Origin of the sequence: Ensifer sp. 4252, from assembly GCF_050434565.1 — a bacterium.
Lineage (GTDB): Bacteria > Pseudomonadota > Alphaproteobacteria > Rhizobiales > Rhizobiaceae > Ensifer.
In genome coordinates this window covers 1-57,671 of sequence record NZ_JBNDIU010000008.1, presented here as the reverse complement: position 1 = coordinate 57,671, position 57,671 = coordinate 1, and the positions used below count along the sequence as shown (strand labels likewise).

The window sequence follows — 57,671 nt, the reverse complement described above, 5'->3', positions numbered from 1 at the left end:
CTTCAGATAGCTCAGCGTGTGCTCCAAATTCTCTGCTGGAGAGCCCGGTCCGTAGAAGCCGCCGCGCGCCAAAGCTATGATGACGCGCTTGTTGCCCACCAAACCTTCGGGGCCCTTTTCGGTGTACCGAAACGTCTTGCCCGGGACGGCGATTCGATCAATCCACGCCTTCAGTTGGCTGGGCACGCTGAAATTATACTGGGCTACGCCGAGAACGACGGTGTCGGCTGCCAGGAACTCTTCCAGAACAGCTTCGCCAAGCGCAAGGTCGGCCTGAAGCGCGGCATCATGGCTCGCTTCCAAGCCTCCCCTGACCACGGCTACGTAGCTGCCCGTAAGGTGGGGGATCGGCTGAGCTGCAAGGTCGCGATAGACCACGTCAACGCCAGGATTGAGATTCTTGAGGCGCGCGACTACAGCCGCCGAAAGCGCTCGGCTGACGGAGTTTCCGCCGAGAATGCTGGAATCGAGATGCAGAAGGGATGGCATCGATGAACCTCATACATGGAATTAGCAGGGATTGAACTGAACGAGACAGAAATCTCGATCAACAGAAATGATCTATAAAGTCATTGCGACGATTTAGTCAATATGAAAGTTCGCTGGTCGTCTGAGAGCTAGAGTTGGGTCGCGCCCAGCTTTCGAGCGCCTCTAAGGGGAGATTGGAACATTTCTGCTGCGATATCGCCGGTGTTCCGCAGCATGCACCGCCGCGATTTCGCGGTTCTCTTTCAGAACGGCTTGGCCTGCCGGCATCCCTTGATCGGGTTGTGACCGCTTCGCCGGTGGGCGAGCCCAGATAAAGTTCAATTGAACGTAATAGTCAAAACGACTATATGATCATAACGAGCCACGGGATTTGCGGAGCAGGTTGACGAATGGCAAAGATAAATTTGGAGCGCCGGGCGAAGATCGGGCGCGAAAGGCGGGCGAGGACGCACGCGCAAATCGTCGAAGCGGGGACGATGTTGCTCGCGCAAGGGCCTGCCCAAGCCCTCACGGTGGATGCTGTTGCGGAGGCAGCAGGGCTCGCGAAAGGCACTTTCTACTATCACTTCCAGAACATCGAGGAGTTGGTTTCTGCGATAAGTGTGCAACTCGGCCGGAGTTTCGACGACGTGCTGGCGCCCGCCCGGCTCGAGATGAGAGACCCTATCGCCCGCCTGTCTTTCGCCTTCACGCAATCCCTGGAAAAAGCGATTTCAGACACTGGCTGGGCGCGGTTGGTCGTTCAGAGCTCACAAACCCCGGGCGAGTTCGGCCGCAGTATTCGCGACAATCTCAAAACCGAGATTGCTGAGGCGATTGCTCAAGGGCATATGACAGTGAAGGACCCGGAACTGGCTGTCGACATCCTCGTTGGAATTTGGCTGCAGGTGACCCGTGGCATTCTCGAACGAGTCGCCCCACCTGAATTGTCCAGCCAGGCTCTGGAAGCGGCACTTCGGGCCATCGGCAGTGCCCGACCCAAGAACTGGAGTTCTTGAAGGGGTCCGGAGAAGCTTCCGTGTCGGCATGATAGAGCATTTCCTATGCCACCCGCCTAGTGGATCTGCCTCCTCGCAAAGCAGGCCGAAAACGCGACTTCTGGTCCGCACCGCATATTCGTTTAGTTCGTCGCGCTTCGCGAGGTGGTGTCCTGCGTGGGAGTGGCTGGTAAGCGCAAAAGTACAGACTTGGCTTCCTCAGCATTGAGGCCGATCGCGCGCAGAATCGCGCTGATGGCAGCGTCACGGTCGATCGAAGACAGCCTTCCTTCGCCGAGCGCGCGCAAGATCTGGAGCATGATTCCAACGACAATCTCCAGTTTCAGCTCTGCGGACACTCCGTCGTCGGGCAATGCCTTTGAGAACTGCTGCAGGTCTTCGAAGAGGCGGCGGCGGGCAATCTCGCCACCCTTCGGAGCTGCCGCCGCCAGTCTGGCGACAACGCTGGCCCATAGAGGGTCTTTGAGAGCCTTGTCGATGAATGAGTAGCACCCGAAGGCAATCTTTAGAGCAGGGTCGGTGAGGGAGCCCCGGCCCGGCTGCAGCAGTTCGTCGAAGGACTTCACCAGTTCCTCCGCGACCGCTGCGGTCACTGCCTCCAGGCTGTCGAAATGAACGTAGAAGGTTCCCTTGGCGACGCCGGCCTCCTTGACCACGTCATCCACTGTGACAGATTCCACCGCCTGTCTAGCAAACAGCGAATTGGCAGCAGCAACAAGCTGCGCTCGCGTTCTCGCGCGCTTTTCGCGTCCGATTTCGGCGCGTCGGATCGGATCGATATTGGCCATGGTGCAGACATCCTGAAAACTATTTAGCCAAGTAGGTCATATTGACCAGAATGTCCAGTTACCACTCCTAACCCGATGCGACGACTCCGCGTAGTCGCGCAAGATCGTCCACCCGCAGCCGTCGTAAAGCTACCCGCAAACCCAGCGCGCGAGACGTACCAACATCGAAGCACCCGTATGCCCGGCGCTAAGCGACGCGGCGAGAGAGCTTCTGCATTTTACAAGTTTCTCATATTGACGTTAATGTCGAATTGACGTATTGTTCAACTCGAGGGCTTGGTTCGGTTATGCGTAGGCCTTCTCATCATCAAACCCTTACAACCTCGAACCTTTCGAGCGGAGGCTTTCATGCGCCCGTCGTCCGGTCAGTTTCTTTGTGTCTGTGTTGCCAGCCTTTGTCTTGCTGGCATTTGCGAAGTCCCAGGGCTCACTGTCGCGACCATGCTGACGTTGGTCGCCTGTGCCGTCGTCAACCACTTTCGGGCGGCGGGCGAGCCGGTGACAGATCCGCGTCCACGCGCGGCGCCTGCTCTCGTACGGCTGCACTGAGGGAGATCCAGTCATGCCGGAGACCCCAACCTCTCTCCTTGAGCGCTCTCTTCGATCGGATGCCCCAATGTACGCCGCACCGAGTGAGTACAAGCGCGACTATGTAGACAGGATGCTGCTTGCCGCATTGCAGGAGGCGCAAGTGACGGCGCGCTCCTATGACACTAAGGCGCAGATCGTTGGCGCCGGCTACATCCTGGCACTCAATCTGGTGCTGCATTTCGGTGATCTCCTGCCGACGCGCGCACCGCTTGGGCCGCTGTTCTTCGCCGTGGTCTGGGGTGTTGTCATCCTGCCCATCCTGCAGTTCGGGCAAGTGCTCTATCCGAGCCGAACTCGCGCAGAGAAGGACCTGATCGCAAACACCTCCGGTGCTTCCGAGGAGCGGGTCTATTATGTCGAACCCGACAGATTTGCCGATCTCAAAGACTTCGTGCGAGACGCCCGGAAGTCCGACTGGACCACGGTGCTCGGCGCCGAGTTGCTCAAGACATCTCGCGTCAGGATCATCAAGCAACTGCGCTTCCGGCGAGGTCTGATGATGGCCGTTGCGTCTTTCGTCGTCGTCGGAGGCGAGCAATTTATTCGGAGTCTCTCCATCGCCTGACAAGCGCTGATGGCGACGAGGCAGTGACCGAAGGCAGGACGATTGCCAGCGACCGGGAGTTTCCTCGGTTTCGAAACGCCAGGGGCTAGCCCCGCTTCTGCATAAGGATTGACGCGATGACGGCGAAGAAACCCCATCATTGCTTTTCTGCAACGCACGGCTCTCCGGAGGAGAAACATCATGTGACTTAAGTGGTTAGAGATCGGCGACCCAGCCTATGAACGCTGCAAGAGTCCATTTAGGGCCAGGTCGAGATGCGCCTCGATGAAGGCAGGTCCATCGATCGGCTTTCGATCCGCAAACATCAGGCGCCACAGGGCAACATGAAGGATCGAACTTGCGACGACGTCGGGAAACCTTGCAGCGGCCCCCTCGCGGAATTCTCCCGATGCTACGCCTTCCTCGACGAGGCTACGGACGGCAGCGATCAACGGGGCGATGAACTCGTCGTGGTGTCGGTCCACAATGTCGGGGAAGCGCGTCCCCTCGGACAATGACAAGCGCAGGAGTTCTCTTGTTTTCCGGTCGTCGGCGATCTTTTCGTATGCCAGGAGCAGGAGGGTCCGCAACCGGTCCGCAGCCGAGCCTTCGAGTGTGCTGACAGAAGCCAGCAAGTGCGCGAACGGCGTCGACATGTGGCGGAACATTTCCTCGAAGAGAACATCCTTCGTCGGGAAATAGAGATAGACGGTTCCCTTCGTCACCCCGAGGCGGGCGGCAACGTCTTCCACCCGGGTAGCGGCATATCCGTTGACGGTGAATTCCTCGAACGCGGCCTCGAGGATCTCCTGAGGACGCTTGGCTTTTTGTTCCGCCCGCGAGGCCTTCTTTTCGGTCTTGGTCATCACACTTCCATTTCCGGCTGGATTGGACGGGTCGTTCGAATCGCTTGGTTGCAAACAAGCCTAGCAGGTTAGCCCGGGTACACGGACCCGCCGCTTGGTCAACGACCAGCCCGGCACGCCTTGCTTAACTTTATTGACTAACCCGTTAGTCATTGATATTAGCGCATCCCTCTTTTGGTTGCAAACCGCTGTGGAGAAAAACATGCAGCCCTTTCGTTTGATTGGAATTGGTCTCGCCTGCGCCTATCTCGCCGCCTGCGAAGACAAAGCCGAAAAAGCGGCGCCGCCGCAGCAGGTTCGGGCCGTTCGTGCGTCGGCGAGCGAGTATCAGCCGAGCGCCCAGATCACCGGGGAGGTGAAGGCGCGGATCCAGTCCGACCTATCCTTCCGCGTCAGTGGTCGCGTGATCGAGCGCCTGGTCGATGTCGGATCGCATGTGCGTGCCGGCGAAGTCCTCGCCCGCGTTGGAGACGCCGAACAACGCGCCGACGTGGAGGTCGCCCGAGCCGGGCTCGAGTCGGCACAAGCGGTCTTCAAGCAGAGGAACCTGACGTTTGAACGGTACAAGGCGCTATTGCACTCACGCTCGATCTCGCAGGCAACCTTCGATCAGGCAGAGAAGGATCTGCGGACGGCGCAAGCCTCCCTGGAGACTGCGGAAGCGGCGCTCGCGACGGCTAAGGACGCCCTGTCCCACACTGAGCTGAAGGCTGATGCGGACGGGATCATCACCGCACGCGAAATCGAGGTCGGTCGGGTGGTTTCGGCAGCGCAGGCTGCCTTCACCCTCGCCCATGACGGGCCAAGAGATGCGGTCTTCAGCATCTTCGAGGCGTTCTTTATGGAAGGGCGGCCGCTGAGCGAAGTCGTTGTAGCGCCGGTCGCGGATCGGGCACTCGAAACGCAAGCGACCGTCAGGGAGATCGCTCCATTCATCGACACGAGAACCGGAACGATCCGCATCAAGGTGGCGCTGCGCGAAGATGCGCAATGGCCGCTTGGCACACCCGTCGTCGGTGAATTCCGTTCTGTTTCGCGCAAGGGGATCGTCCTGCCTGCGAGCGCTATCGCCTCGGCCATGGGCGAACCGGCCGTGTGGCTCATCGACCCCGCAACCCGCTCCGTGTCCCTGCGGAAGATCGCGGTCGCCAAGTACCGTCAAAGCGATCTGATCGTGGCCGGCGGGATCGCCCCGCAAGACCTTGTTGTCACCGAGGGCGGCAAGTTCCTCAGGGAAAGTCAACCGGTAGCTTGGGAGGGCAAGTAAGATGACCACCTACCGTCCCCACCTCTCATATTCACTCCTTGCAGCACTCGCGATTCTCGCCGGCTGTGACCAGGATGCCGGCGCTGGTGAGACCACTAGGCCGCGGCCAGTCAAGTCCGTCGCAGCGAGCGCAGAGCAGGCGGAGCTCGTGCATCTCCCTGGTATCGTCCAAGCAAGGGTTGAGACCGATCTTGCATTCCGGACGTTGGGGCGCGTCGTATCGCGCAAGGTGAGCGTCGGTGAACTCGTGCGCGCGGGCGATATCGTGGCGGAAATCGATCCAATCGCACTTCAGCTGTCTGTTCGCAGCGCGCAAGCCGATCTGCGCAACGCCGAAGCGCAGTTTGAGAACGCCCTGTTGACGCAGGATCGCAAGCGAAGGCTTGCCTCGACGAGCACCGGCAGCATTGCCGATTTGGACCTTGCCGATCAGATGCTGAAATCCGCGTGGGCCGGTGTCGGAAAGGCAAATGCCAGCCTGAACAAGGCGCGCGAGCAGCTTGGCTATGCCGCGTTGAAGGCCGAGTTCGACGGTGTCGTCACGGCCACCTGGGCCGAAGTCGGACAGACGGTGACTGCCGGTCAGCCGGTCCTGAAACTCGCACGCCTCGATCAGCGAGATGTGGTCGTCGACGTTCCAGACGCGTACTTCCGATCCTTGCGTCTGGGGGACCGGTTCGAGGTTGCCCTTCAGCTTGACAATACGCTGCGAACCTCGGGCGTTTTGCACGAGATCGGTCCACAGGCCGATGCCGGTACCCGCACCCACAGGCTGAAAATCGCTATCGATCAGGCGCCGGAGGTCTTCCGGCTTGGATCGGTGGTGACCGCGGCGCCGCCGGACGTACTGCAAGGGCGTCCGATCGGCGTACCTGCAACGGCCGTCGTCAAGAAGGACGGCGCCGACCATGTCTGGGTGGTCGACCCGGCGACACACGCCGTCTCGCTCAGAATCGTCCGGCTCGACACCCCCTCCACCGACATCCGCTCCGTCCGGGTCCTCTCCGGGCTCAAGGACGGAGAAGAGGTCGTCGTCGCCGGCGTGAATGAACTTGCCGAGGGGCAGAGTGTGAGAACTGAACAGGATAATCGCCCGTGAACAAATTCAATCTTTCAGACTGGGCGCTCGAGCACCGCTCGCTCGTCTGGTATTTCATGATCATCTTCGCAGTGGCGGGAGCCTTTGCCTATCTGGGCCTCGGCCGCGAAGAAGACCCATCCTTCACAATCAAGACGATGGTGATCCAGGCACAATGGCCCGGCGCCTCTGCCCAGGAAGTGACGCAGCAAGTTACAGACCGTATCGAAAAGAAGCTGCAGGAACTCAATAATCTCGAACACACCCGCAGTACCACAACCGCCGGCCAGACGATCGTCTTCGTCGATCTGCTGCCGGATACGAATGCGCAAGATGTAAAGCCCACCTGGTCGCGGGTGCGCAACCTGATCGACGACATCAAGCACGAGTTCCCCCAGGGCGTGGTCGGTCCGTTCTTCGATGACCAGTTTGGGGATGTCTACGGCAATATTTTTGCGTTCACCAGCGACGGGCTCAGTCACAGGGAGCTGCGCGACTTCGTCGAAGACGCCCGAACCCAGATCCTCAAGATTGCCGACGTAGGCAAGGTCGACATCGTCGGCGCGCAGGACGAGGTCATCTATCTCGAATTCTCCACCCGCAAGATCGCGGCCCTCGGCCTTAACCGCGCCGACATCATTTCCACCCTGCAGGCGCAGAACGCCGTCACCCAGTCGGGTTTCGTCCAGACAGGACCGGAACGGGTCGCATTGCGGGTCGGAGGGCGCTTCATCTCCGAAGACACCTTGCGTGGGATCAACCTACGGGTAAACGACCGATTCTTCCCGCTGACAGACGTTGCCAAAATTACCCGCGGCTATGTCGACCCGCCGACTTCGCTCTTCCGCTTCAAGGGAAAGCCGGCAATCGGACTGGCGATTGGCATGAAGACGGGGGGCAACCTGCTTGCCTTCGGCGAAGCGCTGGAAAATACAATGACCAGGATCGTTCAGGATCTTCCGGTCGGCGTCTCCGTCGAACAGGTATCCGACCAGCCGAAAGTAGTTCACGAGGCGGTGGGTGGCTTTACAAAAGCCCTGTTCGAGGCGGTCGCCATCGTGCTCGCGATCAGTTTCATCAGTCTCGGTTTCAGGGCCGGCCTGGTCGTGGCAATCGCGATCCCGCTGGTCCTCGCCATCACTTTTATGGTGATGCTCTATTCAGGCATTTCCCTGCAGCGAATCTCGCTCGGAGCGCTCATCATCGCACTCGGTCTTCTCGTCGATGACGCCATGATCGCAGTCGAGATGATGGTGGCACGGCTTGAAATGGGCGACAGTCTCAGGAAGGCCGCCACCTACGTCTATACGTCCACGGCCTTCCCGATGCTGACCGGCACGCTCGTGACGGTCGCGGGCTTCATCCCGGTCGCCTTCAACAAGAGCAGCGCCGGGGAGTTCACCTTCACCCTTTTCGTTGTCATATCCGTATCGCTCGTCGTCTCCTGGATCGTTGCTGTCCTGTTCACACCGCTCATTGGCGTGACCATCCTACCGAAGACGATGAAGAAGCATGGCGAACACAAGGGCTGGTTCGCGAGGGCGTTTTCGCGCCTGCTGCAATTTTGCCTGCGCTGGCGCTGGATGACGATCATCGCCACTGTCCTTCTCTTTTCTGGTTCGATCGCCGGCCTGTCGATGGTGCAACAGCAGTTCTTTCCAAGCTCCGACCGGCCCGAACTGATCGTGGACTGGAACCTGCCGCACAACAGCTCGATTGTCGAAACGAGCCGTCAGATGGCGCAGTTCGAACGCGAGATGCTGGCCGGCAACCCTGCGGTCGATCACTGGTCGACATATGTCGGAAGGGGCGCACCGCGCTTCATCCTTTCCTTCGACGTGCAGCCGGCAGACGTCTCTTTCGGACAGACAGTTATCCTCGCCAAGGGGCTCGACGATCGCGACAAGCTGAAACAGGAAGTGGAAGCTTACGTTCAGAAGACTTTTCCCGGGACTGACGCTTATGTGAAGCTGCTGGAAATCGGACCGCCGGTCGGCAAGCCGATTCAATACCGCGTGTCCGGCGAGGACCTCCAGACGGTGCGTGACCTGGCACAGAAACTGGGGTCCGTCATCGGTAGCTATCCTTCCCTCAAGAATCTCGCCTTTAACTGGAATGAACCGGCACGCGTCGTGAAGATCGACGTGCTGCAGGACAAGGCGCGGCAGCTCGGTGTCTCTTCTCAGGACATCGCCATGGCGCTCAACTCAGTCGTCCAAGGTGATGCCGCAACGCAGGTCCGCGACGACATCTATCTGGTCGATGTGGTCGGCCGTGCCTCGGAAAAGGAGCGCGGCTCGATCGACACGCTGCTCGACCTGCAACTGCAGAGCAGCAGCGGTCAGTCGGTTCCCCTGTCATCGGTCGCAACGTTCCGCTACGAGCTCGAACAGCCGACGATCTGGCGCCGCGACAGGGTCCCGACCATCACGATCAAGGCCGGGATCGGTGATACGACGCAGCCCGCAACCATCGTCAAGGCGCTCGCCGACAAGGTCTCGGCGTTTGAAAAGACCCTGCCGGATGGGTATTCCGTTGCAGTCGGCGGCGCGGTCGAGGAAAGCGCCAAGTCCATGGGTCCCATTGCAAAGGTGGCCCCCGCCATGTTCCTCATCATGGCGACCCTCCTGATGATCCAGCTTCAGAGCTTTCACAGGCTCTTCCTGGTCTTCTCGGTTGCCCCGTTGGCGCTCATCGGCGTCGTAATAGCGCTGCTCATGAGCAATGCGCCGCTCGGCTTCGTCGCCCTCCTGGGTGTGCTCGCGTTGGTCGGCATCCTCATCCGCAACTCCGTCATCCTGATCGTGGAGATCGAGGAATTGCGGGCCGCGGGAAAGTCGCCCTGGACGGCGGTGGTGGAGGCGACCGAACACCGCATGCGGCCGATCATGCTCACCGCCGCAGCCGCGACCCTGGCGCTGATCCCGATCTCGCACGAGATATTCTGGGGACCCATGGCCTATGCGATGATGGGGGGTATCGTCGTGGGCACGGCACTGACCCTCCTCTTCCTGCCGGCGCTCTATGTCGCCTGGTTCCGGATACCGCGTGAGATCGAGGGGAACTGAGATGATCGGTTCAATGCCTCTCGTCCGCCCGCGCAGCATTTGCGTTTTGCAATGGATCGGCCGCTTGCGGCCGATCCCCGCGTCACATCGCACAAAGCCTCGACGAGTGCTCACGGCGCTGGTGATGCTGTCCGTCGCCATAACCGGCTGCGCGACCCGGGTGGAGAACGTCCTTCAGCCTCCTCAGGTGGCCGCGCGCGACGCCAGCCGGGTGAACATGCTGGTGGCGACCACGCGCAAGCCGTCGGACGATCCCGGCCGGCTCTATTCAGGCGAGCGGGGAACGGCGATCTCGCTCAACAACGTCAACGTCTCCATTCCTCCGGATCGAAACCGCAAGATCGGCGAGGTGCAATGGCCCTCACGCGTTCCGCCGAATCCGGAAAAGGAGTTTGCAGTCCTTAGCGTTGGCAAGGTCGCAACGGAGGGGCAGGCTCTCGCATGGTTTCGCGAGAATCGGAACTCCAGGCGGCAGGTGCTTATCTTTGTCCATGGTTTCAACAATACCTACGCAGACGCCGTCTTTCGCTTCGGCCAGATCGTTCACGACTCAGGCACCGATGCGGCGCCGATTCTCTTCGCCTGGCCATCGCGGGCTCGCGTTTTTGACTACCTTTATGACAAGGAAAGCGCCAACTACTCGCGGCGGGCCTTGGAGGACCTGATCCTTCAGGCTACCCGAAGCCCCGATGTCGACGACGTGACGATTCTCGCACATTCGATGGGGACCTGGCTCGCGGCGGAGGCGCTGCGCGGTGTTGCCATGCGCGAAAAATCGATCCCGGCCAAAATCAAGAATGTTATCCTTGCATCACCGGACATCGATATCGATGTGTTTCGCCGACAGTTCATCGAAATGGGGCCAAAGCGGCCGCATTTTGCGATTTTGACTTCGACACGAGACAAGGCGCTCGAGGTTTCGGGCTTTCTGTCGGGCGGAGTTGAACGGGTCGGAGGATCCGATCTTAGGCCCTATGCCGCCGCGCTGGAGGAACTGGGCGTTTCGGTCATCGACACGAGTGCTATCGCGTCAAACGATCCGCTGGGTCACAATGCCTTCGCCGACAGCCCCGAGATCGTGCGTCTGCTCGGACGGCGTCTGGCCGGCCAATCGCTTTCGGGGGGCGGGGTCACAGTCGCGGATCGTGCGGGAGTGGCGGCTGCCAACTTCGCTGGGTCGGCTGCACGCGTAGCGATTGCGGCTCCGGCATCGGTCATTAGCGGCGAGGCACGCGAAGTGTTGAAACGCGAGCTTTCGCCTTCAAGCGGGCAGATCGTGGACGGGCGGATTTCGTATTGAGGCAGGAACTGCTGTGCAGACCATCTCTGGAAGACCCCGAAAGCGCATGGAAATGTCTAGTGAACCCTGAGGACGGAAGCGATTAACGGCGACAAGAGCATCGCGCGCCAAACATGGGTGGACGGATGGTCAGAATGGAGTGTGAAACCTGGGTGGAAAGCGTTAGCCAGGCATGCGGCTTGAACCGCTCCGTCTTGCCTTCATTGACATCCGTGAACACGAGGAGGGCCGCCTGCGCCGGCGTTAGCCTTGTAATCCGAGCCTCCTATGTTTGGCGCGCCGTCAAGGCGCAGGTTTCTGCTTGGTCGGGCGATGTGCGGCATGGAAGCCTGCAGAAACTCGCTCTCCCAAACAGAAGCCGAGGTAGGTACGCGATGGCGTTTCCGGCAGCGAGGTCAAAACGAATACCCCACTTTGACGGCGGCGCTGATTAGATCGTTATCTGTAAAGTTTCCGAACGAACCCGAAGCATCACCGAACTGGTGGTAGCTGATGGCGGTGGTAATTTTCACCTGGTCCTTCGTGTAGATCGCCCCAAGCGTGGCGCCCCACAAACCGTCGGTTGCGTCGAGCGGCCCTTCAGCCGATACGTCAGTCGAGGGCTCATATGTCAGAGTTGTGAAACCCGACCATTGTTCACTGAACATCTGTGCCACGCCGAGCGTGTAGGTCGTCGTGTCGTTGAAGTGGACGAGTGATCCCAAAGGGTAGCCCGGTGGATTGATCGTGTGTTCGCTCCAATCGGCCCAGCGAACCGTCGCGAAGAGCAACGTGGAAAGGCTGATCGGCGCCTGGAGATGGACGTTGACCGATTGCGGGGTCTCGACATCCGTGGTCCCTTGATAGGCACCGGACGTGTCGAAATCGTAGTCGATCGCGGAATTATATGTGACTGCGATCCGGACATGGCTCTCCGGGATTTCAAAGGCCGCCCCGACCACGTAGCCCGCCGCCCAGGTGTCGTCAAAGGTGACGTTGCCAATACCGGCGGGCACGCCGCCAACGAAAACCGAGATATCGGTGTCGCCACCCATACGTTGCAGCCTGGGTCCGCCGAAGACGCTGAAACGCTCCGTGAGCTTGTAACGCAGCAAACCTGTGACTGCGATCGACTCGACTTTTCCCGACAGGCCGGACAGCGGCCCGCTGTCATACTCGACTCTGCGCCCATAAGGACTGTCTACGATGACCGCTCCTGAGAACTGTTCGTTGATATCGGCCTTGAAGGCGCCATTGTAGAATGGAACCGTGGGCGCCGTATCGCCTGAAGCAAACGGGGGCCCGGCGGCAATGATCTGTCCCCCCACGTTCGGACTGCCAAAGCCGAGCCCGAATTCGACGTAGCGTCCCGTCTCGAAAAGGGCTTCATTCGGCTGCCCCAGGAGATCGAAGCCTCCTCCCATCGCCGGTGTGACCAAAAGACAGCTGAACAATCCGGTCGACAAATTAATAGCTTTCATGCGGGTCTCCCTCCTCAGAGACGTGTCGCTTTTCCACAAAGCCCAAGGAAATGCGCATTGCTCACTTTGCCTGCAGCCCTGCGCGCTGCCCGCACCTCCAGGTCAAGGGGCTAGACCAGCAGGCGACCCTCAGCCAATCGGGTTGTGGTGTGGGCGCCGACGGCGTGCGCGTTCTGGTCCCGCCGAGATCACGCGTCCACGACTTCGAGCAACTGCCTGCCAAAATCGACGGCGCTGTCATCGGTGCGCATTTCGGCGCGCATAATGTCGCCGGGTGCGAGGTAACGTGCGTGCGCGGTCGCTTCCTGGACGATCGCTTCCTTTCGGTCGGAATCCTTGAAAAGCTTGGTCGTCAGGATCTGGGCGAGGGGGGCGCTCGCTTGCAGGATCACGCCGCCCGGCGTCCCTGTTAGGACCAGATCGCCCGCAGACAGGTCCATCAGAGACGCGATGTCGTTGAGGCAGGTTTCCGGGCGAAAGACGAAGTCCCGGGAATGGGCCGATTGCCGCAGTTCGTCGTTCAGCCAGAGACGGATCTCAATCCTGTCGAGCAGATCCGCCACCTCGTCCGCTTCCGGAATGACCAGCCAGGGACCACAAGGGCAGAAGGTACGGGCGCTTTTGCCACGGAACCATTGCAAGAAGGCCTCGCCGAACATGACGTCGCGGGCTGACACGTCGTTGCACAAGACGAGTCCGCCGATGAAATCGCCGAGGGTCTCTCGGGTTACGTGATCGCCTGCACTTAGTGGTCGCTTCAGCACAAGCCCGAGTTCCACTTCATAGTCGAGCATCTGGCATCCGGCCGGCCGGATCACGGGATCGAACGCTCCGGACAGCGAGGAGGCGGCCTTCATGAAGAGCAGGTTTTTCTGGCGTGGCGCATGGCCCGATTGATCTGCGTGATCTGCATAGTTCAGACCCTGGCAAACGATCTGCGCCGGCGCTGTGACGGGGCTCAGAATGTTTGCAGAGCTGATCGGGAAACGTTCAGCGCCTGTCCGCGTCTTGAGCTCAGCGGGAGGAAGGCGCAGGATGTCGGCGGTCGAGGCGAAGATGCCCTGGAGCGGCGCGATCTCTTCTCCGTCCAAAATTCCCCACAAGGGTTCTCCACCGATCGTAAATCGGGTCACTTTAACTACCATTTCGTTTCCTTTCTTGAGGGGCCGCTTCGAAAGCGGCTCGAATCTCCCCTCACACCACTTTGAAGGTCGGAGCGGCGTTAGGCGCGGTCCTTGCCCTTGAGTTCCCCGTATCGCTCGCGATAGTTCTCGATCGTGTCCATAGCCCCGCAGAACTCGACATTGTGCCAGTCGGGATCGTAGAGATAGCAGGCGACGTTGCCGCCCGTTTCGCCGTCGCCCAATGGCGGTTCGCTGTTGTGGCGGACTGGACCGTAGTTCAATTGGAATCCGTCGGCCTGCTGTTGCTTGGCAAAGGCCAGGACATCCTCCAGTTGGTTTCCTTTCACCTCGAGCGCGAAATGGAAGAAGCTCATGCCCGAAGGTACGGTAATCCTGCCGGAGGGATCGTATTCCTCGACGAGCACGAGGCATTCCTCGTGGTCAGTTGCACTCATGTAGCAGCAGCGAATGCGCCACCCTTCCTTGAACGGATGCGGTTCCGGCTCGCAGGTGCGGCTGTGGATCATGCCGGCAACTTGCTCGTACCAGCCCCGGCTTCGCGCGATGTCGCGCACGAAGATGGAGAGCTGCCCGATGTGAGAAGCGAGCGAAGGTTTGAAGACGCCGTAGTCCTCAGTCTTGTTGGAGAACCGCCGCTTCGTCAGCGTCGGCCACAACAGCACCATTTCGCGAAACCATTTCCGCTTCAGGAGGCCCGCGAAGCGTAGCTTGAATGGGGGCAGGACGTTCGGGGGAACGAAAGCAGTATTGCTCATCTTGTGGGCTCCTCAATGATCTCGATCCAGTGCTTGTCAGGGTCCTGGAGGCAAAACGCCCGCGATGCAGGGCGCGCGGAGGCGAGCATGCGCCCCTCACGGATCGATAAGTCCATGTCTCGTGCGCGGCGTCTGACTTCGTCGAATGCCCCTGCGTCCTTCACTGCCAGCGTGAAGTGCAGCATCGAATTGTTGTCCATCTTCAGCTTGTGATGCTTCACCAGGCAGATGTCGTGATGGTGGAAGCCGAACGAGAAGAAGTGCATTTCCTGCTGCGACAAACGCATTGCGGCGCTGCTGTCCGGATGGTTGAGAGCGGAGAACTGCAGGTCGAAGACCTTGGTATAGAAAGACTTTGAGCGCTCCAGGTCGGTAACGTAGAAGACGTGGTGCTGAAGGTTGGTGACGGGGATCCGAGTTGGAGCGTTCATGACTGGTTTCCTGGCTGCTGGTGTGCCCACGAGAGTGCTGGCGCCCCGGTCTCGTAACGGGCAAGATTGATCGCCATGACTGGCTTCCTTTTCTTCTCGTGAGTGTTCAGAGGAATTGCGCCTTAAAGGCAAAACGACCCAGTTTTTCGCGGAGCGGGCCTGGATCGCCATCGGCTGCAATTCTTGCAAGCAGGCCGAGCCGGGGGTCTTGAACGACCGAAAGCGACACGAGCTTCACGCCGGACGCCGACGCCTCCTGACGTACGACATCCTCGATCTCCAGCATCGACAATGCTGGCTTGAAGATCTTGCCGACGGGTGTGACGGGCAGCGCGGCCAGAATCCGGACCGCTTTGGGATGCGCAGCGCGCTCTGGAATACGGCCGACGGCATGGGCAAGCAGATCCGCCTCCGTCGCGGTCGCCGCCGGCTTCAATTGAACGTAGAGCACCGGCAGTTCTCCCGCGCGCTCATCGGGTCTTCCCACCGCTGCGGCGAGTTGCACCGCCGGGTGATCTTGCACTGCATTTTCGATCAGCTTGGGATCGATGTTATGGCCGCCCCGGATAATAAGCTCCTTCTTGCGACCCGTCAGCCAGAAGTAACCGTCCGTGTCCTGGCGGGCGAGATCGCCGGTGTTCAGCCAGCGCTTGCCGTCAATCTCAAGCCAGAGGCCCTTGTTGTGTTCGGCATTGATATAGCCGGCGAAGACATTCGGCCCGTGGATCGCGAGCACGCCGACCTCTTCCGTCCCGGCGAATCCGATGAAGCCGTCCGAATCGTCAAGTCTGACCACTGCCATTTGCTGGTAGGGGAGACGCAGGCCGATCGAGCCGACACGTCGCTCGCCTTCCGGCGGATTGACACTGGAAACACAGGCGCCTTCCGTCAGGCCATAGGCCTCCAGAATGCGGATTCCGATCGTCTTTTCGAAATTGCGGAACAGTTCCACGGGCATCGGAGCCGCGCCGCAAAAACCGTAGCCGACGCTCGAAATGTCACGGCCGCCGACCGGCACCTGCAGCAGTGCCGAATACACAGTCGGAACGCCCGAGAAAGCCACGACCCGATAGTGTTCGACGATCTCCCAAAAGGACGGAATAACTCCCTCTCCGCGATAGCCCTGCGGCGTGCCCATGACGACATGTCCGCCTTGCGACCACGGGATGAGGCCCGTCACCAACTGCCCATTGACGTGGAAGAGCGGCAGGCCGCAGAAGATCGTCTTGCCCGGTGCGAACACACTCCCGATGAAGGCTTGGGTGGACCAGGCGTCGAACACCTCCGACAAATGGGTGCGCGCGGCGATCTTGGGCAGCCCGGTCGTGCCGCCTGTGCAGAAGTAAGAAGAGGTATCCTCGGGCCTGGGCATCTCGAAGGTCAACCCGTCGCCGCGTTCCGCGGCAATTTCCTGACGCAGGCTGAGAACGGGGATGGAAAGACCATCGACATCAGGGGCTTGCGAGCAAACCTCCGTCGCTTCCTCGGCGGTTCCGCGGAGATACGGTGCGAAACTGACGGTTAGAATTCCTTGCAAGTCCGGCACATTCGCCGCCGCGTTGATCGCCTTCTGCCAGATGTCGGTTCCCGGAAATGGGGCCAGGGTGACGAGCCACTTTGCCTGCCCGGTAATGAGGAGCTCGGAGATCTGTCCCGCTTCAAGCAGCGGATTGATCGCGAAGGCGACGCCCGCCGCTTCGCCGCCCCAGATCACGAAATGAGCCTCGGGCAGATTGGGTAGCACGAATGCCACGACGTCGTTGCGGCCGATTCCCAGCCGCCGCAGGGCATTGGCTGTCCTCGTGATGTCAGCGAGGAGCTCGGCATGCGTCCAGACGAAGGGATCACGGAAGTTGTCGGAGCGCAGAAAGAAGGACAGGGCAGGCTGATCCGGCGCGACAGCCGCGCCGCGCGCAAGCATCTCGTAGGTGCTTGCCGGAAGGTTACGGTCCAGCAGCGGGATTTGCTCGAATGCCTCAACATCGGACAAAGCGACAATGGGGCGACCGACGCCACCACGTGTATTTGCGAGCATAGTGATCTTCCTCCCTATAGATCCGCGCCGGCTCAATTGAACGGCGGCGGCAACTCCAAATTTGCGATGCGACGAGCTTCCTCCGGCTCGATCTCAAGTGCCTGGAGCACGAACTCCGCCGCGTCGGAGGCGCCATCCCCCAGGTCTTATGGGCCTGCAGCAGCAGAAGCACTGCAGCGAGACTGGTGCCGGCAATCATCGCCAGCTGGACCGTCACGGAGAGCCTCAACACTGAAGGAAACCAGGTCTTCGGGCGTAATGAGCGGGTGCCTGAGCTGGAGATTCTTGATCGCTTTGGGTCCCCAGAGGGACGCAGTTGACGCGCAAAGGCATTCAGCGGCCCATCGACTGTCCTGTTGTCGAAATTCCTGTGCACGGACGCCCTCTTCGACAAGTCCAGCGACGGCGTCTCTCACACGTGTTGCGTGTGCCTCGAAAGCAGGCCAGCGCTCATCATCGGCGACCGTGAGCAGCTCGAATATCTTTTCCTCATCCCGCATGAGAGCAAGAACACGTCTATGCAGCCCCAGCATGAACTCTCGGAGCGTTTCTGCACTCGTAAATCTTCCGGAGCCGGGTTGCATTACGGGAAAATTGTTTTCGAGAACCCGCGCAACAAGCTCGTCGTATATCGCCAGTTTGGAAGGGAAGAACCTGTAGACATTTGCTGGCGACATCTTGAGGTAGCTGGCGATGTCGCACACGTTCGTTTTGCCGGATCCATAGATCGCGCACAAAGTCTCTGCTGCACTGAGAATGCGGGCAACGTTCGTTCCCCGGCTCTCCTGCCGGCCGGTTCGCCGCTGGTCCATGTCCGAGCGGCAATTATCACTATCAAGCATCGGCGGCCCCCCGCGCGTCTGCAGCGCCGGGGCGGGTCAACCTCAGTTCACCCAGATAGACGCTCTCGGATAGGACGCAGTCGCGCCAAAGGCTGCCTTGGGCGTGGGACACTTCGACACGATACGTGCCTCCATCCCCGACCAGACCGTCGAAGCGAAAGTCGCCGAAGCCGTCGGTGACTGTCTTCGTGAGAACTTTGCCTCCCTGGGACAGGGTGACCTCCGCCCCTTCGAGACATTCCAACACCCCGGCGATGTCGGCGCTGACGCTGCCGCCGATGAAGCTTGTCTCCCACCGTTCCAGACCCCGGTACCAGACGCGGGGTTTGGTCCCGAGCTCGGGCTTTTGCACCTTGAGCCCCTCGGTGGCCGCCATCCGCCCCATGGCGACGTCATCGAGTTTCACCGCTTCGAAGACCTCCGTCGGACAACTCTGCTGGCAGCGAGGCCGCTGCCAGCCCTGATCCAGCAGGTGGGCGTCGAAGATCCAGGTCTGCGGCACCTGCTGCTCCTCGTTCCAGACGATTGCCCGGTACGGACACGAGCCGAGAATGTCCTTGCGGCCACGAGCCTTCTCAGGATCTATAATAACGATGCCGTCGTCTCGTTTGCGAATGGCGTCGCCCGCATAGCGTATGCAGGGCGCGTCATCGCAGTGGTTGCACATCACTGGTAAATAGGTGGTCTCCACCATAGGCACGCTGCCCTGCGCTCGGCGCAGGATGCGGATCGTGCTCTCACCCACGGCAGCGGCCGGCGCCGAATAGCCCGGAAAGTCGTTGCCGACATGTTCGTCCCGGTCCGCGATCACGCAATTATAGCAGTTCTCGCAGCGGCCGACGCTGATGATCAGGTTCCACTTGCTCAAGACTTCCTCCTACGCCGCGCAGCCATTTTGAAGGCGTCCGCGTTCTGCCACTTCTCGATTTGCACAAGGCAGGAGTTGGGAGCCATGCTGCTGGTTCCCCGGGTCTGCGATCGGTCCGGGGTAAGGATGTTCAGGCAGCCGCCGATCTCGATGGTCTCTCCCGCAAGTTCGATAAGCTGGAACTCGGCGCTGGCCTCATAGGACTTGACGACGCCCGGAGTGACCAGGGGCGAAATGTCGGCGGCGCAGATAACGGCGCCGCGGTCATTGAAGACTTTCACCAGGTCACGATGGCCAATGCCCCGGGCGGCGGCATCGGTCGGGTTGAGACGCAGCAACCAGAAGCGATGGCCTGCAACCAAGGCGCGATGGTCGTCCACCTGATTGACCGCGCTGTTCTTGCCGTCCATGCTGGTGTGGAAGCTATAGCGGCTGTGCGTGGCAATCATCTGCAGCGGATAGCGCTCCGTCAGCTTGGTGGTGCGCAGCCCTTCCCAAGAGGGAATGTAGCGATTGACCGGTGGCCGGTCCGGATTGTTTGCGGTGTTGCGCTTGAGGACCTCCGGCACGAATTCCAGTTTGCCGCTCGGCGTCTGCAGGCCCATGCCGAACTGTTCGGCATACTGGGATGGCATCGGAAGCGGTTCCGGCAGATCCTTGCGCCTTGCCTCGGCGAACCAGCGCATGTCGACCGGCTGGCGCAGTTCCGGCTTTTCGGGCGGCACGACGTAGTAGCCCTTGCGACAGAATTGCTTCCAGGAAACTTCGCTGGGCAGATCTGACGAATCGAACACCCGCTTTACCCAGTCGAGCTCGCTGCAGCCCTCGGTGAAGACGGCACCCAGGCCCAGCCGGGTCAGGATGGCGGTGAAAATCGCGTAGTCGGACTTCGACTCGCCCAAGGGCTCGATGCACTTATGCTGGAGGGTGATGACACGATGGTTGACGACGTTGACGCCGTGATGGGCGTAGCCTCCGGAATTCGCCCATTCTCCTATATCCCAGCGCTCCAATGAGGTGCAGGCCGGCAGGATGATATCGGCAAACTGGGCCTCGCCCTCCATCCAGATGGACTGGTTCACCACAAACTCGATGCTCTCGTGCCGATAGGCGTCGACCCAGCGTCCCGATCGTGTCACGGTGCTCAGGGACGATCCACCGTAGCGGTAGATCATGTGGATCGGCGAGTAGCCCGCCATGGGATAGCTGAAGGGCGCGAACTGGGCCTCCTGGGCCATGCCGTCCCAGAGGTAGCCGGTGGCCTCGCCGTTGATGATCGCATCGGGCAGTTGCTGGCGCGGCACCATCTGCTTGACGGGATTCATCGTCAGGATGTGCGGCATGCGCTGATAATTGTTCACGGCATTGCCGGTCCACGCCAGGTCGCCGGAAATCCCGCCATCTGCATAGCCCGGGAAATAGAAATGCAGGTCGTGCGGGACCCCGATCTGGAGACCGCCGAAATTGATGCCCGGCTTGCCCCAGCCCTGCATCGCCATCATCATGATCATGCAGCGCGCCCATTGCGCACCGGTCGCGCCTCGGCCTGCGCCGCCGAAGCCGGTGCCGGTCATGCCGACGGCTAGATAGACCTTCTTGCCGCCCCACTTGCGGGCCAGCGCGCGCACGTCTCTGGCAGGGATGCCGGTCTCGGCCTCCTGCCATTCGGGGGTCTTCGGAACGCCATCGGTTTCACCCAGCAGGTAAGCCTTCCATTCGTCGAAGCCGGTGGTGCGGGTCGCGACGTACTCCTCGTCATAGAGGCCTTCCGTGACCCAGACATACATGATCGCCTGGGCCAAGGCCGCATCGGTCTGCGGACGGACTGGAAACCAGCGTCCGCCCAGCAACTGGGCCGTCGGATTGCAATGCGGGTCGATATGCACGAACTCAATGCCGAGTTCCTTGGCCCATAGACGACGCGTTGTGCCCTCGAACCCCGCATAGGCTCCATTTGTGCTTTCGGGATCGCAAGACCAAAAGACGATCATCTCGGCTTCCTTGAGGCAGTCCTCCACCCCGCCATAGCCCGCAGGCACGCCGACCCGCATTGAATTGCCGAAATGGTGCATTGCGCCCCAGTACCAGCCCTCCCAGCTGTCCGGGTTGGCGGCAACCCGGGTAAAGCCGATCAAATTGGCGAACCGCATCAGCGAGCTCAGGTAATAACCCACATTGCCCCATTGGTGGTGGGACGACATCGGGAAGGTGATGGAACCTGGCCCGTGGACGCGCTTTTGCCGATTGATCTCCGTGGCGACGATGTCCAACGCCTCGTCCCAACTGATCCGCACGTAACCGGATTTGCCGCGGTTCTGCGGATTGCGTTCGCCATTGGGGTCGAAATCCACCCGCTTCATCGGGTGGAGGATACGCTTGTCCGAGTAGACGAGGGATTTCATTGTCAGAGCGTGGGGGGCTACCAGTGCACGCCGGGGCGGGCTGAACTTGCGGCCACGGGCTTCGATCACCCAGGTGGCCGGGTCCGTGTTGTCGAACTCGATGGGCGTGACCCGCAGGATACGGCCGTCCTTGACGTAAACGAACAGGGGCCCACCATTGGTGCAGGTGGTTAAGCGATGGCTGCCATCGGGCATTGGTGTTCCCATGGCCACGCCGGCGGTCTCGCTCATGTTGAGGGTCTGCGTGAACCAGACGACCAGTTCGTCCGGTCCGGCGGTAACCACCTTGAAGTTCTTGGCCGCGTGGATGATCTCGCCCTGATCGCGATTGGGGAGCAGCAGTTTGAAGGCAGTCGCAACATCCTTGAACGCCATGCTCACTTCGGCCTGGGCTGCCGAACCCGCACGGGAGCGGAATCTGCCACCTCGGATTTCCACGATGCGGCCGATGCTGCCGTCCTGGAGACCGATCCAGGCGATGACGTCGCGCTGCTTCAGCCGCTCAGCAAACGCCGGAGCGCGGGACGCCGTGTGGTTGAGCACTTTGGGCAGAGCAACAAGGACGGTCCTGAGAACCTGCCGGTTCACTCTGGATCTTATGGCTACCATATCGGTGCGGTCCGCGAGTCGAAATGCTCGATTTCGACGCCGTAGAAAAACGGTCTGATCGCACCGCCCGAAGCTTGCAGCTTCATTGGTAGTCCTCCTCCACTCCCATTCCTCAGTATTGACTATAAAATCATAATGACCGATTCGTCAATACGAAAAGGAAGGATCGAACGGGACTGGAAAGATGAGGGCGTGAGCAGTCCAAAAAGGCGCCCGCGTCGCTATCCTGAGCCGCGGCATCGGCGGTTCCAATTCCGGCACGATCTGCCATGGCATGAGAGAAGGATGAAAAAACTGCAGCGCTGGAGATCCGGCTGTGGAAGCACAAAAGGGTCGCCGAGCGCAAAGTCACCGGCCGTCAATATACACCCCGGATCTCGGTGACAGGCCGTGTTCTCGTTACGGGTCTCTATCATCGCGTAATGTATTGACGGGAACCGAACCGTCACCGGGACCGCACATGTGTCGCACGCGTCCGCCTCTCGTATCCACGAGGGTCCGCGGGGGCGGAAATCTGCAACGTCGCGCAGCCGACCTATCAGCGGCGATCCGCAAGCTGGTCGAGCAACTCCTTGGCATCGACAAGGTCGCGGGTATCAAAGCCTTCAGTGAACCAGGCGTAGACGGGGTTGAGAAGGCTTCGGCTCTCTTTGTCCCGGCCGCGGTCCATGTAGAGGCGCGCGAGGCTTGTTGCGGCTCTCAGCTCCGGTAATTTCGTGCTCTCGGAGCGAGCGGCCATCAGAGATTGCTGAAACCATCCCTCAACGGCATCGTCGTGCGCATGCCGCCGCGACAACAGCTCACCCTTCGTGCGCAGCAACTCAGGCAGCAGATGCTTCGTGCCGGATTTGGCGATGATGCCGAACGCCTTCTCCAGCAGGGTCAACCCCTCGCTTGCGTCGCCGAGCTCACCGTAAGCTTGCGCGAGGACACAAAGATAAAAGTTCATGCCCGCCTCTGCGCCGGTCGCGGCAATTCCTTCGACCGCCTTGCGCATTTCCTGGATACCGTCCTGCAATTCTCCTTGCTGGGCGAGCGCCCAACCAACGTGGAAACGGGCTGTCCCTGCCAAGAGCGGCAAGTCGAATTTAATGGCTACTTCAAGTTGCCGTTGCGCCCATTCAAGTCCAGCCTCGGGTTCGCGCCGCAGGAGATGGACAAAGGCCAGGGTGGACTGCGCGACGGCAATTGTGACGGAATGGGATTCTCGCTCCGCCAGCGACATCCCCTCTCGACCGCGCTGAAGAGCCTGGTCTGGATACCCACGAATCCAGAGCATCATCGCAGAGAAGTTCCGGCAACAAACGCCGGGATCATGGCCTGTGTAGATATAAGTCAGACGATGATCCCTGTCTGGGTCGTAGGTCGCCATTCCCCAGTCTGCGTGCTTCTCCGCGGCTAGATAGTCTCCCATGTAGAATTTGGTCGCCCACAACTGATGATGCGCTTCGAGGAGAAGGTCTAAATCATTCGCGGACTGAGCGATCTGCAGACATTGACAGCCGAGGTCATCGGCCTCGCGCAGATGCCCGGATACCATGTGGTATGAGGCTTCGCCCCGAACCGCGACGAAGAGCTCTTTGCTATCGGCCAGTTTCTCGCAAAGTTTGCGTGCCGACGAGAAGGCGCGCAGCACTTCCGGAGCGCCCCAACCTTTAATAGCCATTGCGGCCACTCCCATGGCATTGTGCAAATGAATTTCGCGCCGTAAGCGGGCCTCGGTGCCGGGCAGGGACGCGACCAGCCCCAACCCGTTGCCGAGGTGGGCCATGGCTTCGACATTCGCCGATCGCTTCAGTGCCTGCTGCCCAGCCTTCAGCCAGTACGCTCCGCCCTGGTCGGCAAGCCCGGCGGCCGTGTAGTGATGCGCGAGCGTCTCAGGCTCGATCTCGGCAACTTCCGGAAACTGCGCTTCCAGCGTTGACGCGATGATCGCGTGGATCTGGTGTCGCCGCCTCTTGAGCAGACTCTGATAGGCGGCGTCCTGCACCAGTGCATGCTTGAAGACGTAGGTAGCTTCGGGGACGACGCCGCTTCGAAAGACGAGCCCGGATTTTTCCAGATCTTGAAGATCATCGCTGAGCATGGCGGCATCAGTTCCGGTGACGGCGGCCAGCAGCCGATAGTGAAAGACGCGACCGATGCACGCGCCGATCTGAGCCACGTTCTTGACCGAGGAGAGTCGATCGAGGCGAGCCATCAATGAGTCTCGCAGCGTTGACGGAATGGCTGATAGGACCAATGGGCCTGTCAATCGATAGTGATTGCCAGCCTCGACAAGGAAGTCTGATTCGAGAACCGTCTTGGTCAGCTCCTCGACAAACAGCGGTACGCCTTCGGTTTTGGCGAGGATGTGGTTGGTGACCTCCGATGGCAGGATCTTGCCGCCCGTTATACGGTGTATGATTGCCGCTCCCGCATCTCGCCCGAGACTGCTGAGCGGTATCGGCGTCACATGTGACAATTCCAGCCAAGGCGGCCGGAATTCGGGACGAAAGGTGACGATGAGAAGCACTGGCAGGGAGCGCAAGCGGTCAACGAGCATGTCGAGCCACTCGCCCGTCGTCGGGTCGATCCAGTGAGTGTCCTCGACGACGATCAAAACAGGTTGGTAGGCCGCGATCCCTTCAAGCTGTTGGATGAGCACCCTTAGCGTGCGGGCCTTCTGCGATTGCGGTGTCAGTTTGATCGGTGGATAGCGGCCGGTGAAGTCGATCGAAAGCAGGGCAGCCAAAAGCGGGCCTACTTCAGTCTTGTCCGCGACCGATTGGAGCATCAATAACTCGAGCTTGTCGAGCTTCGTGCTCGCGCTGTCGTTTCCGCCGAGTCCGGCAGCGCGTCCAAGCTGCTGGATCACGGGGTAGAGCGGGCTGTTGATGTGGTACGGAGTGCAGAAGTAACGCAACCGTGCGTGCGGCTCGGCCATCAATCGCTCTTCCAACGCGGCAGTCAGCCGCGACTTGCCAATGCCCGGTTCGCCCGACAGCATCACCGCCTGGCCTTTACCTGCCCGAGCCTGCCGCCAGCGCTGAAGCAGAAGATCGAGTTCCTCCAATCGCCCCACCAGCGGTGTCGCGACGCCGTGCAGCGCATCAAAACGCCCCTCCGTATCAGCCTCGCCGATGATGCGCCAGGCGGGGACGGGCGTTGCGAAGCCCTTGAGCTGCTGGAGACCGAGATCGATCATCTCAAACAACCCGACAACCAGCCGCTGGGTACCGGCAGCGATCACGATGGTGTTTGGCTTGGCAAGGGCCTGCAGGCGTGCCGCGAGGTTGGGCGTCTCGCCAACCACCGCTTGCTCCTGTGCTGCTCCTTCGCCAATCAGGTCGCCGACCACGACGAGACCGGTGGCAATGCCAATACGGGCTGCAAGGGATTCGCCCAACAAGGGGGGCGTCAGCCTGGCGGTCGACGCCGCTGCCGCCAGGCCGGCCCGCACGGCCCGTTCGGCATCGTCTTCATGCGCCTTCGGCCAACCGAAATAGGCGAGCACGCCATCGCCCATGAGCTTGGCCACATAGCCCTCGTAGCGTGCAATTTCCGCCGACACGGCACTCTGGTATCCACGGAAGACGTCGCGCATTTCCTCCGGATCGAGCCGCTGTGACAGCTCAGTCGAACCCACAAGGTCAATAAACATCACGGTCAGTTGTCGCCGCTCGGCTTCGTGCCGGAGCGGCTCTGGGGCACACACGGAACTCGCTGGCGACATGGTGTTGTCGGCCAATGCGCCAATCGCTGCCAGAACCTTACGACGCGGGCCTAGGGGTAAACCCAGCTCTCTCAGGTCATCATCGCTGAGATGTCGAAGCGCATCTGAATCAACTTCGTTGGCGGTGAACGCATCTATGTACTTGTCCAGCCCGAGGCGGGCCAGCCAAGCCGCGATGTCAGACATGACAATCACCTCGCTGCGAGCAAGGATAGCACGACCGTGGCACATCGCGCATAAACACTTGGCAATGGCCAAGCTGATCTTGCCTGTTGGCGTTGCGGATTCCGACGTGGAGCCGGCCGGCATTCCCATTTGAAACCGGCACTATTCCAATCAAAGACAGGCCGGTTTTGGGCACTGAACATTCCCCTGGGTCAGCAACTCTGGCATCAAGTGCTCCACGATAAACGCGGAGATTTTGATGCCGACAAAGAGAAGGCTGACCATGAGACTGCTACGACAAATGCGGTTGCCGGAAGCGGGACCAGTTCCCGAGATCACGGGCGTATTGGGAATTGCACGAAGTACGGTACAGGATAACCTTTAGCGCGCAGCAGCAATTGGATTGAGCTGGCTCTTGCCGGGCGAACTCATTGACGATGCGCTTGAGAACAAACTCTTCGCTCGCAACGGGATCAAACAGGGCACGAGACGACGCGTCGAACCTGGGCCGATCTTGCTGCCGAGTTCCAAAAGTCCGGCGCGACGCTTTTAGTACCTCGAAGGCGAAATCGTTCGACCAATTCTGATCCGCGAGGGTGCAGTAGTGGCGACCGACGCCGAAAGAACCGACCGAGCCGAAATTAGCTTCCCAACTTACTCACCGATAACGCCTCTATGGACCTGCATCGGCCGATATCGACGGGAACCCGCGCGAAGGTGCACGCCACCGCGTTAGGTGCCGCGTCCGGTGCGAGTTGTTGAAACGGCAGTCATTGCCAATTTTTGCCAAGGAAGGTATTCTCGTTCCCATGAGCACAATGAACATTTCCCTACCGGACTATCTGAAGAGCTTCGTCGATGAGCAAGTCGCCGGGAGGGGCTATGGGACGAGCAGCGAGTATATTCGGGAGTTGATTCGTCGAGATCAGGACCGGCTCACATTGCGCAGGCTGTTGCTTGACGGTGCTTCCTCTGATCAGGCTGAACCGGCCGACGCTGAGTATTTCACCAGGTTGCGCGAACGAGTTCGTAGTCGGCAGGCCAAGTGAGTAACAAGCGGATTATTCCACGTGAATTGGCTCGCAATGATGCCGAAGCGGCCGTCGACTATTACGCAGGCGAGGCGGGAATTGAAGTTGCCCTCGGATTTATCGACGCTCTTCAAGCGGCTTACGATTTGATCGCGAGCCATCCAGAATCTGGCTCATTGCGGTATTCATATGAATTGGGATTACCTGACTTGCGGAACGTCTATTTGAAGAGTTACCCCTACCTCGTTTTCTATCGCGAGCAGGCTGACTATATCGACGTTTGGCGCGTGCTTCATGCCAAGCGGGATATCCCGCAATGGATGCAGGGTCCGGATAGTCACTGATCTCTCGGAGACTTCATCGTTGGAAGTTGGGTGTCGTCAGGCCATGATTCGACACCGAACATCAAGGGAAACCTTCTTGCCTGAAGGCAGAACTGGCGGGGCGTACGCTCCCGCAATGCCCGACGATGACGGACTGGTTTCATCTACCGAACCCATAAGGAAGCTGGCGGTTATTCTTGCGGCTGATGTCGCAGGCTATAGCTGTCTAATGGAGCGCGATGAAGAGGGGACCGTTCGATCGATCTCCGCGAGATTGCCAGGGAACTGGGTGATGGGACACTCGTCTGCTATTTGAACAGGAATTGATCATCGTGGCCAGTCCGGATCTTGTCAGCGGCGTCCCGCTGCCACTTTCGCCTTCGCAAATGCGCGAGTTTCCGCTCCTTCACGACGCCTACGACCATTGACAGAACTATTTTCATGCGAACGATATGCCTTTCGGCTCCAGGTACAATCAGACGACTCTCGCCCTTGACGCCGCTCTAGCGGGGCAGGGGCTGGGCATCGCTTGCAGGGCCTTCCAGCATAGCCGGCGCGCTCTGGCAGATGGCGACGCCGGGGCCGGATGTGGCTCGGCTCTACCGCGAGGAGCCGCTCCTTGCCCATGCTGTCGTCGACGTCGAGCCGCGGCTGGCGCATATCCTCTCCGGCCTCATCAACGGCTATCTCGGCGACAACGCTGCCGCGAAATGACCCGCAGGAAGGCAGGGAAAGGTATTCCCCCGGCGGGCCTCGACTCATCCACCGTGCCAAGCTGAGAAGGGGCGGCAGGCCGATTCCAATCGAAACGTTAAAGCACGAAGGGTGGATCGCCGGTTCGGATCCCTTCAAGGCGACGTTTACATCGGATTGAGATTAGGCGCTCCACAGGCTGCGGGGGCACGTCTTAAAAGTTCTTTTGACCCCGTCGTTTACGAGGAAGTCAGCCAAACACAGTCATGATGAATAGGATTACGAGAGGTACTTCGAAATACCGAGCTCGCGCATGGCACTTCCGAAGATAAAGATGTTTCCAGCGCAAGGATGGTTGTGGCTAGCTCAACTGGATTTCGCCACTCTCTGCGTATCATCTTCGCAACATGGCGGCGCGAGTTGTTAAATCCCTGAGCCGTCGAGCTCTCGCTCGTCGTCGCCTTCCCAGGGTGAGGGCATCGAGGTGCGATTGAGATTGGCCGAGGGCATCGGCATCCAACACTTCAATTCCGGCTCGGCATATTCGATGATGCGGCCGGGCGAGGAATCAGAGGCGCGCCAGCCTTCTGCACCGAACTGATCGCCATTCGACCAATACGCGAGGTCAACTTCTGCCGCCCCCTGTTCGGACGGGCGGATCGTCACGAGGATCCGACTGCCGTTCTTCGGCGCGCTTGCCATGTGGCGCCAGGGGTCTGGCTCGGCCATCATTTTTTCCTCCCGCCTTGCTGCAGGTTACAAGTGTCGCCTCGCCATCGAAAACGGTCAACTCACACTTTGCACAACCCATCGTCTATCGATTGACTGTCCGATCAGGGCGCGCCGAATTGAGGCGTGCCGTCGCTCCTCGGCTGGCATTTCGTGGGTCGGTCCGCCGGGCTCAGCACATCGATGCCGGCAAGCGCGCTCATGTGAATGGTGCCGCATTGAACTCGAAACAGGAGGTCAATACGCCCTTCATGTCAGCGCCCCCGACGACTTCGATCTTCGCGAGCATGGATGCTTTTTCGTGTTATGATGGGCTTGCAGCGCGTAATCACGACCTCGACAATATGGCAGAGGCCGAACGCTATTTTTGCTCTGGCGCAGGAAGTTTTGCGCCCCCAGCATAGGCTCAATGCCGAAGCTGGGTGTGCTGCCTTTTCCTGACTGATCCGGGGCGAGGAGGTAGTCCATGTCCATGAGTAGTGTCGACCGCCCGCTGCAGCCGGGCGACCAGGCCCCGAATATAGTGCTCGATGCGATATCGCGCGACGGCAAGATCGCGCTCGATGATTTTCGAGGCCGTAACCCGTTGTTGATCGGTATGTTTCGCGGCCTGCATTGTCCGTTCTGCCGGCGCCATGTCGCGGCAATGGCGCAACTCAAGCCGGCCCTGCGTGAGAAAGGCGTCGAATGCCTGGCGGTCGTCATTACGCCGGTCGAGCGGGCGCGGCTCTATTTCCGTTACCACCCCGTCCCCGATCTTCTCGCCGCATCCGACCCGGAGCGGGCCTCGCACCGTGCTTTCGGCTTGCGCGAGGTCGGGATGGACACGGTCATGGCGATACGGGTCCATCTCCCGGGCGAGTTGCCCGAGCCTATGGATGTCATGGCAATGGACGAGTTTCTCAACAAGAAGGAAGGATATGAGATTACGGAAGCCGATCAGCGGGCGATGGCTTCCAGCCAGGGGCAGCTTGTCGGTCAGTTCCTGATCGACCGGGCGGGCATCGTACGCTGGAGCTTCACTGAAGTTCTGGAGGCTGGCCTCAATACGTTCAGCGCACCGAATTCCGAGGAATTGATGTCGGCAGCTTCCCAAGTTACACATTAATAGGCGGCGGAAATAGGCTGCTGAAAACTCGTTCGACGACCGCCGTCTTGTGGTGATTCTGTGAATTTGGATGATGCTCAGGCGCGGAGGGTTAAAGTCTGCCCGTGGGCTTCGTAGCGATTTCCATTCAACGGCCGCAGTCATTCCCTTGATGATAGAATTTGGAACAGGGGCAGAATTGCGCCAACCGCTGGGTGTGGCTGTCCTGGGAGGACCCCTCGTCAGCCAAGTGTTGACGCTATACTCGACTCCCGTGCTTTACGTTGTGCTCAAACGCGTGTTTGCTCCAAAGATCCAGGCGACGATAGGTGAAATGAGCTCCGCTGCGTGACGTAGGGCGTGGGTGAAGCCTGCGGAAGCCGGCGACTGGGCACGAATTTCTTGCGTTTGTAATGGCCCCATAGATCTGCGGTATCCGTCCTCATCCTCGCTAGGATGTTCGCGGTAGATCGTTGAGCTGGTGGAAGGTGTGTCGCATAAGTTCGCGAATGGTCTGGCGGTAGCGCTGATTGGCGCGGACCCGGGGCAGGATGTATGCCACCGCTTGCGCGTAAAGGTAGTATAAGACGCCATTCTGTACTATGGGCAGTGAAATTTTCTGTGCGGCTGTGCGATTATCCGTGTTCGTGCGGGACGCATTACAGTTAGCCGGAGCGAACTCGTCTCGAGGAGTGGTTAAATGGCCTCCGTCGATTCCCTTGCGGCGAGATTGCTGTCGGCGACATTGATGTTCGATCGGGCGTCTTTGGCGGCACTTGAGGCTTTGGCTGCCGAATCCGACCGGCGGGTCCTGCGACGCGGTGAGGTCCTGGTTCGCGAAGGTGATCCATCGGACCGGTTCTTCATAGTGCTGTCTGGCCGCTTTACGGTGCACAATGAAGATTCAGCCGGTTGGGTCGCCGAGATTGGCCAAGGCGAACTCGTCGGTGAGGTCGGTTTCTTCGCGGGGCTGCCCCGTATGGCCACCGTTCTTGCAGCGCGCGATTCGATCGTTCTTGAAATCCGCGGCAACCAGTTCGAGAAAGCGGCCGAGGCCTTGCCGAGCCTACGACAGGCGGTCACGACGTTTCTGGCGCGCCGGTTCGCCATGCAGGCTCCGAATTCATCGCTTCCCAAGAGACCTGCCAAGATCCGGACGCTTGTGGTCATTCCAGCCGGCGGAAGTCGCATTTCACCAGTTTTCATCGGGCACCTGCGGAAAGCGTTCGATGAACGCGCGCGCGTTCAGTTCCTTGCCCGGGCTGACATTGAAGCGCGGTTCGCCGGTCTTCCGATCGACGATCAGCCGGTCCTCAACTGGTTGAATGAACTCGAGGCCAAAACCGAAATCATCGTTTATGTCGCCGATGAAGAGCCCAATGAATGGACTCGCGTCTGCATTCGCCAGGCGGATAGCGTCCTGTTGGTTGCCAGCGCGTCCTCTTCGCCCTGCATGAACCTGTCCGAGCAGCTGGCGCTATCGGTCCATCCACCATCGACCGCGCGGCTCGTCCTGGTTCACGACAATCGCTCGGCAGTGGTCTCCGGTACCACTGAATGGCTTAACGAGCGTCCTCATGTTGGCCATCATCATCATGTTGCGCTAGTGGACGGGTCCGACATGCAACGCCTGGCTCGATTCATTTCCGGCAACGCAAGGGGTTTCGTGGCGGCGGGGGGTGGGTCCCTCGGCAGCGTCCATCTGGGCGTTTACAAGGCCTTCCTTGAGGCGGGCGCTTGCTTCGACTATCTCGGCGGGACGAGTTCCGGAGCGGCAATGATGGCCGGCTTTGCCCGTGGCTTGGATGCGGATGAGATCGACCGAGGCACGCACAACATATTCATTAAGAGCCGGGCTTTTCGCCGACCCACATTACCGCATTTCGCGCTCCTCGATCACAAAGCGTTCGATCGAGCCCTTCAGGCGGAGTACGGCGACGTTCTGATCGAGGATCTTTGGCTTCCCTTCTTTGCGCTTTCGACCAATCTGAGCAGTCGTCAGCCCCATGTTCATCGCCATGGAAAGCTGTGGCGGGCCGTTCGGGCGTCCGGCTCGATCCCGGGGGTCCTGCCGCCGTTCTTTACGACTGACGGCGATATGCTGGTGGATGGTGGGATTATGAACAATCTGCCACTGGAGCAAATGAAGGAACTCAAGACCGGACCCAATGTCGTCGTGAGCTTGGAGTCGGGTGGACCCCAGAAATATCAAATCGACTATGACCGCATCCCCGGAGCTTCCCAGTTGGCGCTCGCCTGGCTAAATCCTTTCGGTCGTGCCAGCTTGCCAAAGGTGCCCAGCGTGATTCACGTGATTGCTGCCAGCATGCTGGCGCACCGGCCGCAGGACATTGCGATTGGCGAAGAGGATGTTTTGGTCTGTCCGCCGGTTTCGAGCACGATCAGCTTCATGGATTGGAGCAGGCATTCCGAATTGTTTTCGGATACCTACGACTGGGCGATCCGATGGATGGAGGAACGTCTGCGCCAGAACGACCCGGGCCTCCAAGCGGTGCTCGGCACCTCTGCTCAGCGGGGCCCGATCCAAGTCCGCAGCGACGGCATGGACGTGTAGCGCATCCAACCACATCGTCTCACCTGAGAACAGTCACCTCCTTTTGCGGTGTCACTAGCGATTATGTTGGCGAGGTCGGCAGAGCCAAGTGAGTGGCAGTCAGCGCTGGAGCATAGGCCAAGTGCGAGTGATGACAGTCTTCGGCTTCAGCTTTGAGAGCGGTTCTTGTAGCGCCAGGGCTCGTTTCCGGTTTCGAGGATCTCGCAGTGATGGGTCAGACGGTCGAGGCGCGCGGTCGTCATCTTGGCATCGCCGAACACTGTCGGCCACTCTCCAAGGGCCAGGTTCGTGGTGACGATGATCGAAGTGCGCTCGTGCAGCCTGCTGATCAGATGGAACAGGAGTTGGCCGCCTGCCTGCGCAAATGGCAGATAGCCGAATTCGTCGAGAATGATGAAGTCGAGTCGATTGAGATAATTGATTGGCCGCCTTTGCTTGCCGCTATGTGTCTTCGGTTCCAGGCGGATGACCAGATCGACGACATTGAAGAATCGCCCCCTGTTCCGTTGCGGATCAGTGCACGGCCAATCGCAACGACAAAGGCGTCATCGGCCACGGACAAACCCGCGGCGCTCGCGCCTGCGACTTCGATTTTCTGGATTGAGAGCGGCGCGGCCGATGTGCCCATTTCTGATCTCCTTCAAGATGCTGAGAGTTGCTATCCGCCACGCAGGGTTCGCGCGGCGTTGTTTCTCAGCACCTAGCACGGGCATGGCCTGCTGTTCCCCTCCACTGCGAAGGGTCAGCCAGACCATTCGCGCTGAAACGAAATCCGGCTCGTCTACTGTATCATCACCGCGCGAAGCGCATCGGCCAGTTTCTTGACAGCGATCTCGATTTCGAGAGGCGTGTAGGCCGCAAACCCCATCAGGAAGCCAGCCTTGCCGTCGCCGGAGTGATGTAGCGCCGATAACCCGAGAAGCTCAATCCCGACCCTTCGCGCCGCGTCGACGGCGGTGTGTTCGGCGATGTCGCAGGTCAGCACGCAGGGCATTTGCAGCCCACCGATCGGAACGCACGTCTCAACGAAATCCGACAGATGCGTGCCGACGAGGCCAGCCAGCATGTCGAGGCGCTCAGCATAGACGCCGCGCATTGTGCGAACATGCGCGCCGAAATGTCCGCCCTCGATGAACCGGGCCAGCGTCAGTTGTGTCATGGGGGCCGTATGACCATCCAGCAGCGTGCGCGCGACGGTCATCGGCTTCACGAGCGGCGGCGGCAGCACCGCATAGCCAATCCGCAAGCCCGGAAAAAGTGATTTGGTGAAGGTGCCGATGTAGATGGTCCGGTCGTGCGGATCAAGACCTTGCACGCAAGCTGTCGGCTTGCCTGCATAGTGGAACTCGCTGTCATAGTCGTCTTCAATGATCCAGGTCTGATGCCGTGTGGCCCATTCGATTAGCGCCAGGCGGCGGTCCAGCGCCAGTGTCGCGCCGGTCGGGAACTGGTGGGAAGGCGTCAGGAAAACCGCTTTGGCTCTGTGTGGTTGTGCCGTGATCTGGCCCACGATGATACCCTGTTGGTCCACCTGAACGGGGACGCATTCCAGCCCCGCCGCACCGAACGCCTTGCGCGCACCGTAATAGGCGGGATCTTCGATGAAGATCCGATCACCAGGATCGAGCAGCAGGTTCGCGCATAGGGATATGGCTTGCTGCGAACTGGTCAGCACCAGCACGCGGTCAGCCGTGGCGCGCGCGCCGCGTTCAAGGTTCACATAGTCGGCGATGGCGCGGCGAAGCGGCTCGGTTCCCTGCGGATCGCCGTGAAGCAGCGTCTGCGCGCCGAACTCTTTACGAACCTGTCGTTCCAGGCGTTCCCAGAGCTGAAGCGGGAAGGTCCGCGTTTCCGGCACGCCATGTGCAAAGGGCCGCGGTGAAAGCAGTTCGCAAACGCCGCCGCTCCGGAATATGGCCGCCCCGCGTTTGCTGAGTTTCGGGGCCCTGTTGCGCAAGAGCGCATCCCGTCGTGAGAGGCGATGACCGGGCGTGAACTCCGTCATTTGCGCCACGAAGCTGCCGCTGCCCACACGCCGTTCGATGAAGCCCTCTGCATGAAGTTGGGCATAGGACGCCTCGATCGTGTCCCGCGAAACGCCGAGCGACTTGGCGAGCGCGCGAGAGGCCGGCAGCGGTTTACCTCGCCCGAGTGCGCCATCGACGATCAGTTGCCGGATCGCCCGCTGAATCCTCGCGTGAAGCGGCATCGCCGCATGGGCAGGGTGCGCAACCCATGCGTTCACGGATTCGAGTTGGGAATGCTTGAACAAATGGTCTGGTCTTATCGAATAAAGTGGTTGGGCATATCAGGCCATTGATTGGCTAAATGTCAATGCACATTGGCGGCCGTATGCCCCGAACTTCAGGAGACTCTTCAGGATTATGTCGTCCCGTTCCTCGCCTTCACCCATCCGCCTCAACGATGTTACCCATCCAATTGTCGCAGGCCTGATCTCCGTCATCGTCAACTATGGCGGCACCTTCATTCTGGTCTTTCAGGCGGCGACGGTCGCTGGGCTAAGCCCGGCACTTACGGCCTCTTGGGTCTGGTCGGTTTCCATTGGCGTGGGGCTCACAGGCCTGTTTCTGAGCTGGCGCTATCGCGAGCCGATAATCACGGCATGGTCAACGCCGGCAGCGGCGTTTCTCGTCACCGCGCTGGCGACGACGCCCTATGCGGAGGCGATCGGCGCTTACATGATCTCGGCGGTAGCCTTCGTCGCACTCGGTATGTCGGGCTATTTCGAGAAGGTCATCCGCCTGATCCCGCCCGGCATCGCCTCGGGCCTTCTTGCTGGCATCCTGCTCCAGTTCGGCATCGGTGCTTTCGGCGGGGCAAGCGTAGATCCGCTGCTGGTCGGCTTGCTGATCATCGCCTACGTTGCACTGAAGCGTTTTCATGCCCGATACGCCGTGGTTGGCATTCTGCTTCTCGGGCTTGCCTTACTGCTGACGCAAGGCCGCGTTGATCTGTCCGGGCTGAAGCTGGAATTCGCAGCTCCAGTCTTCACCATGCCGGAGTTCTCGCTGAACGCGCTGCTTTCCGTCGCGCTGCCGCTGTTCCTGATTACGCTGACCGGCCAATACATGCCGGGAATGCTGGTCTTGCGGAACGATGGGTTCAAGACAAGCGCCAATCCCATCGTGACGGTGACGGGTCTCGGCTCGCTCATCATGGCTCCGTTCGGCTCCCATGCCTTCAACATCGCGGCCATCACCGCAGCGATCGCTACGGGCAAGGAAGCACATGAAGACCCCTCCAAGAGGTGGATCGCCGGCATCACGGCAGGTTGCTTCTATGTGCTCGTAGGCGTCTTCGGTGTCACGCTGGCCGCCGTCTTCATGGCCTTTCCAGCGACCTTCATCACCACGCTCGCCGGTTTGGCCCTCCTTGGCACCATCGGCGGCAGCCTTGCAGCGGCGATGGCAGACCCAACCTCCCGCGAGGCAGCGCTCATCACCTTCCTCGCGTCTGCCGCGAACATCAAGCTGTTCGGCGTCGGCGGAGCGTTCTGGGGTCTGCTGATCGGGCTCGTCGCATACCTCGTTCTTAACTGCCGCCTGCCGCGTCGCGAGCGCACCGATCTGCCCGTGACCGAGGGAGCCTCGAAGTGAACCGCCGGCGATACCATCACGACCTCTATCATTTCGGTCCAGAGCCAGGTCGTGCATGGGCATGTCGGCAACAGTGCCTCCTTTCGGCCCATGCAGGTTCACGGGTTAAACGTCGCGGTGGTGCCGAGACCCCTGTTCGCCAATCATCCCGGCTTCGAGGCCACGCGCGGCAGGATGAGTCTTGACATGTCGAAAATCGACTGCAATGTAATAACTAACTAGTTACATACTGTATGCGATTGAATGTCAGCGGCCGCGAATGGATCGCTCAGGGAGGAGCCTATGAAGATCTTTGGAGTGCAACATGTTGGCTTCACCGTGCCAGACCTGGAAGAGGCAGTCGGCTTCTTTGAGGCGGTGTTCGGTGCGGTGGCATGCCTGGAAACTGGTCCCATCGATGTGGACGACACTTTCATGCAGAGGCGCCTCGGCGTTCCTGCGGGCCGGAGGATTGAGAACATCAAGGTGCTGCGTGTCGGCAATGGCACCAACTTGGAGATCTTTCAATATTCCGGCGAAGTCGAGGGCGGCGATCCGCTCAAGCGCAACAGTCAGCCGGGTGGATTCCATCTGGCCTTCGAGGTTGACGATTGCGATGCGGCAGCAACGCGCCTGCGGGCGGCAGGTGTCGAGGTGCTCGAGGGACCCACCTATGTCGACAAGGGTGCCATGGAGGGGCTGACATGGCTCTATCTGAAAGCGCCATGGGGGCAGTTCCTTGAGGTCGTCAGCATGCCGGGTCCGCTTGGGTATGAACGGGCAGGCGGTCCGACGCAATGGTCCCCGGTGACCGGTCGTTGACACGCATCTCCCTTGGGTCTGGCGTTTGGACGGCAAGATGCGCCATTTAAGCCATTGATTCACCTAGGTAATAATCACTGACTCGCGCTCGGTCGTCTTTGTCGGCCGGAAAGGACCTCAGTGCCCAATGAAATCGTGATCGCCGCGAAGCAGGCCTTTGAGCTGGTGTCCTATGACGACCTGCCGTTAAAGCCCGGCGAAGTGCGCGGGCGAACGCTCTACACACTTGTCAGCCAAGGCACCGAACTGGGCTGGGCAAATGGCGATGCTTTTCCCATACGCCCGGGTTATGCCGCAGTCTTCAGGGTTGATGAGGTCGCCGGGGATGTCGTCGGTACACGGCCCGGTGAACTGCGGTTTGCGATGGGCGCTCATCGTTCCACGCAAACGCATCTTGCCAGATACACCTTGCCGCTGCCGGCAGGTCTGGAGCCCGCAACGGCGACGCTTGCACGTCTGATGGGCGTGTCGATGACCACGTTGATGACGACGAAGGCTCGCCCAGGCGACCGCGTCGTCATATCAGGCGCTGGTCCGGTCGGCTTCCTTGCGGCGCACCTTTTCAAGATCGGCGGCTACCGTGTGACGGTAATCGATCCCGATGAACTGAGGCGGGCGCAATTGGAACAAAGCGGCCTATCCGACTGCCGGGAACGGCTGCCTCTCGAAGACGATGCCTTCGCCGGCCAGGTTGCGCTCGTCGTTGATTGTTCGGGCCACGAAAATGCAGTTCTCGAGGGCTGCCGCCTCGTGCGCAGGCTCGGCGAGGTGGTCATGGTCGGCGTTCCCTGGCGCAAGTGGACGGATGCATCCGCCCATGAACTCATGAATGCCGTCTTCTTCAATCTCGCCACCTTACGCTCCGGCTGGGAGTGGGAGATCCCAATCCAGTCCCGTGGCTTTGAATGGGAGGAACTTCTCGAGGGCTACAATAATGCCCCCCATTCCGTGTTCAGCGGTTTCTCGCTCGCGCTCGATTGGCTGGCCCAGTCCAGGATCCCGCTTGAAGGTCTGATACGGCGGTTCGTGCCGAACAATCCGTCAGCGCTCTATTCGGATATTGCGGCGAGGCGCATTGAGGAGCCGTTCATCGTTCTCGATTGGGCCTGTCTTGGGGAGGGCAAATAATGGAAAATCATCACCAGAAGGAAGAACTGGTCGTCTCCACGCCGACGCTTGCTGCAAGCGCTGCTTTGCGCCTTGTCGGCCATGCCCTTGCTCATGCGTCGGCGAATGCCTGGCGGGTGGCTGTTTGCGTGGTCGATACCCAGGGCGTGGCACTCGCGGCGGCGCGAATGGATGAGGTGGCACCGCCGATCCTCGACTTCGCGACGGACAAAGCCTTCACTGCGGCAACGATGAAGCGTACGACGGAAGCGTTCTTCGAACGGATGGACAACAGCCCTAGTCTGAGGCTGGGCCTGACCAATCGGCCGCGGCTTCTGGTCTGGGGCGGAGGCCTACCAATCATTCACGGCGACCGCGTTGTCGGTGCGATCGGCGTGTCCGGCGCGCGCGACGTCGAAGATATCGAATGTGCCCGCCACGCACTCGACCTCGAGAGGCTGTCTTTCGAGCTCTAGGCGAGTTCTAGGCGCAAACCAGCCGCATGATCGTTTCGATATTGAACCGGAGGCGCTCGTCGACCGCCTCCTTCGCCATCAAGTCACGCTCGAACACGATTGACCCGGTGAAGCGGTTGGTCAGGTAGTAGTAGCCGATTGCCGCGATGGTGATGTTTAGCTGTACGGGATCGATGCCGCGGCGAAAAACGCCTTGCGAGGCGCCCCTCTCCAGCAACACTTCCACCATGTTGACGAACTTGCGGCTGGCTGCCTTGATCACCACGGATTTCTTCAGGTGCTTGGCGCGATGCAGGTTCTCGCTGTTGACCAGCGTGATGAATTCCGGGTTCTTCAGGTAGTATTCCCAGGTGAAGCGAACGAGCTTTTCCAGCGCTGCCTTTGGCTCGAGAACATCAAGGTTGAGCTTCTGTTCGGCCGTGCGGATGGCGATATAGGCGTCTTCCAGAACAGTCTGGAACAGGCCCTCCTTGCTTTCGAAATAATGATAGATCATCCGCTTGTTGGCCTTGGCCTTCTCGGCGATCACATCGACCCGTGCGCCGCCTAAGCCATTCTTGGCGAACTCTTTTTTGGCGGCGTCGAGAATGCGTGCCTTGGTCGCTTCCGCATCGCGGATGCGCGGTTTGCGGCCCGGCTTTTCGGTCGGTTCGTTGATCATGCTCAAGGCCATTCCTCCGGCGCGCTCGCGGCTCATGTCGAGGCAGTCATACACGCCAGCGAGCATATCCGTCAAAGCGGTCAGCCGAAAATCATCAAAGCCGCGATCACGAAAAGCTCTTGACTCTCGCCTCACCAAAGAAGTAACTAGTTAGTGCGTTAAGTGGGTATAAGGGAGCTGAGGAGGCTCGGATCCGCAGAAGTGGATCGCCTTTGTTGCCCTCTGAAAAACCCGTCGAATGCGGGCAACGTTCAACGTGGATTTGGGAGGAACGCCATGTCGACCTTTATCAAGGACTTTATCGAGCGCGAGACGCTCAGCCGTCGCAACTTCATCCTGGCGACTGCCGCCGGCATTGGAGCCATGACGGTTCCGACCATTCTCGGGCGTGGCGCTGCACATGCCGCGCTGACCGATCCGGCGATCGCCTGGAGCTATCGCGATCGCGCCTCCGCCTATTGGAACTCGGTCATCTCGGGTGCCGAGGCATTTGTCGAAACGATCGGCAAGCCGAAGGGCGCGCTCGTCAGCCTGATCAACGAAGGCTCGTCGGAGAAGTCCTTGGCCGACATCAAGGCTTTCCTTGCAAAGAACAATGGCAACTGCGCGATCGCCTGCGACGCCAACGACAGCCCGAATGCAAGGCCAGTGGTGGAGGCTGTGTCTGCCGCCGGCGGCTACATCTCGACAATCTGGAACAAGACCGACGATCTGCATCCCTGGGACTTCGGCGACAACTACGTCTCCCACATGACCTGGTCGGACGAGAAGCCGGCGGAAGAGACCGCACGTATCCTGTTTGAGGCTATGGGTGGCGAGGGCGGGGTTGTTCATCTCGGCGGCATTGCCGCCAACAACCCCGCCGTCGAGCGCCTTAATGGCCTCAAGAACGCCCTTAAGGATTATCCGAAGATCGAACTGCTCGATGCGCAGCCGGCCGACTGGGACACGCAGAAGGGTGCCGAACTCATGGCGTCGTTCCTGACCCGCCACGGCGACAAGATCAAGGGCGTCCATTGCGCCAATGACAACATCGCCTATGGCGTGATCGAGGCCCTGCGTGCTGAAGGCATCGAAGGAATGCCGATCGTTGCCTATGACGGCAATCTTGAGGCCGTGCAGATGGTGTTGGAAGGCCAGCTTCTGGCCACAGTCTTTACCAATCCGCATTGGGGTGGCGGCATCACGGCGGCGCTCGCCTATCACGCGGCGATCGGCAGCTTCAAGCCTTCGCAAGAGCCGAAGGAACATCGTGAGTTCTACGGGCCGACCATCCTCGTAACCGCCAAGGATGCGGAGGAATTCAAGGCGAAGTATCTCGATTCCGTTCCAGCCTACGACTGGAAGGACTTCTGGGGGCCGTCCAACGGCCAGATCCAATACTGAGCCATTCGGTCTGAGGGAGGCGGCCGCGTTGTCGCATCCGCCTCCATTTCATTCATTACAGTCCGGGCGAAGGGGTGCCTAACGTGACACGTCGCATATCGCGCGAAACCTTGATCAAATGGGCGCCATTCCTGGTGCTGATCGCGCTGGTGATCTTTTTCACCGCCCTCAATCCGACCTTCTTCTCGGTCCGCAATTTTGCCCGCATCGCTATCGCGGCGGCGCCGGCGCTGATGGTCGCAGTCGGCGTAACATTCATCATCATCATGGGATCGATCGACCTTTCCATGGAAGGAGCGATCTCGCTCACGGCGGTTGTGTTCGCTTTCGCCTTCGCGAAATTCGGCGGCACGCTGATGAGCGCCGGTTGGCTGGCCATTCCCCTGATCCTCATGGTCGGAGGGCTGATCGGGCTCGTAAACGGGCTCGTTCACGTCAAGCTGCGAATACCATCCTTCATGGCGAGCCTCGCGATGGGCTTTGTGGGAACCGGTGCGGCAATCCTGCTGACGGGCGGCGACATCGTGAAGGTGAGTGACGCGACCTTTCGAGGTCTTTTGACCGTGCGTTGGTTCGGGTTTCCGATCATGGTCTACATCGCCGGCTTCTTCCTGCTCGTTGCCTGGTTCATTCAAGCCCACACGACGCTCGGCCGCAACTTTTATGCCGTCGGCGGCGGCGAGGAGCTCGCGCATGCCTCCGGTCTCAACGTCAACCGCGTCCGTGTCACCGGGTTTGCGCTCGCCGGCGTCTTTTACGCACTGGCCGCCATTCTCGTCGTTGCAAGGATCGGCCAGGCCGAGTCCGTCACCGGTTCGAACTTCATGTTCATCTCGATCACCTCGGTCGTGGTGGGCGGCGTGGCGCTCTGGGGCGGGATCGGGGGCGTCTGGAACGCGCTCGTCGGCGTGCTGATCGTCGGCGTCATCAACAACGGAATGGTCGTCGTCGGCTTGCCTGATTTTCTCCAGGACGGAGTTCTCGGACTGCTCGTCATTCTTGCTGTCGTGCTGTCGACCGACCGCAAGATGGTTTCCTTCGTGAAGTGAGGCGCGGCTATGTACGAACTGAAAGCGGTCGATAAGAAATTCCCCGGGGTTCACGCGCTCAAGGCCATCGATTTTCACATCAAGCGCGGCGAGATCGTTGGGCTGGTCGGCGAGAACGGTGCCGGCAAGTCAACCTTGATGAAGGTGATCTACGGGGCCTACCAGCCCGATGGCGGTCACATACTGATCAATGGCCAGACCGTGCGCTTCGCCAATCCGCGCCAGGCCATGGAAAAGGGCATCGGCATGGTCTTCCAGGAGCAGTCGCTGATTGCCAACCTGACGGTGATGGAGAACATCTTCCTTGGCTACGAACAGCAGTTCGTTCGCTTCGGTGTCATAAACTGGAAAGCGATGGCGACGGCCGCCAAGGCGCAACTCGCCAAGGTCAAGCTCGATATCGATCCCGCAACCACCACCTCGAAGCTTTCCTTTGCGCAGCGCCAGCTTGTGGAGCTTGCCAAGGTTTTGACCCTTGAAGAACGCGTCGACGGCGATCTGGTTATCCTGCTGGATGAACCGACCTCCGTTCTATCAAAGGAAGAAGTGCAACTGCTGTTCAAGCTCGTGCGCGAACTGGTGACGCGTGCGTCCTTCATTTTCGTCTCCCACCGCATGGACGAGGTGATGGAGCTTTCGGATCGCATCTACGTGATGAAGGACGGTCATGTGGTTGATGTCGTCGAGCGCGGTGCCGCCCATGCCGAGGCAATCCAACACAAGATGGTCGGCCGCAACGTCGACAAGGAATACTATCGCGAGCACCTGCAGAAGCCCTACGACCGTTCGAAGGTTCTGGTCGACATGGACAGGGTCGGACTGCCCGGTCGCACGAAGGATATTTCCCTCAAGCTGCATGCAGGCGAAGTCCTGTGTCTGGTCGGAACGGAGGGGTCTGGCCGCGAGGCGATCCTGCGCATGATCTACGGAATGCTGAGCCCAACCCAGGGGCATCTCCAGATCAAGGGCGGCAAGGTGAAGATCTTCTCGCCGCGCAACGCCGTGAGCCAAGGCGTCGGCTATGTCCCGCGCGAGCGCAAGATCGAGGGCATCGTTGCCGGCATGAACGTCTACGAGAACATGACGCTCTCGCAGATGAGCAAGCATTCTCGCGCCGGCGTGCTGCGGATATCGGAAGAGCGTGCGCTTGCCCGCGACTGGATCAAGAAGCTCTCTATCAAGGCACATTCCGAATTCGCCGATTGCGGAAACCTGTCGGGCGGCAACCAGCAGAAGGTCGTTCTCGCCAAGTGGCGATCGGCAGGATCGGACATCATGCTGCTCGATCATCCGACACGGGGTCTGGATATCGGAGCCAAGGAAGACGTCTACGACATGATCCGCGAAATGAGCAGCGCCGGTGTTGGCATCGTTCTGGTCGCCGACACGCTGGAGGAAGCCATCGGGCTGTCGCACACGATTGTCGTCGTCAAGGACGGCCGCATCCAGAAAAACTTCGACTGCGTGCCGGGGGCGAAGCCCACGCTCTACGATCTCCTGCATTACATGATCTGAGGGAAACATGGACATTCAGCGCCTCAAACCGCATCTTCCCTGGATAACGCTGCTGGTGCTCGTCGCCCTCGTCGGCGTTACCCATCCCGGCTTCCTGAAGCCCGCCAATCTCATGAGCCTGGCGGGTGATATCGTGCCACTGTTTATCATGGCGCTCGGGCTGACCTTCGCCATCTACATCGGCGGCATCGACCTGTCCGCCCAGTCCATGGCCAACATGGTCACCGTCATTGCCTCGGTCTATCTCGCCTCGATGGGCGCCTGGGTAGCCGTTGCCTGCGTTGCGGCCGGCTTTCTGCTTGGCACATTGTCTGGGTACATCACGACCCGGCTCTACGTTCCATCGTTCATCTCCACGCTTGCCGTCGGCGGTGTGGCATTCTCGGTCGCGCAGTGGCTTTCCGGCCAGCGCGCCCTCAATATGGACGCGACCCAACGGAACGAGACCTTCGGCTGGATGATCGGGCGCACCTGGGGCGTGCCGAACGAGCTGTTGATCTCGGCAGTGCTGCTCGGCATCTGCCTGTTCATCGAGCGCCGCACGACCCTCGGTCGGGCGCTGAAGGCCGTCGGTGCCGGCGAGCTTGCGGCGGCAGCCTCCGGGCTCAATGTGGCACGCTACAAGATCCTTGCCTTTGCGATATCGGGGGCTCTCGCGGCCGTTGCCGGGCTGCTCTTTGCCGTTAAGCTCTCGGGCGGCGCGCCGACGATTGCAAACGGGTTCCTTCTGCCGGCGATCGTTGCCGTTCTGGTCGGTGGTACACCTTTGACCGGGGGCGTCGGAGGTGTCCTCAACACGGTCATCGGAACTCTGATCGTTGCCGTCATCCGCGCCTCGATGCTCTATTTCGAGATAGACGCGACACAGCAGCAGATGGTTTTCGGCATCGTCCTGATTGTCGCGATCGCGCTCACGATCGATCGCGCCAAGCTGCGGACGGTGAAATAGGAGGCGGTGATGGGCAAGATGCAAGCCGCCGTTCTGCTCGAACCGCGTCGTTTCGAGATCATGGCGGTCGAGGTTCCGTCGATCGGCCCCGACGATGCACTCATCCGTGTGACGCGGACAGGCATATGCGGAACCGACGTCCATATCTTCAACGGCCATTATGCCGCCGACCGCCTGCCGCTCGTGCCCGGCCATGAGTTCTGCGGTACGGTTGCTGACCTTGGCACAAGCGTACGCCATCTGCAGCATGACATGCGGGTGGTCGTGGACATCAATATCGGCTGTGGCACCTGCTACTGGTGCCGCCGCAACGAGGTGCTCAACTGCGCCGAGGTCGCGCAGGTCGGCATTGGCCGCGATGGTGCCTTTGCCGAATACGTCGCCGTCCCGGCGCGTCTCGTCATACCGGTTCCAGAGACCGTGCCCGATGCCGTTCTTGCCTTGACCGAGCCGGTCGCATGCGTTGTGCGCGCGGCGCGCAAGGCGCAGGCGACATTCGGACAATCGGTCGTCGTTTTCGGGGCGGGCCCGATCGGCAATCTGCATGTCCAGATGATGCGCCTGGTGGGCGCTGCTCCGATCATCGTCGCCGACCTGTCGCCAGACCGCTGCCGAATGGCGCTGGAGGCGGGAGCGGATGCGACGGTGTCGGACCCCTCGGCCCTCAAGGCGACGGTGCTGGCCATGACCGATGGGCGGGGCGCCGATATCGTCATTGAAAGCGTTGGAAGCAAAGCTCTCTATGGCCAGGCGTTCGATCTCGCCCGTCGCGGCGGCCATGTCGCCTTTTTCGGCATCACTGCTCCGGGCGAAACCGTGCCCGTCGATATCCTGAAGACAGTGCTCGAAGAGCGGAGCCTGAAGGGTTCGGTCGCCGGCATGGGCGAGGATATGCATGACGCGTTGACGTTGCTTGCTCATCGGCGGTTCGAGACGAAGAATTTCACCGGCGCCGACTATCCGTTGGAGCGGATCCAGGAGGCCTTCGATACGCTTGCGGATCGGCCCCATCACCTCAAGACCCAGATTGTGATGGCATGATCGCGCGGGCGTTGCTAGATCGCGCATAACTGTTCAGTTACTAATCCATCGCGTGATGGATACGGAAATTTCAGAGTGGAGGTATCCCATGGACCAAGTCAAAAACTACCTTCTGCCGCCCACGGCCCCGCGTGAATTCGGCTTCTTCGTGGATGGGCGGTGGCATGAGGGTCGCGAACAGTTCGAGCGCCTGTCGCCCGGCCATGGCATTGCTGTCACGCGCACGGCGAAATGCACGCCGGAGGATTTGAACGCAGCGGTGGCCGCAGCTCGCCGGGCTTTTGAGGATCGCCGGTGGTCCGGCCTTTCGGGTGCGGCTCGTGGTTCCGTGCTGCTGCGGGTGGCGGAGATTCTGCGCCGCCGCCGGGATGAGATTGCCTTTTTCGAGACACTGGAGAATGGCAAGCCGATTGCCCAGGCGCGCGGAGAGATCGATCATTGCATCGCCTGCTTCGAAGTCGGGGCGGGTGCTGCGCGTCTGTTGCACGGCGACAGCTACAACTCGCTCGGCGACGGCCTGTTCGGCATGGTTCTTCGTGAACCGATCGGCGTGGTCGGGCTCATCACGCCCTGGAACTTTCCATTCCTCATCCTTTGCGAACGCGTGCCCTTCATCCTTGCGTCAGGGTGTACGATGGTGGTCAAGCCTTCCGAAGTGACATCCGCAACCACGCTTATTCTCGCAGACGTCCTGGCCGAGGCCGGATTACCCGACGGCGTCTACAACGTCATCACCGGCTCGGGCCGCACCATCGGCCAGGCTTTGACAGAACATCCTGACGTCGACATGCTGTCCTTCACCGGCTCTACCGCGGTCGGGCGCTCTTGCGTTCACGCGGCCGCAGACAGCAACTTCAAGAAGCTTGGGCTGGAACTGGGCGGCAAGAACCCGATCATCGTCTTTGCGGATTCGGATCTTGAAGATGCGGCGGACGGCGCGGCTTTCGGCATCAGCTTCAACACGGGGCAATGCTGCGTCTCGTCCTCGCGGCTCATCGTCGAATCCTCGGTAGCTACGAAATTCGAGAGGCTTCTTGCCGAAAAGATGGCGCGTATACGCGTCGGCGACCCCCTCGACGAGACGACCCAGGTCGGAGCCATCACCACCGATCAGCAGAACAAGACCATTCTGGACTACATCGCCAAGGGCAAGGCGGAAGGCGCACAGCTCGTTGCCGGCGGCCAGGCCATCGATCTCGGCAAGGGCCAATACATCGCGCCGACGCTGTTCACCGGAGTTTCGCCCGACATGGCGATCGCGCGCGACGAAATCTTCGGACCGGTTCTCTGCTCGATGTCGTTCGATACGATCGAACAGGCGATCGAGCTTGCCAACGACACCGTCTATGGTCTCGCCGCCAGTGTGTGGACCAAGAACATCGACAAGGCGTTGACGGTGACCCGCCGCGTTCGCGCCGGTCGTTTCTGGGTCAATACGATCATGGCGGGCGGGCCGGAAATGCCGTTGGGTGGCTTCAAGCAGTCCGGATGGGGGCGCGAGGCCGGCACCTATGGCGTGGAAGAGTACACCCAGGTCAAATCCGTTCACGTCGAGATCGGCAAACGCTCGCACTGGATCGCATGATGGCGCAAGGATTTGACTATGTGATCGTCGGAGGCGGCTCGTCGGGCTGCGTGCTGGCTGCCCGCCTTTCGGAAAATCCGGCAACAAGGGTGTGCCTCATCGAGGCCGGCGGTCGCGACAGTCATCCGCTGATCCATATGCCTGTCGGTTTTGCCAAGATGACCTCGGGCCCGATGACCTGGGGTCTGACCACGGCGCCACAGAGACACGCCAACAACCGTGAAATCCCCTACGCCCAGGCAAAGGTACTCGGCGGCGGGTCCTCCATCAACGCCGAGGTGTTCACGCGCGGCCACCCGAGCGATTACGACCGCTGGGTGGAAGAGGGGGCGGAAGGCTGGGGTTTCAAGGATATCCAGAAGTACTTCCTGCGGTCCGAGGGCAACACCATCCTCTCGGGACAATGGCACGGAACCGACGGGCCGCTCGGCGTTTCGAACATCGCCAATCCGCAGGCGCTGACGCGGGCCTTCGTCCAAAGCTGCCAGGAGTTCGGGATTCCGTACAATCCGGATTTCAACGGCCCCGTTCAGGAGGGCACTGGGGTTTACCAGACGACGACGCGCAACAGTCGGCGCTGTTCGGCGGCCGTCGGATATCTGCGCCCGGCGCTCAAGCGCAAGAACCTGACGCTGGTTACCGGCGCGCTGGTGCTTCGGGTGGTTTTCGAAGGGCGACGCGCCGTGGGCGTGGAGTATACGGCGGGCGGCGCCTCCAAAATTATTCGCGCCGACAGTGAAGTCATCGTGACCTCCGGCGCCATCGGCACACCCAAATTGATGATGCTTTCCGGCGTCGGCCCGGCCACGGCCTTGCGCGGCCATGGTATCGACGTCGTCCAGGATATGCCCGGTGTCGGCGAGAACCTGCACGATCACTTCGGCGTTGATATTGTTGCCGAACTCAAGGGGCACGACAGTCTCGATAAGTACAACAGGCCGCATTGGATGCTTTGGGCCGGCCTGGAATATGCGTTGTTCAAGTCCGGCCCGGTTGCATCCAATGTCGTCGAGGGCGGGGCATTCTGGTACGCCGACAAGGCGAGCCCCTATCCCGATCTTCAGTTCCATTTTCTGGCGGGAGCGGGCGCGGAAGCCGGCGTGCCGAGTGTTCCGAAGGGTGCCTCCGGCATTACGTTGAACTCGTATACGGTGCGTCCAAAATCGCGCGGTTCTGTTGCCTTGCGCTCCGCCGACCCGCGCGCGCTTCCGATCGTAGACCCAAACTTCCTGGGCAATCCCGACGACCTGCGGATCTCCGTCGAAGGGATCAAAATCAGTCGGGAAATTTTCGCCCAACCCGCGTTGCAGAAGTATATCAAGACCGTGCGTTTTCCCGACCGGAACGTCCTCACGACCGCCGATTTCGAGGCCTATGCGCGCCAGTATGGGCGCACGTCCTATCATCCCACATGCACCTGCAAAATGGGGCGAGACGATATGTCGGTGGTGGATGCCAAGCTGCGCGTTCACGGTCTCGATGGACTGCGCATTTGCGATAGTTCCGTCATGCCGAGCCTGGTCGGCTCCAACACGAATGCGGCCTCGATCATGATCGGTGAAAAAGCCGCCGATCTGATCCGCGGCAACGCTTGAGGCATTCTTTCAGCTGAGATGTGTGGGCGGCCTGACGGCCGCCCTTTCCGTCAGTCCCAGTCAGGAACCCACGGCAACATGCCCGGATTGATGATGCGATAGCCGATGTGGTTCAGCGTATCGATGCGGTCCATGTCAACCGAGGACAGCGTAAAGTCGATGATCTCGAAATTGGCCCGGATGTTCTCTGGCTTGGTGGACATAGTGTTGAGCGGCACGCCTTTCTGCAGGATCCACCGCAACGCCACCTGCGCTGCGGATTTTCCATAGGTTGCGCCGATCTCCCCGAAGACCGCGTGCTTGAAGACTTCGCCGCGGGCGACCGAAGCGTAGGACGAGAGCGGAATTCCCGTCTCTGTTGCGGCGCTCAGAAGCGCCCGCTGATCAAGCAGCGGATGAAACTCCACCTGGTTGGTCACGAGCGGGACGTCCGAAATCGCTTTGGCTTCGCGCATCATCCGGGCGGTATAGTTGGAGACGCCGATATTGCGCGCCATCCCGGCGGCATGCGCCTTTTGCAGGAGGCGCAAGGACGGCGCGACGTCCCCGCCGACCGGTGGCCAGTGCAGGAGTAGGACATCCAACTGGTCGATCTTGAGTGCCTTCAGGCTCGCATCCACCGAGGGGAGGAACTGAGCTTCGGCGTAGTTGTCGGGATGGACCTTGGACGTGATGCAGAGCTCGTCGCGCGCAACGCCGCTCTCGAGAAGCGCCCCTCCCGTGTCGGCCTCGTTGCCGTACATCTGTGCGGTGTCGAATGCCCTATAGCCAACCTCGAGCGCGGTCTCGATCGCAGCTTTCAATTCACCCGCCTTGAGCGGATAGGTGCCGAAGCCCCGTTGATGGCATTTTTCGAAATAGATGTTCATCGCTCCTCCTTCGCGTTTTGCGACTTTCCGCCGGTGTGGGCCATAGCGCAAATTGCCCTTGCCTGCCTCTTGCTGTCGTGTTTAATGTATAACTGGTTAGTTACTTAGTGCAACGGGAAAAGGAGTGTGCAGCAATGTCGAAGGTGAAAACCGCAGCGGAAGCCGCCGGGTTGGTTAAGGACGGCGCCGTGCTTGCGGTTAACTCCTCTTCGGGGCTTTGCTGCCCCGATGCGGTCCTCAAGGCGCTGGGAGAGCGGTTCGAGCAGGACGGGCATCCCAGGGCATTGACGTCCGTGCACCCCATCGCTGCCGGCGACTTCTTCGGCACCAAAGGTGTCGACCACATCGCAAAGCCGGGCATGCTCTCCAGAATCATTGGAGGATCCTACCCATCCGGACCGAGCAACGCTGAACCGCCTCTCATCTGGCAGATGATCCTGAAGGAGGAAGTTGCAGCCTGGAATGTGCCGTCGGGAATTGTCTTCGACATGTTGCGTGAGGGTGCGGCGAAGCGGCCGGGCGTGTTGACCAAGGTTGGGATGGAGACATTTGTCGATCCGGATCAGGAAGGCTGTGCGATGAACGCGACCGCCCGCAGCGCACCGATGGTGAGCCGAGTGGAATTTGCAGGCGAGGAATGGCTGCACTTTCCGGCAATCCATCCCGATGTCGCCATAATCCGGGCGACGACGGCCGATGAGAATGGCAATCTGACATTCGAGCAGGAAGGCGCGACGCTCGGTGCGATGGAGATGGCCCTGGCGGCGCGAAACTCCGGCGGACTGGTGATCGCCCAGGTGCGTAGGGTTGCTGCGACAGGGACGTTGCGGCCACACGACGTTCGCGTTCCCGGCATCCTCGTCGACGTCATCGTCGAAGCTCCCGATCAGCTGCAAACGACGGCGACACCATACGACCCCGCGATATCAGGTGAACTGTTTCGCCCTCTGCACACGTTCCGGACCCCGGCTCTGGACGTGGGCAAGGTTATCGCGCGTCGCGTCGCACAGGAACTGCAAGCGGGTTGGGCGGTCAATATCGGTTTCGGCATCTCGGCCAACGTGCCGCGTGTCCTCATCGAGGAAGGGCATCACGGCAAGATCACCTGGGTCATCGAACAGGGCGCTGTCGGCGGCGTTCCTCTGCTCGATTTCAAGTTCGGCTGTGCCGCCAATGCCGAGGCCTTCGTCGCATCGCCGCATCAGTTCTGCTATTTCCAGGCCGGCGGTTTTGACTGCTCGCTGCTTTCTTTCCTCGAAATCGACGCCGAAGGCTCCGTAAATGTCAGCCGATTGGCCGCCACACCGCACCGCACTGCCGGTGCCGGCGGTTTTGTCGACATCACGGCACGTGCTAGGAAGATCGTCTTCTCTGGAAATTTCAACGCCGGCGCCAAGATGCGTCTCGAGGATGGGCGCTTGGTCATCGACAAGGAGGGAAGGGTTTCCAAGATTGTGCCCAAGGTCGATCAGGTCAGCTTTTCAGGCAGGCGCGCTCGTGCCCAGGGTCAGGACATCACCTATGTCACGGAACGCTGCGTCATGCGGCTGGAGGCCGACGGATTGGTTATCACCGAGATCGCACCCGGCATCGACCTGCAGCGCGATATCCAGGATCAGGCGACAACGCCACTGCGTGTCTCCGACGCGCTGAAGATCATGGACGACGCGCTGTTTCGCGCTCCGGTGATGGGGCTGGCGCTGTGATCGACCCGCGGCTGGACCTCGCAATTTCCGGGGACGTCGCCTGGCTGACGATCCGGCGACCAGAGAAACTGAACGCGTTCGATGCCGACATGGTCGACGCCCTGGTGCCGATCTGTCGCGCGATAGAGCGATCTCCCGCGCGCGTTGCGATCCTGACGGGCGAGGGACCCCGATCATTCTGCGCAGGCGGTGATATCGATGCGTGGAGCAGAGCGTCGCCGAAGGCATTTGCGCGCCACTGGGTGCGCGATGGCCATGCTGCCTTCGATGCACTCGCACGCCTTTGCGTGCCTTTGATCGCAGTCCTGAATGGACACACGCTGGGCGGTGGGCTGGAATTGGCCGCCTGTGCTGATCTACGGATCGCCGAAGCCCATGTGCGCATCGGTCAACCGGAACCGGGTCTGGGCATCATCCCCGGCTGGTCAGGCACGCAGCGTGTGGCGCGCCGCTTCGGCGCCCAGATTGTGCGGCGCATGGCGCTCTTCGGCGAGGTCTATACGGCGCAAGAAGCCCATGACCTCGGCCTGGTCGACCAGGTGGTTGCGACTGGCGAGGGCCTGGCTGCGGCCGAGAAAGCCGCGGCACGGGTGATCGGTCGCTCGGGTCGGGCGGTCGAACTGACCAAGATGCTGATCAATGTGGCCGAAGGCGAGGAAAGCGAGCGGGTCGTCGAAAGCTTCGCTGGCGAGATCGCCGCTGGTTCTGAAGAGTTGCAGGAAGGTCTGACGGCCTTTCGAGAGAAACGTCCGGCGCGCTTTGCGCAAAAGCTGCAGCCTTGATCGCTGGACCCGGTCTTGCTGCTGGGCGACCCTCTATGTCGAAATCTAGATGCGGAACTGTTGATCGTGATGGATGAGATTTATGACGTCTGAGGACCGGAAACTGCTGAGCGACCTGTTCAAGGTCGCCGTGAAAGCCGCCGATCCGGAAACAGCGCTTCGCGCGCATCTTCCTTCACGCCCGCGCGGCCGTACGATCGTGATCGGCGCCGGCAAGGGAGCGGCGCAATTGGCCGCGGCATTCGAGCGTTTATGGGATGCGCCGGTCGAAGGGGTCGTCGTCACGCGATACGGCTACGGCGTGCCATGTGAGCGGATCCGCGTTGTCGAAGCCGCTCATCCGGTGCCTGACCTTGCTGGCCTCCAGGCCTCCCGCCTGCTTTTCCAAGCAGTCGAGGGACTGACGGCGGACGATCTGGTCGTTGCCCTTGTCTGTGGCGGCGGATCGGCGCTTCTTCCATGCCCGCCTGGGGCTTTGACGCTCGATGACGAAGTGGCGCTGAACCGCGCCCTGCTTTCAAGCGGCGCGCCGATTTCGGTGATGAACGCCATCCGAAAGCAGGTGTCGGGCATCAAAGGGGGACGTCTTGCCGCCGCGTGCCATCCTGCGAAAATCGTCAGTTTGGTTGTCTCCGACGTGCCGGGCGACGACCCGGCGCAGGTTGCATCGGGGCCCACGATACCCGATGCCGCCGACCGCGCCCATGCGTGCGCGATGGTGGATGCCTGGCGCATCGTCATCCCGCCGACAGTTGCCGATTGGCTTGCCGGCGATGAGGGTCTCGCGCCGTCTCCGCAGGACCCTGTTTTTGCAGAACATGAAGTGCACGTGATCGCTTCGGCACGGCTCTCTCTCGAAGCTGCAGCGATGCAAGCGCAGGCCGACGGGATCCCGACGGTCATCCTGTCGGACGCAATCGAAGGCGAGGCCCGGGACGTCGCCCGGGTCCACGCGGCAATCGCGCGCGAGGTTGCCCTGCGCGACAGGCCTTTTGCCCGACCGGTGCTGATCCTGTCCGGTGGCGAAACCACCGTTACGCTTCGCGGAGACGGAAAGGGTGGACGCAATACCGAATTCCTCCTGTCCCTGGCGCTCGCGGCCGACGGCGTACCATTCACGGCCATTGCCGGCGACACCGATGGCATCGACGGTTCGGAGGATAATGCCGGCGCCTTTGCCGACGGACAGAGCGCAGGTCGGCTGCGTGCGCTTGGACTTGACCCCCTGGCTTTGCTTTCCGCCAATGACGCCTGGACGGCATTCGACCGTCTGGGGGATCTGTTTGTGCCTGGACCGACCGGAACGAACGTCAACGATTTCCGTGCCATCCTGATAAGGTGAACCTGGAGGCTCTTGCGACGTTGCTAGCCTCCGACCACGAACGCAATTCACCGAAGAGGCTGGGTGCGGCCTCTTCGGCGAGCACATCGAACTAGCCGGCGGCCGGCGTCGGCGCATCCTCGCGCAAAAGCCCCTTGGCTTTCAGATCAACCCAGAAGGCGGAGGGGATGGGATGAGCAAACCAGGCGAGGTTCTGGTTCAACTGCTCAACCGTCCGAGTGCCAGCCATGAACGACGGCACGGCCGGATGCGCCACCACGAACTGCAGCGCTGCCGCGGCGAGCGGTACGTTATGGTCTCTGCAGACCGCCTCGATCTTGCCAACCTTGTCGAGGATCTCCGGCGATGCAGGTGCGTAGTTATATTTCGCCCCTTCTTTTGCCCCAGTCGCCAGAATGCCTGAATTAAACCCTCCGCCGACGATAACTGCGGCGCCTCGCTCCTCGCACAGGGGCAGGAACGTATCGAGCGCATCCTGCTCGAGAAGGGTGTAGCGGCCGGCGAGAAGGAAGCAGTCGAAATCCCTCTGCTTCAGGGCCTCAAGGCAAACCTCCCATTCATTGACGCCGACGCCGATCGCCTTGACCGTCCCCTCATCCCTAAGCCTTTCAAGCGCGCGCCATGCTCCATCCATCGCTTGGCTGAAAACCTCCGGCTGATCCTTGCCACGTGTGAAGACGTCGATGTCATGGATGAAGCAGATGTCCATCCTTTCAAGCCCCATGCGCTGAAGGCTGTCTTCGAAGGCCCGCATCGTGCCGTCATAGCTGTAGTCGAAATCCATCGTGAAGGGAGCGGCGTCCACCCAGGGCGTGAAGTCGATCGTCTCGCGCCTTGCCGGCTTCAGCCGGCGACCGACCTTGGAGGAAAGAACGAACTCGTCCCTGTTCTTCCAGCGCAGGCTGTGACCCGTGCGCAATTCGGCAAGCCCATGACCGTACATCGGTGCGGTATCGTAAAACCGCACGCCGGAGTTCCACGCGGTGTCGAACATTGCCTCGGCTGTCGGTTCGTCGATCGGGCGAAAGATGTTGCCAAGCGGCGCCGTTCCGAAGCCGAACGTGGTCACGTCGATGTCAACGCGGCCGAGTTTGCGCTTTTTGCTGGGGTGCATGCTGATCCTCCTTAAGTAACCAATTGGTGAATTGTAGGCATGCCCGCAAGGCCGCGCAAGCCGGATGATGCACCCACCCGATTTTTTCTGGCTTGACGGAAAGGAGGTTGCGGACGTATGTAACTAGATAGTTACTACAAGTGGGATGGAGATCATGTATCTGACCGAAACGCAGGACCAGGTGCGCGAAATGGCGCGCGCCTTTGCTGATGAAGTCATCCGGCCGTTGGCAGAGGAGCTTGATCGGGAGGAGCGCTTCCCGGCCGACCTCTATGATGAGATGGGCAAGCTCGGACTGTTTGGGGTTGGTGTTCCCGAGGCGCTCGGCGGGCCGGGTTTCGACACCTTGACCTATGCCGTGGTGATGGAGGAGCTCAGTCGCGGCTATGCTTCGGTCGCCGACCAATGCGGCCTGATCGAACTCATCTCCACACTGTTGGTGCGCCATGGGACGCCGAACCAACAGAGGATGCTGCCCGCCGTTTTGAGCATGCGAACGAAAGTCGCCTACTGCATCACCGAGCCGGAGGCCGGCACGGATGTTTCGGGCATTCGCACCACGGCGACGCGCGACGGAGACGGCTGGCGTCTTAGCGGCGGCAAGATCTGGATCCACAATGCGCCAGTCGCAGATGTCGGCTTCGTGCTCGCGAGAACCGACAAGGAAGCCGGCAATCGCGGCATGTCGATCTTCATCGTCGATCTGCACGCTGCCGGTGTCGAGAGGGGGCCGAAGGAACACAAGATGGGTCAGCGGGCAAGCCAGGTCGGGGCGCTGACGTTCACGGATGTGCGTCTTCCGGCAGATGCGCTGCTGGGCGAGCCAGGCCGTGGTTTTCATATGATGATGTCGGTTCTCGACAAGGGACGTGTCGGCATCGCAGCGCTGGCGGTCGGTATTGCACAAGCCGGTCTTGAGGCTGCCGTCGACTACGCCGGCACCCGCAAACAGTTCGGCAAGTCCATAGCCGACTTCCAGGGCGTCCAGTGGCTCTTGGCGGACATGGCAAAGGATATTGAGGCGGCGCGGCTGCTCGTTCATTCGGCCGCATCCAAGATCGATGCCGGCGCGGACGCCACCAAGGCGTGCTCGATTGCCAAATGCTTTGCCGGCGATATGGCCGTCCAGCGGACTGCCGACGCGGTGCAGGTGTTTGGTGGCTCGGGCTATATCCGTGGCTTCGAGGTCGAGCGCCTGTATCGCGATGCGAAGATCACTCAGATCTACGAGGGCACCAATCAGATCCAGCGCATGATCATCGCGCGCGAGCTTCTGAAGAAGGGAGCACGGGCATGACCGCACCCGATATGCGCCCGGTGGCGCTGGTTACCGGCTCGTCGCGCGGTATCGGCCTGGCAGCGGCGGAGGCATTGGCGAAGGAGGGGTTCGCAGTTGCTGTCAACGGTCGTGGCGATGATCGCGAACTCGCCGCAGCGGTTGCTCGCGTCGCCGTGCACGGCAATCCCGTGATGGCCGCGCCCTTCGACGTCACCGACATTGCGACCCACGAGACGGTACTGGCAAATATCGAGGCGCAACTCGGTCCTTTGACGACTCTGGTCAACAACGCAGGCGTCGGGGTCCTGCAGCGCGGCGACCTGCTGGATGTTTCGGAGGCGAGCTGGGATCGTTGCATCGACGTCAATGCGAAAGCCATGTTCTTCCTCAGTCAGGCCTTTGCTCGTCGGCTATTGTCTCGTCAACGGTCCCGTATGTTTCATTCGATCGTCAATGTGACATCGTCGAACGCGGTTGCAGTCGCCATTCAACGCTCGGAGTATTGCGCCTCGAAATCCGCAGCGGCGATGATCTCCAAGACGCTCGCCGTGAGGCTCGGGCCCGAGAATATTGCCGTTTACGACGTGCAGCCCGGACTGATTGCCACCGACATGACGGCTCCAGTCATCGATACCTACCGTGAGCGAGCCGAGGAAGGCCTGACGCTGTTTCCGCGCCTCGGCCAACCCGAAGAGATGGGTGCGATCATAGCATCGCTGGCGATCGGAAAGTTTCCCTACACAACCGGACAGGTGATTTCGGCGGACGCCGGGATGCTGGTTCCCCGCTTCTGAGGTTCATCATGAAGATTGCGCTTCCCGATACCAATGGCAGGCTGACCGACTACTCGCTGACAGGTCGTGCAATCGCGCAGGCTGTGCTCGGCGAAAATCCCGCCCGGGTGGTCTATTCCGCCGCGCATGTGGTCGCCGATCCCTTCACCGGCAACGACCCGACGGGACGCGCGACCATCGACTGGGAAAAAACCATGGCGTTTCGCCGATATCTCGCCGGTCTCGGTCTTGGGATCGCCGAAGCCATGGATACCGCCCAACGCGGGATGGGGTTGGACTGGCCCGGTGCACTGGAACTGATTCGGCGCACGAAGGCCGAAATACCGGATGCCCTTGTCGCAAACGGTTGCGGCACGGACCATCTGGATCCGGCAACGTCCCATACGCTTGACGAGGTAAGGCGGGCCTATCTCGAGCAGCTCGAGGCGATCCAGAAGGTTGGCGGACGCATCATCCTGATGGCATCGCGGGCCTTGGTGAGGGCGGCCAAGACACCCGAAGACTATATCAAGGTCTATTCCGATGTGCTCACCGCCTGCGACCAGCCCGTCATCCTTCATTGGCTGGGCGAGATGTTCGACCCGCAGCTTGCCGGTTACTGGGGATCGAAGGATTTCAAGCAGGCGATGCCGATCGCGCTTGCAGTTATCAAGGAGAATGCATCAAAGGTCGATGGCATCAAGATTTCGCTTCTCGACAAGCAGAAGGAGATCGACATGCGTCGGCTCCTGCCGACCGGCGTGAAGATGTACACGGGAGACGACTTCAACTACCCCGAACTGATCGAAGGCGACGCCGAGGGTTTTTCCCATGCGCTGCTGGGCATATTCGATCCGCTCGCACCCGCTGCAGCGTTTGCGGTAAGGAAACTGGGCGACGGCGACACTGCCGCATTTCGCGCCACGCTGGATCCGACGGTGCCATTGGCGCGGCTGATCTTTCGCGCACCGACGCAGTACTACAAGACGGGTGTCGTCTTTCTCGCCTGGCTCAATGGCTTCCAGGATCACTTCATTATGTTGAACAGCGCGCAGGCGATGCGGCCCTTGCCCTACTTCACCGAGGTCTTCCGGCTGGCTGACGCGTGCGGCCTGCTGCGCGAACCCGAACTGGCCGTCAGCCGGATGAAGCGCATGTTGGCATTTTACGGGGGCTGAGATGAGGGACTTCACCAGTGATCACAGGGCGTTGGCTCTCAACACGGCAAGCCTTGGCCACAATCTCGAGGGGTTTGGCGCCGGATGGTCTGCGGAGCAAGTCATCGACGCCTGCGCCGAGCGCGGCTTCGGCGCCGTCGTCTTTTGGCGCCGCGAGATAGGGGCGCGGGCAGTCGAGATCGGAGAACGCGTTCGTTCTGCGGGTATGACGGTGGCGGGCCTCTGTAGAACGCCTTTTCTCGTTGGTCCTCAGGCAGCTGACGCGCGCACCGTCATGGATGACTTCAAGGCGTCGATCGACATGGCGGCAGCTCTGCGCGCCAAGGTTCTGACCATCGTCGTTGGCGGCGTCGAGCCAGGCAAGAAGGGTGTCGAGGAAAGTCTCAAGATCGTCGTTGAACGTGTCGCCGAGGTCGCACCCTACGCTGCAGCACACGATGTCAAGCTGGCGCTGGAGCCACTCAATCCGGTCTATGCTGGCAACCGCTCCTGTCTGACGACGCTGCGTGACGCGATCGATCTTTGCGACCTGATTGCTGCGCCGAACGTCGGTGTTGCCGTGGACGTCTATCACGTCTGGTGGGACACGGACGTTGCCGCTCAATTGCAGCGGGCCGGGGCAGACCGCATCTTCGGATTTCATCTCTGCGACTGGCTTGCCGACACTACTGACGTTCTTCTCGATCGCGGGATGATGGGCGACGGCGTTGCTGACCTCAGGGCGCTGCGCCAAGCGGTAGAAGGGGCGGGGTATTCGGGTCCCTGCGAGGTGGAGATTTTTTCGGCGAACAATTGGTGGAAACGTGATCCCGGCGAGGTGCTCGACGTGATGGTCGAGCGCTTCCGGAGTGTCTGCTGACGACGAAGGGCATGACCATGAAAATTCTCGTAACGGTTAAGCGGGTGGTTGACTACAACGTCAAGATCCGGGTGAAGGCGGACGGCTCGGGTGTCGAGCTGGCGAATGTGAAGATGTCGATGAACCCGTTCGA

The 57,671-nt window shown here is 60.5% G+C and carries 45 protein-coding genes and 5 pseudogenes (1 of these 50 running past the window's edge); 32 read left to right on the top strand and 18 right to left on the bottom strand.

Annotated features, from left to right (window positions below):
• Positions 1–489, bottom strand: the 5' portion of a protein-coding gene (locus ABIE33_RS16990) for an FMN-dependent NADH-azoreductase (protein ID WP_429127040.1). 132 nt of this gene lie to the left of the window's left edge; only the first 489 of its 621 coding nucleotides appear in the window; its start codon is at positions 487–489; the stop codon falls past the left edge of the window.
• A gap of 389 nt (positions 490–878) precedes the next feature.
• On the opposite strand from ABIE33_RS16990, the gene ABIE33_RS16985 reads away from it, so the two are divergent.
• Positions 879–1,487, top strand: coding sequence for a TetR/AcrR family transcriptional regulator (locus tag ABIE33_RS16985; protein ID WP_429127037.1), 609 nt, complete (start codon positions 879–881; stop codon positions 1,485–1,487).
• Between the two features lie 122 nt (positions 1,488–1,609).
• Here ABIE33_RS16985 and ABIE33_RS16980 read toward each other — a convergent pair whose 3' ends face one another.
• On the bottom strand, positions 1,610–2,275 hold the full coding sequence (locus ABIE33_RS16980; protein WP_429127034.1) for a TetR/AcrR family transcriptional regulator: 666 nt from the start codon (positions 2,273–2,275) through the stop codon (positions 1,610–1,612).
• Between the two features lie 616 nt (positions 2,276–2,891).
• On the opposite strand from ABIE33_RS16980, the gene ABIE33_RS16975 reads away from it, so the two are divergent.
• Positions 2,892–3,431, top strand: coding sequence for a hypothetical protein (locus tag ABIE33_RS16975; RefSeq protein ID WP_429127031.1), 540 nt, complete (start codon positions 2,892–2,894; stop codon positions 3,429–3,431).
• A gap of 215 nt (positions 3,432–3,646) precedes the next feature.
• Here ABIE33_RS16975 and ABIE33_RS16970 read toward each other — a convergent pair whose 3' ends face one another.
• Positions 3,647–4,276: a TetR/AcrR family transcriptional regulator gene (locus ABIE33_RS16970; protein WP_429127028.1), complete on the bottom strand. Its 630-nt coding sequence runs from the start codon at positions 4,274–4,276 to the stop codon at positions 3,647–3,649.
• Between the two features lie 202 nt (positions 4,277–4,478).
• On the opposite strand from ABIE33_RS16970, the gene ABIE33_RS16965 reads away from it, so the two are divergent.
• From ABIE33_RS16965 to ABIE33_RS16950, 4 genes are all read left to right on the top strand, one after another.
• Positions 4,479–5,543 carry an efflux RND transporter periplasmic adaptor subunit gene (locus ABIE33_RS16965; protein ID WP_429127466.1) on the top strand — a complete coding sequence of 355 codons (1,065 nt, stop codon included), beginning with the start codon at positions 4,479–4,481 and terminating at the stop codon, positions 5,541–5,543.
• 1 nt (position 5,544) lies between these two features.
• Positions 5,545–6,642 (top strand): efflux RND transporter periplasmic adaptor subunit, encoded by a 1,098-nt coding sequence (locus ABIE33_RS16960; RefSeq protein WP_429127025.1) that lies wholly within the window; start codon positions 5,545–5,547, stop codon positions 6,640–6,642.
• On the top strand, positions 6,639–9,689 hold the full coding sequence (locus ABIE33_RS16955) for an efflux RND transporter permease subunit (protein WP_429127022.1): 3,051 nt from the start codon (positions 6,639–6,641) through the stop codon (positions 9,687–9,689). Before ABIE33_RS16960 ends, ABIE33_RS16955 begins: the two co-directional genes overlap by 4 nt.
• Before the next feature lie 124 nt (positions 9,690–9,813).
• Positions 9,814–10,989 (top strand): alpha/beta hydrolase, encoded by a 1,176-nt coding sequence (locus tag ABIE33_RS16950; RefSeq protein ID WP_429127019.1) that lies wholly within the window; start codon positions 9,814–9,816, stop codon positions 10,987–10,989.
• A gap of 395 nt (positions 10,990–11,384) precedes the next feature.
• Here the strand turns inward: ABIE33_RS16950 and ABIE33_RS16945 are convergent, their stop codons facing one another.
• The 9 genes from ABIE33_RS16945 to ABIE33_RS16905 all read right to left on the bottom strand — a co-directional run bounded on the left by ABIE33_RS16945 (position 11,385) and on the right by ABIE33_RS16905 (position 25,437).
• Positions 11,385–12,449: an OmpP1/FadL family transporter gene (locus tag ABIE33_RS16945; RefSeq protein WP_429127016.1), complete on the bottom strand. Its 1,065-nt coding sequence runs from the start codon at positions 12,447–12,449 to the stop codon at positions 11,385–11,387.
• 188 nt (positions 12,450–12,637) lie between these two features.
• Positions 12,638–13,594: a fumarylacetoacetate hydrolase family protein gene (locus ABIE33_RS16940; RefSeq protein ID WP_429127013.1), complete on the bottom strand. Its 957-nt coding sequence runs from the start codon at positions 13,592–13,594 to the stop codon at positions 12,638–12,640.
• A gap of 77 nt (positions 13,595–13,671) precedes the next feature.
• Positions 13,672–14,349 carry a VOC family protein gene (locus tag ABIE33_RS16935; RefSeq protein ID WP_429127011.1) on the bottom strand — a complete coding sequence of 226 codons (678 nt, stop codon included), beginning with the start codon at positions 14,347–14,349 and terminating at the stop codon, positions 13,672–13,674.
• Positions 14,346–14,780 (bottom strand): VOC family protein, encoded by a 435-nt coding sequence (locus ABIE33_RS16930; protein WP_429127008.1) that lies wholly within the window; start codon positions 14,778–14,780, stop codon positions 14,346–14,348. Before ABIE33_RS16930 ends, ABIE33_RS16935 begins: the two co-directional genes overlap by 4 nt.
• Positions 14,781–14,886: 106 nt before the next feature.
• Positions 14,887–16,815 (bottom strand): acyl-CoA synthetase, encoded by a 1,929-nt coding sequence (locus tag ABIE33_RS16925; RefSeq protein ID WP_429127005.1) that lies wholly within the window; start codon positions 16,813–16,815, stop codon positions 14,887–14,889.
• A 146-nt stretch (positions 16,816–16,961) separates the two neighbouring features.
• The gene (locus ABIE33_RS16920) at positions 16,962–17,657 is read right to left on the bottom strand and encodes a TetR/AcrR family transcriptional regulator (RefSeq protein WP_429127002.1); all 696 of its coding nucleotides are present in this window, start codon (positions 17,655–17,657) and stop codon (positions 16,962–16,964) included.
• The gene (locus ABIE33_RS16915; protein ID WP_429126999.1) at positions 17,650–18,525 is read right to left on the bottom strand and encodes a 4Fe-4S dicluster domain-containing protein; all 876 of its coding nucleotides are present in this window, start codon (positions 18,523–18,525) and stop codon (positions 17,650–17,652) included. Before ABIE33_RS16915 ends, ABIE33_RS16920 begins: the two co-directional genes overlap by 8 nt.
• Complete coding sequence (locus tag ABIE33_RS16910; RefSeq protein ID WP_429126996.1) at positions 18,522–21,302, bottom strand: molybdopterin-dependent oxidoreductase; 2,781 nt, start codon at positions 21,300–21,302, stop codon at positions 18,522–18,524. Before ABIE33_RS16910 ends, ABIE33_RS16915 begins: the two co-directional genes overlap by 4 nt.
• A 772-nt stretch (positions 21,303–22,074) precedes the next feature.
• Positions 22,075–25,437: an AAA family ATPase gene (locus ABIE33_RS16905; RefSeq protein ID WP_429126994.1), complete on the bottom strand. Its 3,363-nt coding sequence runs from the start codon at positions 25,435–25,437 to the stop codon at positions 22,075–22,077.
• A 788-nt stretch (positions 25,438–26,225) separates the two neighbouring features.
• On the opposite strand from ABIE33_RS16905, the gene ABIE33_RS16900 reads away from it, so the two are divergent.
• From ABIE33_RS16900 to ABIE33_RS16890, 3 genes and pseudogenes are all read left to right on the top strand, one after another.
• Positions 26,226–26,465 (top strand): type II toxin-antitoxin system ParD family antitoxin, encoded by a 240-nt coding sequence (locus tag ABIE33_RS16900; RefSeq protein WP_429126991.1) that lies wholly within the window; start codon positions 26,226–26,228, stop codon positions 26,463–26,465.
• Positions 26,462–26,791 carry a type II toxin-antitoxin system RelE/ParE family toxin gene (locus ABIE33_RS16895; RefSeq protein ID WP_429126988.1) on the top strand — a complete coding sequence of 110 codons (330 nt, stop codon included), beginning with the start codon at positions 26,462–26,464 and terminating at the stop codon, positions 26,789–26,791. The genes ABIE33_RS16900 and ABIE33_RS16895 overlap by 4 nt, the downstream gene beginning before the upstream one ends.
• Before the next feature lie 513 nt (positions 26,792–27,304).
• Positions 27,305–27,484: pseudogene (locus ABIE33_RS16890) on the top strand (hypothetical protein); the annotation flags it as partial.
• Between the two features lie 402 nt (positions 27,485–27,886).
• On the opposite strand, the gene ABIE33_RS16885 reads toward ABIE33_RS16890, so the two are convergent.
• Positions 27,887–28,192: a hypothetical protein gene (locus tag ABIE33_RS16885; protein WP_429126985.1), complete on the bottom strand. Its 306-nt coding sequence runs from the start codon at positions 28,190–28,192 to the stop codon at positions 27,887–27,889.
• Positions 28,193–28,658: 466 nt separating this feature from the next.
• Here ABIE33_RS16885 and ABIE33_RS16880 point away from each other — a divergent pair, with 466 nt between their 5' ends.
• The 3 genes and pseudogenes from ABIE33_RS16880 to ABIE33_RS16870 all read left to right on the top strand — a co-directional run bounded on the left by ABIE33_RS16880 (position 28,659) and on the right by ABIE33_RS16870 (position 31,854).
• Positions 28,659–29,300 carry a peroxiredoxin-like family protein gene (locus tag ABIE33_RS16880; RefSeq protein ID WP_429126983.1) on the top strand — a complete coding sequence of 214 codons (642 nt, stop codon included), beginning with the start codon at positions 28,659–28,661 and terminating at the stop codon, positions 29,298–29,300.
• Between the two features lie 142 nt (positions 29,301–29,442).
• Positions 29,443–29,631: pseudogene (locus tag ABIE33_RS16875) on the top strand (efflux RND transporter permease subunit); the annotation flags it as partial.
• 348 nt (positions 29,632–29,979) lie between these two features.
• A complete protein-coding gene (locus tag ABIE33_RS16870) occupies positions 29,980–31,854 on the top strand; it encodes a patatin-like phospholipase family protein (RefSeq protein WP_429126980.1) in 1,875 nt (624 codons plus the stop codon).
• 146 nt (positions 31,855–32,000) lie between these two features.
• Here ABIE33_RS16870 and ABIE33_RS16865 read toward each other — a convergent pair.
• A pseudogene (locus ABIE33_RS16865) lies at positions 32,001–32,386 on the bottom strand (ATP-binding protein); the annotation flags it as partial.
• Between the two features lie 249 nt (positions 32,387–32,635).
• Positions 32,636–34,126: a PLP-dependent aminotransferase family protein gene (locus ABIE33_RS16860; protein ID WP_429126977.1), complete on the bottom strand. Its 1,491-nt coding sequence runs from the start codon at positions 34,124–34,126 to the stop codon at positions 32,636–32,638.
• Between the two features lie 112 nt (positions 34,127–34,238).
• Between ABIE33_RS16860 and ABIE33_RS16855 the strand changes: the two genes are divergently transcribed.
• The 5 genes and pseudogenes from ABIE33_RS16855 to ABIE33_RS16835 all read left to right on the top strand — a co-directional run bounded on the left by ABIE33_RS16855 (position 34,239) and on the right by ABIE33_RS16835 (position 37,855).
• Positions 34,239–35,471, top strand: coding sequence for a benzoate/H(+) symporter BenE family transporter (locus tag ABIE33_RS16855; RefSeq protein ID WP_429126975.1), 1,233 nt, complete (start codon positions 34,239–34,241; stop codon positions 35,469–35,471).
• Positions 35,472–35,486: 15 nt separating this feature from the next.
• Positions 35,487–35,648 (top strand): annotated as a pseudogene (locus ABIE33_RS16850) (pyridoxal kinase); the annotation flags it as partial.
• Positions 35,649–35,753: 105 nt separating this feature from the next.
• The gene (locus ABIE33_RS16845; protein ID WP_429126972.1) at positions 35,754–36,272 is read left to right on the top strand and encodes a VOC family protein; all 519 of its coding nucleotides are present in this window, start codon (positions 35,754–35,756) and stop codon (positions 36,270–36,272) included.
• 120 nt (positions 36,273–36,392) lie between these two features.
• The gene (locus ABIE33_RS16840) at positions 36,393–37,400 is read left to right on the top strand and encodes a zinc-binding dehydrogenase (protein ID WP_429126969.1); all 1,008 of its coding nucleotides are present in this window, start codon (positions 36,393–36,395) and stop codon (positions 37,398–37,400) included.
• The gene (locus ABIE33_RS16835; protein ID WP_429126967.1) at positions 37,400–37,855 is read left to right on the top strand and encodes a GlcG/HbpS family heme-binding protein; all 456 of its coding nucleotides are present in this window, start codon (positions 37,400–37,402) and stop codon (positions 37,853–37,855) included. The genes ABIE33_RS16840 and ABIE33_RS16835 overlap by 1 nt, the downstream gene beginning before the upstream one ends.
• 7 nt (positions 37,856–37,862) lie before the next feature.
• Here ABIE33_RS16835 and ABIE33_RS16830 read toward each other — a convergent pair whose 3' ends face one another.
• The gene (locus tag ABIE33_RS16830) at positions 37,863–38,516 is read right to left on the bottom strand and encodes a TetR/AcrR family transcriptional regulator (protein ID WP_429127463.1); all 654 of its coding nucleotides are present in this window, start codon (positions 38,514–38,516) and stop codon (positions 37,863–37,865) included.
• Between the two features lie 276 nt (positions 38,517–38,792).
• On the opposite strand from ABIE33_RS16830, the gene ABIE33_RS16825 reads away from it, so the two are divergent.
• The 7 genes from ABIE33_RS16825 to ABIE33_RS16795 all read left to right on the top strand — a co-directional run bounded on the left by ABIE33_RS16825 (position 38,793) and on the right by ABIE33_RS16795 (position 47,636).
• Entirely contained in the window at positions 38,793–39,902 is a 1,110-nt protein-coding gene (locus ABIE33_RS16825) for a sugar ABC transporter substrate-binding protein (protein ID WP_429126964.1), read from the top strand.
• Positions 39,903–39,985: 83 nt separating this feature from the next.
• Positions 39,986–40,951 carry an ABC transporter permease gene (locus ABIE33_RS16820; RefSeq protein ID WP_429126962.1) on the top strand — a complete coding sequence of 322 codons (966 nt, stop codon included), beginning with the start codon at positions 39,986–39,988 and terminating at the stop codon, positions 40,949–40,951.
• A gap of 9 nt (positions 40,952–40,960) precedes the next feature.
• Entirely contained in the window at positions 40,961–42,466 is a 1,506-nt protein-coding gene (locus tag ABIE33_RS16815) for a sugar ABC transporter ATP-binding protein (RefSeq protein ID WP_429126960.1), read from the top strand.
• A 7-nt stretch (positions 42,467–42,473) separates the two neighbouring features.
• Entirely contained in the window at positions 42,474–43,415 is a 942-nt protein-coding gene (locus ABIE33_RS16810; protein ID WP_429126958.1) for an ABC transporter permease, read from the top strand.
• A gap of 9 nt (positions 43,416–43,424) precedes the next feature.
• A complete protein-coding gene (locus tag ABIE33_RS16805) occupies positions 43,425–44,456 on the top strand; it encodes a zinc-dependent alcohol dehydrogenase (protein WP_429126955.1) in 1,032 nt (343 codons plus the stop codon).
• A gap of 88 nt (positions 44,457–44,544) precedes the next feature.
• Positions 44,545–46,041 (top strand): aldehyde dehydrogenase family protein, encoded by a 1,497-nt coding sequence (locus ABIE33_RS16800; RefSeq protein WP_429126952.1) that lies wholly within the window; start codon positions 44,545–44,547, stop codon positions 46,039–46,041.
• The gene (locus ABIE33_RS16795) at positions 46,041–47,636 is read left to right on the top strand and encodes a GMC family oxidoreductase (protein WP_429126950.1); all 1,596 of its coding nucleotides are present in this window, start codon (positions 46,041–46,043) and stop codon (positions 47,634–47,636) included. The genes ABIE33_RS16800 and ABIE33_RS16795 overlap by 1 nt, the downstream gene beginning before the upstream one ends.
• 50 nt (positions 47,637–47,686) lie before the next feature.
• On the opposite strand, the gene ABIE33_RS16790 is transcribed toward ABIE33_RS16795, so the two are convergent.
• Positions 47,687–48,505 (bottom strand): aldo/keto reductase, encoded by an 819-nt coding sequence (locus ABIE33_RS16790; protein WP_429126947.1) that lies wholly within the window; start codon positions 48,503–48,505, stop codon positions 47,687–47,689.
• A 134-nt stretch (positions 48,506–48,639) separates the two neighbouring features.
• Here ABIE33_RS16790 and ABIE33_RS16785 point away from each other — a divergent pair, with 134 nt between their 5' ends.
• The 3 genes from ABIE33_RS16785 (at position 48,640) to ABIE33_RS16775 (ending at position 52,335) form a co-directional block, all read left to right on the top strand.
• A complete protein-coding gene (locus tag ABIE33_RS16785; RefSeq protein WP_429126944.1) occupies positions 48,640–50,211 on the top strand; it encodes an acyl CoA:acetate/3-ketoacid CoA transferase in 1,572 nt (523 codons plus the stop codon).
• A complete protein-coding gene (locus ABIE33_RS16780; RefSeq protein WP_429126941.1) occupies positions 50,208–50,993 on the top strand; it encodes an enoyl-CoA hydratase/isomerase family protein in 786 nt (261 codons plus the stop codon). Before ABIE33_RS16785 ends, ABIE33_RS16780 begins: the two co-directional genes overlap by 4 nt.
• An 82-nt stretch (positions 50,994–51,075) precedes the next feature.
• Positions 51,076–52,335 (top strand): glycerate kinase type-2 family protein, encoded by a 1,260-nt coding sequence (locus ABIE33_RS16775; RefSeq protein ID WP_429126938.1) that lies wholly within the window; start codon positions 51,076–51,078, stop codon positions 52,333–52,335.
• Positions 52,336–52,426: 91 nt separating this feature from the next.
• On the opposite strand, the gene ABIE33_RS16770 is transcribed toward ABIE33_RS16775, so the two are convergent.
• Positions 52,427–53,449 (bottom strand): aldo/keto reductase, encoded by a 1,023-nt coding sequence (locus ABIE33_RS16770; protein WP_429126936.1) that lies wholly within the window; start codon positions 53,447–53,449, stop codon positions 52,427–52,429.
• 154 nt (positions 53,450–53,603) lie between these two features.
• On the opposite strand from ABIE33_RS16770, the gene ABIE33_RS16765 reads away from it, so the two are divergent.
• From ABIE33_RS16765 to ABIE33_RS16745, 5 genes and pseudogenes are all read left to right on the top strand, one after another.
• On the top strand, positions 53,604–54,746 hold the full coding sequence (locus ABIE33_RS16765) for an acyl-CoA dehydrogenase family protein (protein ID WP_429126934.1): 1,143 nt from the start codon (positions 53,604–53,606) through the stop codon (positions 54,744–54,746).
• Positions 54,743–55,522: a 3-ketoacyl-ACP reductase gene (locus tag ABIE33_RS16760; RefSeq protein ID WP_429126931.1), complete on the top strand. Its 780-nt coding sequence runs from the start codon at positions 54,743–54,745 to the stop codon at positions 55,520–55,522. The genes ABIE33_RS16765 and ABIE33_RS16760 overlap by 4 nt, the downstream gene beginning before the upstream one ends.
• Before the next feature lie 8 nt (positions 55,523–55,530).
• Positions 55,531–56,679, top strand: coding sequence for a dihydrodipicolinate synthase family protein (locus ABIE33_RS16755; RefSeq protein WP_429126928.1), 1,149 nt, complete (start codon positions 55,531–55,533; stop codon positions 56,677–56,679).
• A 1-nt stretch (position 56,680) separates the two neighbouring features.
• A complete protein-coding gene (locus tag ABIE33_RS16750; RefSeq protein WP_429126926.1) occupies positions 56,681–57,538 on the top strand; it encodes a sugar phosphate isomerase/epimerase family protein in 858 nt (285 codons plus the stop codon).
• A gap of 17 nt (positions 57,539–57,555) precedes the next feature.
• Positions 57,556–57,671 (top strand): annotated as a pseudogene (locus tag ABIE33_RS16745) (electron transfer flavoprotein subunit beta/FixA family protein); the annotation flags it as partial.

What these genes read in the sequence shown, in the direction of transcription:
- ABIE33_RS16905 (WP_429126994.1), bottom strand. Translation starts at nt 25,437, where the DNA reads ATGTCTGACATCGCGGCTTGGCTGGCCCGCCTCGGGCTGGACAAGTAC.
- ABIE33_RS16880 (WP_429126983.1), top strand. Translation starts at nt 28,659, where the DNA reads ATGTCCATGAGTAGTGTCGACCGCCCGCTGCAGCCGGGCGACCAGGCC.
- ABIE33_RS16945 (WP_429127016.1), bottom strand. Translation starts at nt 12,449, where the DNA reads ATGAAAGCTATTAATTTGTCGACCGGATTGTTCAGCTGTCTTTTGGTC.
- ABIE33_RS16855 (WP_429126975.1), top strand. Translation starts at nt 34,239, where the DNA reads ATGTCGTCCCGTTCCTCGCCTTCACCCATCCGCCTCAACGATGTTACC.
- ABIE33_RS16870 (WP_429126980.1), top strand. Translation starts at nt 29,980, where the DNA reads ATGGCCTCCGTCGATTCCCTTGCGGCGAGATTGCTGTCGGCGACATTG.
- ABIE33_RS16760 (WP_429126931.1), top strand. Translation starts at nt 54,743, where the DNA reads ATGACCGCACCCGATATGCGCCCGGTGGCGCTGGTTACCGGCTCGTCG.
- ABIE33_RS16775 (WP_429126938.1), top strand. Translation starts at nt 51,076, where the DNA reads ATGACGTCTGAGGACCGGAAACTGCTGAGCGACCTGTTCAAGGTCGCC.
- ABIE33_RS16825 (WP_429126964.1), top strand. Translation starts at nt 38,793, where the DNA reads ATGTCGACCTTTATCAAGGACTTTATCGAGCGCGAGACGCTCAGCCGT.
- ABIE33_RS16925 (WP_429127005.1), bottom strand. Translation starts at nt 16,815, where the DNA reads ATGCTCGCAAATACACGTGGTGGCGTCGGTCGCCCCATTGTCGCTTTG.
- ABIE33_RS16930 (WP_429127008.1), bottom strand. Translation starts at nt 14,780, where the DNA reads ATGAACGCTCCAACTCGGATCCCCGTCACCAACCTTCAGCACCACGTC.
- ABIE33_RS16795 (WP_429126950.1), top strand. Translation starts at nt 46,041, where the DNA reads ATGGCGCAAGGATTTGACTATGTGATCGTCGGAGGCGGCTCGTCGGGC.
- ABIE33_RS16800 (WP_429126952.1), top strand. Translation starts at nt 44,545, where the DNA reads ATGGACCAAGTCAAAAACTACCTTCTGCCGCCCACGGCCCCGCGTGAA.
- ABIE33_RS16975 (WP_429127031.1), top strand. Translation starts at nt 2,892, where the DNA reads ATGTACGCCGCACCGAGTGAGTACAAGCGCGACTATGTAGACAGGATG.
- ABIE33_RS16965 (WP_429127466.1), top strand. Translation starts at nt 4,479, where the DNA reads ATGCAGCCCTTTCGTTTGATTGGAATTGGTCTCGCCTGCGCCTATCTC.
- ABIE33_RS16785 (WP_429126944.1), top strand. Translation starts at nt 48,640, where the DNA reads ATGTCGAAGGTGAAAACCGCAGCGGAAGCCGCCGGGTTGGTTAAGGAC.
- ABIE33_RS16765 (WP_429126934.1), top strand. Translation starts at nt 53,604, where the DNA reads ATGTATCTGACCGAAACGCAGGACCAGGTGCGCGAAATGGCGCGCGCC.
- ABIE33_RS16750 (WP_429126926.1), top strand. Translation starts at nt 56,681, where the DNA reads ATGAGGGACTTCACCAGTGATCACAGGGCGTTGGCTCTCAACACGGCA.
- ABIE33_RS16950 (WP_429127019.1), top strand. Translation starts at nt 9,814, where the DNA reads ATGCTGTCCGTCGCCATAACCGGCTGCGCGACCCGGGTGGAGAACGTC.
- ABIE33_RS16790 (WP_429126947.1), bottom strand. Translation starts at nt 48,505, where the DNA reads ATGAACATCTATTTCGAAAAATGCCATCAACGGGGCTTCGGCACCTAT.
- ABIE33_RS16770 (WP_429126936.1), bottom strand. Translation starts at nt 53,449, where the DNA reads ATGCACCCCAGCAAAAAGCGCAAACTCGGCCGCGTTGACATCGACGTG.
- ABIE33_RS16940 (WP_429127013.1), bottom strand. Translation starts at nt 13,594, where the DNA reads ATGGTAGTTAAAGTGACCCGATTTACGATCGGTGGAGAACCCTTGTGG.
- ABIE33_RS16830 (WP_429127463.1), bottom strand. Translation starts at nt 38,516, where the DNA reads ATGATCAACGAACCGACCGAAAAGCCGGGCCGCAAACCGCGCATCCGC.
- ABIE33_RS16755 (WP_429126928.1), top strand. Translation starts at nt 55,531, where the DNA reads ATGAAGATTGCGCTTCCCGATACCAATGGCAGGCTGACCGACTACTCG.
- ABIE33_RS16885 (WP_429126985.1), bottom strand. Translation starts at nt 28,192, where the DNA reads ATGGCCGAGCCAGACCCCTGGCGCCACATGGCAAGCGCGCCGAAGAAC.
- ABIE33_RS16805 (WP_429126955.1), top strand. Translation starts at nt 43,425, where the DNA reads ATGGGCAAGATGCAAGCCGCCGTTCTGCTCGAACCGCGTCGTTTCGAG.
- ABIE33_RS16970 (WP_429127028.1), bottom strand. Translation starts at nt 4,276, where the DNA reads ATGACCAAGACCGAAAAGAAGGCCTCGCGGGCGGAACAAAAAGCCAAG.
- ABIE33_RS16960 (WP_429127025.1), top strand. Translation starts at nt 5,545, where the DNA reads ATGACCACCTACCGTCCCCACCTCTCATATTCACTCCTTGCAGCACTC.
- ABIE33_RS16920 (WP_429127002.1), bottom strand. Translation starts at nt 17,657, where the DNA reads ATGCTTGATAGTGATAATTGCCGCTCGGACATGGACCAGCGGCGAACC.
- ABIE33_RS16900 (WP_429126991.1), top strand. Translation starts at nt 26,226, where the DNA reads ATGAGCACAATGAACATTTCCCTACCGGACTATCTGAAGAGCTTCGTC.
- ABIE33_RS16910 (WP_429126996.1), bottom strand. Translation starts at nt 21,302, where the DNA reads ATGGCGTTCAAGGATGTTGCGACTGCCTTCAAACTGCTGCTCCCCAAT.
- ABIE33_RS16935 (WP_429127011.1), bottom strand. Translation starts at nt 14,349, where the DNA reads ATGAGCAATACTGCTTTCGTTCCCCCGAACGTCCTGCCCCCATTCAAG.
- ABIE33_RS16835 (WP_429126967.1), top strand. Translation starts at nt 37,400, where the DNA reads ATGGAAAATCATCACCAGAAGGAAGAACTGGTCGTCTCCACGCCGACG.
- ABIE33_RS16810 (WP_429126958.1), top strand. Translation starts at nt 42,474, where the DNA reads ATGGACATTCAGCGCCTCAAACCGCATCTTCCCTGGATAACGCTGCTG.
- ABIE33_RS16815 (WP_429126960.1), top strand. Translation starts at nt 40,961, where the DNA reads ATGTACGAACTGAAAGCGGTCGATAAGAAATTCCCCGGGGTTCACGCG.
- ABIE33_RS16980 (WP_429127034.1), bottom strand. Translation starts at nt 2,275, where the DNA reads ATGGCCAATATCGATCCGATCCGACGCGCCGAAATCGGACGCGAAAAG.
- ABIE33_RS16985 (WP_429127037.1), top strand. Translation starts at nt 879, where the DNA reads ATGGCAAAGATAAATTTGGAGCGCCGGGCGAAGATCGGGCGCGAAAGG.
- ABIE33_RS16845 (WP_429126972.1), top strand. Translation starts at nt 35,754, where the DNA reads ATGAAGATCTTTGGAGTGCAACATGTTGGCTTCACCGTGCCAGACCTG.